54 protein-coding genes and 1 pseudogene (1 of these 55 cut by a window edge) are annotated in these 56,212 nt (G+C 60.2%); 26 read left to right on the plus strand and 29 right to left on the minus strand.

The window, feature by feature from the left end:
* Window positions 1-176 (plus strand): annotated as a pseudogene (locus E0F99_RS30430) (IS110 family transposase); the annotation flags it as partial.
* A gap of 37 nt (window positions 177-213) precedes the next feature.
* Here the strand turns inward: E0F99_RS30430 and gcvP are convergent.
* The 8 genes from gcvP to arcD (E0F99_RS12650) all read right to left on the minus strand — a co-directional run bounded on the left by gcvP (window position 214) and on the right by arcD (E0F99_RS12650) (window position 10,589).
* Window positions 214-3,051 (minus strand): aminomethyl-transferring glycine dehydrogenase, encoded by a 2,838-nt coding sequence (gcvP, locus tag E0F99_RS12615; protein ID WP_083357015.1) that lies wholly within the window; start codon window positions 3,049-3,051, stop codon window positions 214-216.
* Window positions 3,052-3,061: 10 nt separating this feature from the next.
* Entirely contained in the window at window positions 3,062-3,445 is a 384-nt protein-coding gene (gcvH, locus tag E0F99_RS12620) for a glycine cleavage system protein GcvH (RefSeq protein WP_083357016.1), read from the minus strand.
* Window positions 3,446-3,795: 350 nt separating this feature from the next.
* Entirely contained in the window at window positions 3,796-5,304 is a 1,509-nt protein-coding gene (locus E0F99_RS12625) for a sigma-54-dependent transcriptional regulator (protein WP_083357017.1), read from the minus strand.
* 108 nt (window positions 5,305-5,412) lie between these two features.
* A complete protein-coding gene (locus tag E0F99_RS12630) occupies window positions 5,413-5,775 on the minus strand; it encodes a DUF5064 family protein (RefSeq protein ID WP_083357018.1) in 363 nt (120 codons plus the stop codon).
* Between the two features lie 18 nt (window positions 5,776-5,793).
* Window positions 5,794-6,723, minus strand: a complete 930-nt coding sequence (gene arcC / locus E0F99_RS12635; protein ID WP_083357019.1) for a carbamate kinase — start codon at window positions 6,721-6,723, stop codon at window positions 5,794-5,796.
* 61 nt (window positions 6,724-6,784) lie between these two features.
* Window positions 6,785-7,795 (minus strand): ornithine carbamoyltransferase, encoded by a 1,011-nt coding sequence (locus tag E0F99_RS12640; RefSeq protein WP_083357020.1) that lies wholly within the window; start codon window positions 7,793-7,795, stop codon window positions 6,785-6,787.
* 69 nt (window positions 7,796-7,864) lie between these two features.
* A complete protein-coding gene (gene arcA, locus E0F99_RS12645) occupies window positions 7,865-9,121 on the minus strand; it encodes an arginine deiminase (protein WP_083357021.1) in 1,257 nt (418 codons plus the stop codon).
* Window positions 9,122-9,161: 40 nt separating this feature from the next.
* Window positions 9,162-10,589 (minus strand): arginine-ornithine antiporter, encoded by a 1,428-nt coding sequence (arcD, locus tag E0F99_RS12650; protein ID WP_083357022.1) that lies wholly within the window; start codon window positions 10,587-10,589, stop codon window positions 9,162-9,164.
* 442 nt (window positions 10,590-11,031) lie between these two features.
* On the opposite strand from arcD (E0F99_RS12650), the gene arcD (E0F99_RS12655) reads away from it, so the two are divergent.
* The gene (gene arcD / locus E0F99_RS12655) at window positions 11,032-12,459 is read left to right on the plus strand and encodes an arginine-ornithine antiporter (RefSeq protein ID WP_083357023.1); all 1,428 of its coding nucleotides are present in this window, start codon (window positions 11,032-11,034) and stop codon (window positions 12,457-12,459) included.
* A 50-nt stretch (window positions 12,460-12,509) separates the two neighbouring features.
* On the opposite strand, the gene E0F99_RS12660 is transcribed toward arcD (E0F99_RS12655), so the two are convergent.
* The 7 genes from E0F99_RS12660 to E0F99_RS12690 all read right to left on the minus strand — a co-directional run bounded on the left by E0F99_RS12660 (window position 12,510) and on the right by E0F99_RS12690 (window position 18,135).
* On the minus strand, window positions 12,510-13,859 hold the full coding sequence (locus E0F99_RS12660) for a CoA transferase (protein WP_130908784.1): 1,350 nt from the start codon (window positions 13,857-13,859) through the stop codon (window positions 12,510-12,512).
* 40 nt (window positions 13,860-13,899) lie between these two features.
* Window positions 13,900-15,243, minus strand: a complete 1,344-nt coding sequence (locus tag E0F99_RS12665; RefSeq protein WP_083357025.1) for a sensor histidine kinase — start codon at window positions 15,241-15,243, stop codon at window positions 13,900-13,902.
* Window positions 15,244-15,310: 67 nt separating this feature from the next.
* Window positions 15,311-15,775 (minus strand): LTXXQ domain protein, encoded by a 465-nt coding sequence (locus tag E0F99_RS12670; protein WP_083357026.1) that lies wholly within the window; start codon window positions 15,773-15,775, stop codon window positions 15,311-15,313.
* 249 nt (window positions 15,776-16,024) lie between these two features.
* Window positions 16,025-16,702 (minus strand): response regulator transcription factor, encoded by a 678-nt coding sequence (locus E0F99_RS12675; RefSeq protein ID WP_083357027.1) that lies wholly within the window; start codon window positions 16,700-16,702, stop codon window positions 16,025-16,027.
* A 7-nt stretch (window positions 16,703-16,709) separates the two neighbouring features.
* The gene (locus E0F99_RS12680) at window positions 16,710-17,117 is read right to left on the minus strand and encodes an SH3 domain-containing protein (RefSeq protein ID WP_083357028.1); all 408 of its coding nucleotides are present in this window, start codon (window positions 17,115-17,117) and stop codon (window positions 16,710-16,712) included.
* Window positions 17,118-17,237: 120 nt separating this feature from the next.
* Entirely contained in the window at window positions 17,238-17,537 is a 300-nt protein-coding gene (locus E0F99_RS12685) for a YciI family protein (protein WP_083357029.1), read from the minus strand.
* Between the two features lies 1 nt (window position 17,538).
* On the minus strand, window positions 17,539-18,135 hold the full coding sequence (locus E0F99_RS12690) for a septation protein A (protein WP_083357030.1): 597 nt from the start codon (window positions 18,133-18,135) through the stop codon (window positions 17,539-17,541).
* 87 nt (window positions 18,136-18,222) lie between these two features.
* On the opposite strand from E0F99_RS12690, the gene E0F99_RS12695 reads away from it, so the two are divergent.
* From E0F99_RS12695 to rluB, 7 genes are all read left to right on the plus strand, one after another.
* Window positions 18,223-19,086, plus strand: coding sequence for a PHP domain-containing protein (locus E0F99_RS12695; RefSeq protein WP_083357031.1), 864 nt, complete (start codon window positions 18,223-18,225; stop codon window positions 19,084-19,086).
* A 13-nt stretch (window positions 19,087-19,099) separates the two neighbouring features.
* The gene (locus tag E0F99_RS12700; RefSeq protein ID WP_130908787.1) at window positions 19,100-19,729 is read left to right on the plus strand and encodes an L-threonylcarbamoyladenylate synthase; all 630 of its coding nucleotides are present in this window, start codon (window positions 19,100-19,102) and stop codon (window positions 19,727-19,729) included.
* Window positions 19,730-19,849: 120 nt separating this feature from the next.
* Window positions 19,850-20,548 (plus strand): segregation and condensation protein A, encoded by a 699-nt coding sequence (locus E0F99_RS12705; RefSeq protein WP_173667140.1) that lies wholly within the window; start codon window positions 19,850-19,852, stop codon window positions 20,546-20,548.
* 12 nt (window positions 20,549-20,560) lie between these two features.
* On the plus strand, window positions 20,561-21,511 hold the full coding sequence (gene scpB / locus E0F99_RS12710; protein ID WP_083357034.1) for an SMC-Scp complex subunit ScpB: 951 nt from the start codon (window positions 20,561-20,563) through the stop codon (window positions 21,509-21,511).
* Window positions 21,512-21,669: 158 nt separating this feature from the next.
* Window positions 21,670-22,068 (plus strand): hypothetical protein, encoded by a 399-nt coding sequence (locus E0F99_RS12715; protein ID WP_083357035.1) that lies wholly within the window; start codon window positions 21,670-21,672, stop codon window positions 22,066-22,068.
* A gap of 82 nt (window positions 22,069-22,150) precedes the next feature.
* Window positions 22,151-22,342 (plus strand): DUF1289 domain-containing protein, encoded by a 192-nt coding sequence (locus E0F99_RS12720; RefSeq protein WP_083357036.1) that lies wholly within the window; start codon window positions 22,151-22,153, stop codon window positions 22,340-22,342.
* A 144-nt stretch (window positions 22,343-22,486) separates the two neighbouring features.
* Window positions 22,487-23,731, plus strand: a complete 1,245-nt coding sequence (rluB, locus tag E0F99_RS12725; protein WP_130908785.1) for a 23S rRNA pseudouridine(2605) synthase RluB — start codon at window positions 22,487-22,489, stop codon at window positions 23,729-23,731.
* Between the two features lie 186 nt (window positions 23,732-23,917).
* Here rluB and E0F99_RS12730 read toward each other — a convergent pair whose 3' ends face one another.
* Together E0F99_RS12730 and E0F99_RS30000 are read right to left on the minus strand one after the other, a co-directional pair.
* On the minus strand, window positions 23,918-24,877 hold the full coding sequence (locus E0F99_RS12730) for a CgnE/CgnB domain-containing protein (protein WP_083357038.1): 960 nt from the start codon (window positions 24,875-24,877) through the stop codon (window positions 23,918-23,920).
* 74 nt (window positions 24,878-24,951) lie between these two features.
* On the minus strand, window positions 24,952-25,089 hold the full coding sequence (locus E0F99_RS30000) for a hypothetical protein (protein WP_003175756.1): 138 nt from the start codon (window positions 25,087-25,089) through the stop codon (window positions 24,952-24,954).
* Window positions 25,090-25,736: 647 nt separating this feature from the next.
* Here E0F99_RS30000 and E0F99_RS12735 point away from each other — a divergent pair.
* The 3 genes from E0F99_RS12735 to arfB all read left to right on the plus strand — a co-directional run bounded on the left by E0F99_RS12735 (window position 25,737) and on the right by arfB (window position 28,374).
* On the plus strand, window positions 25,737-27,158 hold the full coding sequence (locus tag E0F99_RS12735; protein ID WP_083357039.1) for an amino acid permease: 1,422 nt from the start codon (window positions 25,737-25,739) through the stop codon (window positions 27,156-27,158).
* A gap of 106 nt (window positions 27,159-27,264) precedes the next feature.
* Complete coding sequence (locus tag E0F99_RS12740) at window positions 27,265-27,948, plus strand: pentapeptide repeat-containing protein (protein ID WP_083357040.1); 684 nt, start codon at window positions 27,265-27,267, stop codon at window positions 27,946-27,948.
* 12 nt (window positions 27,949-27,960) lie between these two features.
* Entirely contained in the window at window positions 27,961-28,374 is a 414-nt protein-coding gene (gene arfB, locus E0F99_RS12745; RefSeq protein WP_024077108.1) for an alternative ribosome rescue aminoacyl-tRNA hydrolase ArfB, read from the plus strand.
* Here arfB and E0F99_RS12750 read toward each other — a convergent pair.
* The 3 genes from E0F99_RS12750 to E0F99_RS12755 form a co-directional block, all read right to left on the minus strand.
* On the minus strand, window positions 28,371-29,567 hold the full coding sequence (locus E0F99_RS12750) for an MFS transporter (RefSeq protein WP_083357041.1): 1,197 nt from the start codon (window positions 29,565-29,567) through the stop codon (window positions 28,371-28,373). The two genes, arfB and E0F99_RS12750, sit on opposite strands and share 4 nt — an antisense overlap.
* A gap of 102 nt (window positions 29,568-29,669) precedes the next feature.
* Window positions 29,670-29,843 (minus strand): hypothetical protein, encoded by a 174-nt coding sequence (locus tag E0F99_RS30005; protein ID WP_165447614.1) that lies wholly within the window; start codon window positions 29,841-29,843, stop codon window positions 29,670-29,672.
* Between the two features lie 376 nt (window positions 29,844-30,219).
* Window positions 30,220-30,531, minus strand: a complete 312-nt coding sequence (locus E0F99_RS12755) for an Mpo1-like protein (RefSeq protein WP_083360368.1) — start codon at window positions 30,529-30,531, stop codon at window positions 30,220-30,222.
* Window positions 30,532-30,691: 160 nt separating this feature from the next.
* On the opposite strand from E0F99_RS12755, the gene E0F99_RS12760 reads away from it, so the two are divergent.
* Window positions 30,692-31,750, plus strand: a complete 1,059-nt coding sequence (locus E0F99_RS12760; protein WP_083357043.1) for an AraC family transcriptional regulator — start codon at window positions 30,692-30,694, stop codon at window positions 31,748-31,750.
* Here E0F99_RS12760 and E0F99_RS12765 read toward each other — a convergent pair.
* The 7 genes from E0F99_RS12765 to E0F99_RS12795 all read right to left on the minus strand — a co-directional run bounded on the left by E0F99_RS12765 (window position 31,707) and on the right by E0F99_RS12795 (window position 39,316).
* Entirely contained in the window at window positions 31,707-33,161 is a 1,455-nt protein-coding gene (locus E0F99_RS12765) for a TrkH family potassium uptake protein (RefSeq protein WP_083357044.1), read from the minus strand. The two genes, E0F99_RS12760 and E0F99_RS12765, sit on opposite strands and share 44 nt — an antisense overlap.
* Before the next feature lie 263 nt (window positions 33,162-33,424).
* Complete coding sequence (locus E0F99_RS12770; protein WP_083357045.1) at window positions 33,425-34,768, minus strand: imelysin family protein; 1,344 nt, start codon at window positions 34,766-34,768, stop codon at window positions 33,425-33,427.
* Between the two features lie 127 nt (window positions 34,769-34,895).
* A complete protein-coding gene (locus E0F99_RS12775) occupies window positions 34,896-36,947 on the minus strand; it encodes a putative bifunctional diguanylate cyclase/phosphodiesterase (RefSeq protein WP_083357046.1) in 2,052 nt (683 codons plus the stop codon).
* Window positions 36,948-37,146: 199 nt separating this feature from the next.
* Entirely contained in the window at window positions 37,147-37,386 is a 240-nt protein-coding gene (locus E0F99_RS12780; protein ID WP_130908786.1) for a hypothetical protein, read from the minus strand.
* Between the two features lie 148 nt (window positions 37,387-37,534).
* Window positions 37,535-38,131, minus strand: a complete 597-nt coding sequence (locus tag E0F99_RS12785; protein ID WP_083357047.1) for a superoxide dismutase — start codon at window positions 38,129-38,131, stop codon at window positions 37,535-37,537.
* Between the two features lie 178 nt (window positions 38,132-38,309).
* Entirely contained in the window at window positions 38,310-38,909 is a 600-nt protein-coding gene (locus tag E0F99_RS12790) for a LysE/ArgO family amino acid transporter (RefSeq protein WP_083357048.1), read from the minus strand.
* A 5-nt stretch (window positions 38,910-38,914) separates the two neighbouring features.
* Window positions 38,915-39,316: an ACT domain-containing protein gene (locus E0F99_RS12795; RefSeq protein ID WP_083357049.1), complete on the minus strand. Its 402-nt coding sequence runs from the start codon at window positions 39,314-39,316 to the stop codon at window positions 38,915-38,917.
* 101 nt (window positions 39,317-39,417) lie between these two features.
* Here E0F99_RS12795 and E0F99_RS12800 point away from each other — a divergent pair, with 101 nt between their 5' ends.
* From E0F99_RS12800 to E0F99_RS12845, 10 genes are all read left to right on the plus strand, one after another.
* Entirely contained in the window at window positions 39,418-40,311 is an 894-nt protein-coding gene (locus E0F99_RS12800) for a LysR family transcriptional regulator ArgP (RefSeq protein ID WP_083357050.1), read from the plus strand.
* A gap of 52 nt (window positions 40,312-40,363) precedes the next feature.
* Window positions 40,364-41,362: an NAD-dependent epimerase/dehydratase family protein gene (locus E0F99_RS12805; RefSeq protein WP_083357051.1), complete on the plus strand. Its 999-nt coding sequence runs from the start codon at window positions 40,364-40,366 to the stop codon at window positions 41,360-41,362.
* Window positions 41,363-41,489: 127 nt separating this feature from the next.
* Window positions 41,490-42,314: an ATPase gene (locus E0F99_RS12810; protein ID WP_083357052.1), complete on the plus strand. Its 825-nt coding sequence runs from the start codon at window positions 41,490-41,492 to the stop codon at window positions 42,312-42,314.
* A 204-nt stretch (window positions 42,315-42,518) separates the two neighbouring features.
* Window positions 42,519-43,778 (plus strand): D-mannose isomerase, encoded by a 1,260-nt coding sequence (locus E0F99_RS12815; protein ID WP_083357053.1) that lies wholly within the window; start codon window positions 42,519-42,521, stop codon window positions 43,776-43,778.
* Window positions 43,779-43,882: 104 nt separating this feature from the next.
* Entirely contained in the window at window positions 43,883-45,169 is a 1,287-nt protein-coding gene (locus E0F99_RS12820; RefSeq protein WP_083357054.1) for an ABC transporter substrate-binding protein, read from the plus strand.
* Between the two features lie 92 nt (window positions 45,170-45,261).
* Window positions 45,262-46,170, plus strand: a complete 909-nt coding sequence (locus E0F99_RS12825) for a carbohydrate ABC transporter permease (RefSeq protein WP_083357055.1) — start codon at window positions 45,262-45,264, stop codon at window positions 46,168-46,170.
* Window positions 46,163-47,008 carry a carbohydrate ABC transporter permease gene (locus tag E0F99_RS12830; RefSeq protein ID WP_083357056.1) on the plus strand — a complete coding sequence of 282 codons (846 nt, stop codon included), beginning with the start codon at window positions 46,163-46,165 and terminating at the stop codon, window positions 47,006-47,008. The genes E0F99_RS12825 and E0F99_RS12830 overlap by 8 nt, the downstream gene beginning before the upstream one ends.
* A 2-nt stretch (window positions 47,009-47,010) precedes the next feature.
* Entirely contained in the window at window positions 47,011-48,171 is a 1,161-nt protein-coding gene (locus E0F99_RS12835; protein ID WP_083357057.1) for an ABC transporter ATP-binding protein, read from the plus strand.
* Between the two features lie 86 nt (window positions 48,172-48,257).
* Entirely contained in the window at window positions 48,258-49,604 is a 1,347-nt protein-coding gene (locus E0F99_RS12840; RefSeq protein ID WP_083357058.1) for a carbohydrate porin, read from the plus strand.
* A gap of 103 nt (window positions 49,605-49,707) precedes the next feature.
* Window positions 49,708-50,553, plus strand: a complete 846-nt coding sequence (locus E0F99_RS12845; RefSeq protein ID WP_083357059.1) for a D-hexose-6-phosphate mutarotase — start codon at window positions 49,708-49,710, stop codon at window positions 50,551-50,553.
* 144 nt (window positions 50,554-50,697) lie between these two features.
* Here the strand turns inward: E0F99_RS12845 and E0F99_RS12850 are convergent, their stop codons facing one another.
* Window positions 50,698-51,558, minus strand: a complete 861-nt coding sequence (locus tag E0F99_RS12850) for a MurR/RpiR family transcriptional regulator (protein WP_169875662.1) — start codon at window positions 51,556-51,558, stop codon at window positions 50,698-50,700.
* A gap of 219 nt (window positions 51,559-51,777) precedes the next feature.
* On the opposite strand from E0F99_RS12850, the gene zwf reads away from it, so the two are divergent.
* Genes zwf through E0F99_RS12865 form a run of 3 tightly spaced genes read left to right on the plus strand, consistent with a single transcriptional unit; the run spans window position 51,778 to window position 54,627 of the window.
* Complete coding sequence (gene zwf / locus E0F99_RS12855) at window positions 51,778-53,244, plus strand: glucose-6-phosphate dehydrogenase (protein WP_083357060.1); 1,467 nt, start codon at window positions 51,778-51,780, stop codon at window positions 53,242-53,244.
* Complete coding sequence (gene pgl / locus E0F99_RS12860) at window positions 53,231-53,944, plus strand: 6-phosphogluconolactonase (protein WP_083357061.1); 714 nt, start codon at window positions 53,231-53,233, stop codon at window positions 53,942-53,944. Before zwf ends, pgl begins: the two co-directional genes overlap by 14 nt.
* Before the next feature lie 17 nt (window positions 53,945-53,961).
* Window positions 53,962-54,627, plus strand: a complete 666-nt coding sequence (locus E0F99_RS12865) for a bifunctional 4-hydroxy-2-oxoglutarate aldolase/2-dehydro-3-deoxy-phosphogluconate aldolase (RefSeq protein ID WP_083357062.1) — start codon at window positions 53,962-53,964, stop codon at window positions 54,625-54,627.
* 701 nt (window positions 54,628-55,328) lie between these two features.
* Here the strand turns inward: E0F99_RS12865 and E0F99_RS12875 are convergent.
* Window positions 55,329-56,212, minus strand: the 3' portion of a protein-coding gene (locus E0F99_RS12875; protein ID WP_083357064.1) for a LysR family transcriptional regulator. The gene runs 16 nt beyond the window's last position; the window shows 884 of its 900 coding nt (coding positions 17-900); its start codon lies beyond the right edge, outside the window; it ends in the stop codon at window positions 55,329-55,331.

Raw genomic sequence — 56,212 nt, forward strand, 5'->3', positions numbered from 1 at the left:
GCATCAGGTCAAAAGCTTGGAAGCCGCTGTATGAAGGTTACCTGGCCAGGGGCCTGAAAACGACTCAGGCCCTGGTCATCATCGCCCGCAAGCTGGCACGTATTGCGTTTTCACTCATGAAAAATCAAAGCGAATACCAGTCAAAAGCGGTTTTGGAGGCTTCCCCTCAACCATAGAATCTCCCACATTTTTGACCGTGTTCCTCCAGTCAGATCAGGCGTAGCTCTCGATCGACGGGCACGCACACACCAAATTGCGATCGCCAAACACGTTGTCGACCCGGCCAACCGGCGGCCAGTACTTGCCTTCGATCAACGACGCAACCGGGTACACCGCTTGTTCACGGCTGTACGGGTGGCTCCATTCACCGACGATTTCAGCCGCCGTGTGCGGTGCGTTTTTCAGTGGGTTGTCGTCCTTGTCCAGCGTGCCGTTTTCCACCGCGCGGATCTCTTCGCGGATGGCAATCATCGCGTCACAGAAGCGGTCCAGTTCTTCCTTGGATTCGCTTTCGGTCGGCTCGATCATCAGCGTGCCCGCCACCGGGAACGACATGGTCGGCGCGTGGAAGCCAAAATCGATCAGGCGCTTGGCCACGTCATCAACGCTGATGCCGCTGCTGTCTTTCAAAGGGCGCAGGTCGAGGATGCATTCGTGCGCCACCAGGCCATTGCTGCCGGTGTAGAGCACTGGGTAATGCTCTTCGAGGCGACGGGAAATGTAGTTGGCATTCAGGATCGCCAGCTGGGACGCGCGCTTGAGGCCCGCGCCGCCCATCATGCTGATGTACATCCAGGTGATCGGCAGGATGCTCGCGCTGCCGAAGGGCGCCGCGCACACTGCGCCTTCCTTGCGCGCCATGGCCGCGTGGCCAGGCAGGAACGGCGTGAGGTGGGATTTAACCCCAATCGGGCCAACGCCCGGGCCGCCACCGCCGTGAGGGATGCAGAAGGTCTTGTGCAGGTTCAGGTGGGACACGTCGCCGCCGAACTTGCCCGGTGCGCACAGGCCAACCATGGCGTTCATGTTGGCGCCGTCGATGTACACCTGGCCGCCGTTGTCGTGAATGATGCCGCAGATTTCGCGGATGCCTTCTTCGAACACGCCGTGGGTGGACGGGTAGGTGATCATCAGCGCAGCGAGGTGCTCGCGGTGCTCGATGGCCTTGGCGCGCAGGTCTTCGATGTCGACGTTACCGCGTGCATCGCAGGCGGTGACCACCACGCGCATACCGGCCATGTTGGCAGTAGCCGGGTTGGTGCCGTGGGCCGACGATGGGATCAGGCAGATGTCGCGACGCTCCTCGCCACGGCTCTGGTGATAGGCGCGGATGGCGAGCAGGCCTGCGTATTCACCCTGGGAACCGGCGTTAGGTTGCAGCGAGATGGCGTCATAGCCGGTGGCCGCGCAGAGCATGGCTTCCAGCTCGGAAGTCAGCTGCAGGTAGCCGGCGCTTTGTGCGGCCGGGGCGAACGGGTGCAGGGCACCGAACTCGGCCCAGGTCACCGGGATCATTTCGCTGGCGGCGTTGAGCTTCATGGTGCACGAGCCCAGCGGGATCATGGTGCGGTCCAGCGCCAGGTCCTTGTCGGCCAGCTTGCGCAAGTAGCGCATCAGCTCGGTTTCGGAGTGGTAACGGTTGAACACCGGGTGGCTGAGGATCGGCGACTGGCGCAGCAGCGCGGCGGGCAGGGTGCTTTCGGTGTTGGTGAAAGCGGGCAGTGCCTTGCCGTCGGCGAAGATCGACCACAGGGCTTCGATGTCGGCTTGGCTGGTGGTTTCGTCGACCGACAGGCCCAGACGCTGCGCATCGACCACACGCAGGTTGATGCGCTGTGCGTGCGCCTTGTCGTGCAGGGCAGCGGTGTTGGCGCTCGTGTTGAGGGTCAGGGTGTCGAAGAAGTGTGCCTGCTCGACCTTCAAACCCAGGGCAGTCAGGCCCTTGGCCAGGATCGCGGTCAGCTGGTGAATGCGCTGGGCGATCTGGGTCAGGCCTTTGGGGCCGTGATACACGGCGTACATGCTGGCGATGTTGGCCAGCAGCACTTGGGCGGTGCAGATGTTACTGGTGGCCTTCTCGCGACGGATATGTTGCTCGCGGGTCTGCATGGCCAGGCGCAGGGCCGGCTTGCCGAAACGGTCGACCGACACACCGACCAGACGGCCCGGCATGTCGCGCTTGAACGCATCCTTGGTGGAGAAGTACGCCGCGTGCGGGCCACCAAAGCCCAGCGGCACGCCAAAGCGTTGCGCGCTGCCGATGGCCACGTCGGCGCCGAACTCACCCGGTGGGGTCAGCAGGGTCAGGGCCAGCAGGTCGGCGGCGACCGCGACCAAGGCATTGGCGGCGTGGAAGCGCTCGGTCAGCTCGCGGTAATCAAACACGTCACCGTTGCTGGCCGGGTATTGCAGCAGGGCGCCGAAGAACGCGCTGACGTCGGTCAGCTCACGCTCGTCGCCCACGACCACGTCGATACCCAGCGGCTCGGCACGGGTGCGCAGCACGTCGAGGGTTTGCGGGTGGCTGTGGATCGAGGCGAAGAACGCGTTGCTGCCCTTGTTCTTGCTCAGGCGCTTACAGAAGGTCATGGCTTCGGCAGCGGCGGTGGCTTCGTCGAGCAGCGAGGCGTTGGCAATCGGCAGGCCGGTGAGGTCGCTGATCAGGGTTTGGAAGTTCAGCAGCGCTTCCAGGCGGCCTTGGGAAATCTCTGGCTGATACGGCGTGTAAGCGGTGTACCAGGCCGGGTTTTCCAGCAGGTTGCGCAGGATCGGCGACGGCGTGTGGCAGTTGTAGTAACCCTGGCCGATGTAGGTCTTGAACAGTTGGTTCTGGCCGGCGATGGCCTTGATCTTGGCCAGGGCCTCGGCTTCGCTCAAGCCATCTTCCAGGCCGAGCACGCTGGTGCCCTTGATGCTTTCCGGGATCACGCTGGCGCTCAGGGCTTCCAGGGAGTCAAAGCCCAGGCTGGCCAGCATTTGCTGCTCGTCTTCCTGGCGCGGGCCGATGTGGCGGGCGATGAATTCGTTAGCGGTGCTGAGATGGATAGTCATGGCGCGCTCCTCAGGCTTCAGCGTTGGCTTTGATCAGGCGGTCGTACGCGTCCTGACCCAACAGCTTAGCCACTGCGTCGGCATCGGCGGGTTTAAAGCGGAAGAACCAACCTTCGCCCATCGGGTCTTCGTTGACCAGTTCCGGGCTGCCATCGAGTTTGTTATTGACTTCGAGGACTTCGCCGTCGAGCGGCATGTACACGCCGCTCGCGGCCTTGACTGATTCCACGGTGGAGGCTTCGGCGCCCTTGTCGTAGACCTGCAACTCCGGCAGTTGCACGAAAACCACATCACCCAGCGCGTTCTGCGCGAAAGCGGTGATACCCACGGTGACGCTGCCATCGGCTTCGGCGCGCAGCCATTCGTGATCTTCAGTGAAACGCAACTCGCTCATGGAAACTCCTCAGGGCCAGATTCGTCTGGTGGACAAGATTGGAATAATGAGGAGTTACTTAGCAATATCGCGGCCAATGTCATTAAGTTGTTTTAAATCAACAAGTTAATAAAATTGGTCAGGGCGTTAGGTGGTTTGGCTGTAGCGATTTCGCTACAGTCGGGCTTGTGAAAAAAAGCCTATGTGGATCAAAGCCTTGCATGGCGCGCAAAAAACAGGGTTGTAGCGATATCGTTACGCTGTAGCGCTTTCAGTACAGCCGATGTCGTTCTCAGACCCAATTTTGTGTGGAAGGCGATCACTGTGGGAGCAGGCGAGCCAGCGCCCACATTTGGACCGCGTTTATTCAGTCAGGGCTTGCTGGGAATGCCGTATTTGCGCAGGCGATGGGCGATGGCTGTGTGCGAGGTCTGCAAGCGGCTGGCCAGTTGGCGGGTCGAGGGGTAACTGGCGTAGAGCTTCTCCAGCAGGCTGCGCTCGAAGTCTTCCACCGCCTGTTCCAGGCTGTCGACTTCGCCGTCGCTCTGGCGCGCCACCGAGGTGCCGGCGATGTCCAGGTCGCCGATGTCCACCAAACTGCTTTCGCAAATAGCGGCGGCGCGGAAGATCACGTTCTGCAGTTGCCGAACGTTGCCCGGCCAGCGGTTGCCCAGCAGCGCCGGGTAGGTGCCGGGTGCCAGGCGGCACACCGGGCGCTGGATCTGCGCGCAGGCCTGCTGCATGAAATAGCGGGCCAGCAGCAGGATGTCCTGGCCGCGATCACGCAGCGGCGGTACTTCGACGTTGAGTACGTTGAGGCGGTAGAACAGGTCTTCACGAAACGTGCCTTCGCTGACCATCTTCTCCAGGTCGCGGTGGGTGGCGCTGAGAATGCGCACGTTAACCTTCACTTCGCGGTCGCCGCCCACGCGGCGGAAGCTGCCGTCATTCAGAAAGCGCAGCAGCTTGGCCTGCAAGTACGGCGACATTTCGCCAATCTCATCCAGGAACACCGTGCCTTGGTTGGCCAACTCCATCAGCCCCGGCTTGCCGCCGCGCTGAGCCCCGGTAAACGCGCCCGGGGCGTAACCGAACAGTTCACTTTCGGCGAGGTTCTCCGGCAACGCGGCGCAGTTCAAGGCCAAAAACGGCGCACTGTGGCGCGCGCTAATGGCGTGGCAGGCGCGCGCCACCAGCTCTTTGCCGGTGCCGGTTTCGCCCTGGATCAATAACGGTGCATCCAGTGCGGCGACGCGCTGCGCACGGGCCTTGAGGGTGCGAATCACCGGGGACTCGCCTAACAGCGCATCAAAGCCTTCGGCATGGTCGTGGTGCAGCGCCGACAGCTGTTCGCCGATGCGGTTGGGTTGGTACAGCGTGAGCAGGGCGCCGGCGTCGGTGATCGGCGTGGCGTCCAGTAAAAAGGTTTGGCCGTTGACGCTGATCTCGCGCAGGGGCAGGCGAAAGCCTTGCTCCAGCAAGGTGTCGAGCAGCGCCGGGTCATTGAACAGCGCGCTGATGCTTTCCCCGGCCGGTTCGCGGCCGTACAGGGCGATCAGCGCCGGATTGGCCAGCAGGATCTTGCCAGCGCTGTCCAGGGCCAGCACCGGGTCGGTCATCGCCGCGAGCAGGGCGTCGAGCTGCAAGTGGCGGCGCTGGCCGGGAAGGATGTCCACCACGGTGACCGCCTGTACGCCGTGCACGCTGAACAGCGCGTCGCGCAGTTCTTCGAGCACCTCGGCGCTCAGCGTCGGCGCGTCGATGTAGACGTTGGGCGGCACCATCTCCACCGCATCCAGGTTGAGATTGCGCCCACCGAGCAAGGCCAGGACTTCCTGGGTAATGCCGACGCGGTCGATAAAGCTGACGTGGATACGCATGGGGCGGCTGACAATTCTGGGGAGCTTGAGGCGGCAAGTATGCCTGACAGGTGATAGAGATCAAAAATGTGGGAGGGGCGGCGGCGCCCCTCCCACCTTTGAACCCCGTTATTCCAAGTGTTCGGGTTTGACCGGATCTCCCGGTTTCACATCCAACTGATGCCGCACATCCTCAAACATCAAGTCATAGTGCTTGTGCATCTGCCCGTTAAGCGTCGCAACCTTGGGCATCCCATACTTTTGCGCGAGGTTCATCGCATGCCGGGCGAAATCAAATGCCTGGTCCTTGGGCAGAAAGAATTCCTCCTTGAGGTCCTTGCCTTGCACCGATCCGTGCAGTTTGAAGAGCATTCCCTTGCCTTCCTTTGGATCCTGGCTGACCTCGTAGTCGATGCACAGGTTGTAGCTGTAGTCATCCTTGTTGAGCGCGTGACGTTCGACGTGTAAGTGACCGGGTTCAAAGGTGGCCATAGGCGTTTCTCCTCTACTTCACAGGTAGGTGATGCCAGGTGTTGCCGTGCTGATGCGCGTGCCGGCGCTGCCCTGGACGATGGCTTCGATGTCCGAGAGTGAACCGATAACGGCCGTTTTGCCAGTCTGGCGGGCGAACTCGCAGGCGGCTTGCACCTTGGGGCCCATGGAACCGGCGGCGAAGCCGAGGTTTTCCATTTCGTCCGGGTGGGCTTGGCCGATGGCCTTCTGGGTCGGCTTGCCGAAGTCGATAAAGGCGGCGTTAACGTCGGTGGCGATCACCAGCAAATCGGCGTCCAGTTGCGTGGCCAGCAAGGATGAACACAGGTCTTTGTCGATCACCGCCTCGATGCCGCGCAGTTTGCCGTCGTCGCCATACATCGTTGGAATCCCGCCACCACCGGCGCAGATCACGATGGCGCTTTTTTCCAGCAGCCACTTGATCGGGCGGATTTCAAAAATGCGTTTGGGGCGAGGGCTGGCAACCACGCGGCGATACTTATCGCCATCCGGGGCGATTGCCCAGCCTTTTTCGGCGGCGAGTTTTTCCGCTTCGGCTTTGGAGTAGACCGGGCCGATGGGTTTGGTTGGGTTCTTGAAGGCTGGGTCGTTAGCGTCCACTTCAACCTGGGTCAGCAAGGTCGCTAACGGCACTTCGACGTCCAGCAGGTTGCCCAGTTCCTGTTCGATGATGTAACCGATCATGCCTTCGGTCTCGGCGCCCAGCACGTCCAGCGGGTAGGGTGAAACGCTGGTGTAGGCCGCCGCCTGCAGCGACAGCAGGCCGACTTGCGGGCCGTTGCCGTGGGCAATCACCAGCTCGTTGCCGGGGTGGATCTTGGCAATCTGTTCGGTGGCGATTCGGATGTTGGTGCGTTGGTTGTCCGCGGTCATGGGTTCACCACGGCGGAGCAGGGCGTTACCGCCCAGTGCAACGACGATACGCATAAAGAATGTCCTTCTAGAATGATCGTTCCCACGCTCTGCGTGGGAACGATCAGTGTGTGAGTTAGATATCCGCGAGCGCCGACACCAAAATCGCCTTGATGGTGTGCATGCGGTTTTCCGCCTGCTCAAAGGCAATGTTGGCCGGCGACTCGAACACGTCTTCGGTCACTTCCACACCATTGGCCAGGTTCGGATAACGCGCGGCGATGTCCTTGCCGACCTTGGTTTCGCTGTTATGGAACGCCGGCAGGCAGTGCATGAACTTCACGCGTGGGTTGCCCGAGGCTTTCATCATTTTGGCGTTGACCTGGTACGGCAGCAGTTGCTCGATTCGTTCGTCCCACGCTTCCACCGGCTCGCCCATCGATACCCAGATGTCGGTGTGGATGAAGTCCACGCCTTTCACCGCTTCTTTCGGGTCTTCGGTGATGGTGATGCGCGCGCCGCTCTCGATGGCAAACGCCTGGCACTGCTTGATGAAATCTTCATGCGGCCACAGGGCTTTTGGCGCGCCGATGCGCACGTCCATGCCCAGCTTGGCGCCGATCATCAGCAGTGAGTTGCCCATGTTGTAACGCGCGTCGCCCAGGTAGGCGTAGCTGATGTCGTGCAGCGGCTTGTCGCTGTGCTCGCGCATGGTCAGGGTGTCGGCGATCATTTGGGTTGGGTGGAATTCGGCGGTGAGGCCGTTGAACACCGGCACGCCAGCGAACTTGGCCAGTTCTTCGACAATTTCCTGCTCAAAGCCTCGGTACTCGATGGCGTCGAACATGCGGCCCAAGACGCGGGCAGTGTCCTTCATGCTTTCTTTGTGGCCGATCTGCGACGACACCGGGTCGATGTAGGTGACGTGGGCGCCTTGGTCATGGGCCGCCACTTCGAACGCGCAACGGGTGCGGGTCGAGGTTTTTTCGAAGATCAGCGCGATGTTTTTGCCCTGCAGGTGCGCACGCTCGGTGCCGGTGTATTTGGCGCGCTTGAGGTCGCGGGACAGGTCCAGCAGGTAGTTCAGCTCGCGCGTGGTGTGGTGCATCAGCGAGAGCAGGCTGCGGTTGCGCATGTTAAAAGCCATGGTGGATCTCCTTCTGTTTAGGTTATCCCCTTGGCCGGCGCCTTGTGAGCGGCGGCCAAGGCCTGAAAGTTAGTAGTCGATTGGGTCGCGGATGATCGGGCAGGTCATGCAGTGGCCGCCGCCACGGCCACGGCCGAGTTCCCCGGCGCTGATGGTGATGACTTCCACGCCGGCCTTGCGCAGCAAGGTGTTGGTGTAAGTGTTGCGGTCGTAACCGATCACCACACCAGGCTCCAGGGCGACCACGTTGTTGCCGTCGTCCCACTGCTCGCGTTCGGCGGCGAAGCTGTTGCCGCCGGTCTCGACCACGCGCAGGGCCTTGAGGTTGAGTGCTGCGGCCACGGTGTCGAGGAAGTTGGTTTTCTCCCGTTGGATATCGATGCCGTGTGGCTTGCTTTCATCAGGGCGCAGGGTGAACGGGATGATCTGGTTGACCACTTCGGGGAAGATGGTGACCAGGTCGCGGTCGCAGAAGCTGAACACGGTATCCAAGTGCATCGCCGCGCGGGATTTGGGCAGGCCGGCGACGATCACGCGTTCCACGGCTTTGTTTTTGAACAGGTTGCGCGCCAGTTGGCCAATCGCTTGGTGGGAAGAGCGTTCACCCATGCCGATCAGTACCACACCGTTGCCAATCGGCATGACGTCGCCGCCTTCCAGCGTGGCGGCACCGTGTTCCTGGTCGGGGTCGCCGTACCAGATCTGGAAGTCCGCGTTGGTGAACTCAGGGTGGAACTTATAGATGGCCGAGGCCAGCAGGGTTTCCTGACGTCGCGCTGGCCAGTACATCGGGTTGAGTGTCACGCCGCCGTAGATCCAGCAGGTGGTGTCACGGGTGAACTGGGTGTTGGGCAGCGGCGGCAGAATGAAACTTGAGTGGCCGAGGAAGTCGCGGAACATCTCGATGGTTTTGCCACCGAAGCTGCTCGGCAGGTCATCGGCCGAGACGCCACCAATCAGGAACTCGCTGATTTTGCGCGGCTCCAGGCTGCGCAGCCAGGAGCTGACTTCATCGACCAGGCCCAGGCCCACCGTATTCGCGGTGATCTTGCGTTCCAGGATCCAGTCCAGTGCTTCGGGGATGGCGACGATATCGGTCAGCAGGTTGTGCATTTCCAGCACATCAATGTCCCGCTCGCGCATCTTGGTGACGAAGTCGAAATGGTCGCGCTTGGCTTGGGCCACCCACAGCACGTCATCGAACAGCAGTTCATCGCAGTTGTTGGGGGTCAGCCGCTGGTGGGCCAAACCTGGGGAGCACACCATGACTTTGCGCAGTTTGCCGGCTTCGGAATGTACGCCGTACTTCACTTTTTCCGTGGTCATTACAGATCCTCCAGTGAACAAAGCTTTCTTTAGATAAGAGCTACAGAGCCAAGAAGCCGTCGTAGAGGCCATAAGCAGCCACCAGGGCGCCAATGACGACGGCGGCGAAAATCAGCTTCTCGATGTTGGTGAAAATCGGTTTGCCCAGTTCATGCTTGGCCTTGGCGAACAGGATCACGCCGGGGGCATAGAGCAGGGCGGAGAGCAGCAGGTATTTGGTGCCGCCGGCGTAGAGCAACCAGACCGCATAGATCAACGCGATGGCGCCGACGACCAGGTCTTTCTTGCGTTCGCGCAGGGCGTTTTCGTAGGTTTCACCGCGCACCGCCAGCAGCAGGGCGTAGGCCGCCGACCACAGGTACGGCACCAGGATCATCGAAGTGGCGAGGTAGATCAGCGACAGGTAAGTACTGGCGGAGAACAGCGTAATCACCAGGAAGATCTGCACCATCGCGTTGGTCAGCCACAGGGCGTTGGCCGGCACATGGTTGGCGTTCTCGCGGCGCAAAAACTCCGGCATGGTGTGGTCTTTGGCAGCGGCGAACATGATCTCCGCACACAGCAACACCCACGACAGCAGTGCGCCGAGCAGCGAGATGATCAAGCCGACGCTGATCAACACCGCGCCCCAGTGGCCGACCACATGCTCAAGCACGGCCGCCATCGACGGGTTCTGCAGCTTGGCCAGTTCCGGCTGGGTCATGATCCCCAGGGACAATACGTTCACCAGCATCAGGAACAGCAGCACGGTGATAAAGCCGATCACGGTGGCCTTGCCGACGTCGGAGCGTTTTTCCGCACGGGAGGAGAAGATGCTTGCGCCTTCGATGCCGATGAACACCCACACGGTGACCAGCATCATGTTGCGCACCTGGTTCATCACACTGCCCAGGTCCGGGTTTTTCACGCCCCAGATGTCAGCGGTGAAGATATCCAGCTTGAACGCGAACAGCGCGATCAACACGAACAGCACCAGCGGCACGATCTTGGCGACGGTGGTCACCAGGTTGATGAACGCGGCTTCCTTGATCCCGCGCAGCACCAGAAAATGCACGGCCCACAGCAACACCGAGGCGCCAATCACGGCTGCTGGCGTGTTGCCTTCGCCAAAGATCGGAAAGAAGTAACCGAGGGTGCTGAACAGCAACACGAAGTAACCGACGTTGCCCAACCAGGCGCTGATCCAGTAGCCCCAGGCGGACGAGAAACCCATGTAGTCGCCGAAGCCGGCCTTGGCGTAGGCGTACACGCCGCCGTCGAGGTCAGGTTTGCGGTTGGCCAGGGTCTGGAACACGAAGGCGAGGGTCAGCATGCCGATGGCGGTAATCACCCAACCGATCAACACCGCACCCACGTCGGCGCTGGCGGCCATGTTTTGCGGCAGTGAGAAGATTCCGCCGCCAATCATTGAGCCCACGACCAGTGCAACCAGTGCGCCTAATCGAAGTTTTCCGGGAGATTCAGACATTGCATGACTCCAATGCAGGAGAAGAGAGACCACAGAGTAATTCCGTGCGCTGTTCGAACAGCTGACTTAGATCAGGTCCTTGGCACATTCCATTGTGAATGAATGACTTAGGGGGGGTGTTTGGGCAATACTATTCCCCGCAAAGGCTCGTTCCAGAGCGCTTCTGCGTTGTAGTTGTTATTTGGTCCAAGGCGGGGACTGTTGAAACTAGCCCTTTTTGCTGAATGTGCAAACTATTTCGGGACGGGTTGCCAAATAGCGAGAAACTGGCAAAGTGCCTGCCTTGTTTAACATCTAAATAAATTTAAACGTCATAAATCGTCATGCCATTACGTTATGCGCTTGACGGTTTTATCGCTGTCTTTAATAAACGCTGCACTCACTGAATTAATTAGTTGAGTGCACGGTTGTTAGCTCAATTTTTATTTATTCAGGAGTTTCCATGTCTCAATCGGCCCAAAAGCTCAAACTCAGCGCGTTGATCGCGCTGGTGGTGGGGTCGATGATTGGCGGCGGGATTTTCTCTTTGCCGCAGAACATGGCCGCGCGAGCCGAAGTGGGCGCCGTGTTGATCGGCTGGGCGATCACCGCCGTGGGCATGCTGACCCTGGCGTTCGTGTTCCAGACCCTGGCCAACCGCAAGCCCGAACTGGATTCCGGGGTGTATGCCTACGCCAAGGCCGGTTTCGGCGATTACATGGGCTTCTCGTCCGCCTGGGGTTATTGGATCAGCGCGTGGTTGGGCAACGTCGGTTACTTCGTGTTGCTGTTCAGCACCCTCGGCTATTTTTTCCCGGTATTCGGCCAGGGCAATACGCCGATCGCCATCGGCAGCGCGTCGCTGTTGTTGTGGGTTGTGCATTTCCTGGTGATGCGTGGGATCAAGGAAGCGGTGTTGATCAACCAGATCACTACCGTGGCGAAGATCGTGCCGCTGCTGATGTTTATCGTGATCGCCGCCGTGGCGTTCAAGGCCGATATCTTCACCCGCGATATCTGGGGCTTGGGTAACCCGCAAGTTGGCAGCGTGGTCGACCAGGTGCGCAACATGATGCTGGTCACCGTGTTTGTGTTCATCGGCATCGAGGGCGCCAGCGTGTATTCGGCGCGGGCCGAGAAACGCTCGGATGTCGGTCGGGCCACGGTCACCGGGTTTCTCGGGGTGCTGGCGCTGCTGGTGCTGGTGAATGTGTTGTCACTTGGGATCATGAGCCAGCCGGAACTGGCGCAATTGCAAAACCCGTCCCTGGCGGGTGTGCTGGAGCATATCGTCGGGCCGTGGGGCGCGATGGCGATCAGCATTGGCCTGGCGGTGTCCTTGCTCGGCGCCTTGCTGTCATGGGCGCTGCTCTGTGCGGAGATCCTCTACGCCACTGCCCAGGACAACACCATGCCGGCTTTTCTGAAAAAGGAAAACGCCAACCAGGTGCCGGTCAACGCGCTGTGGCTGACCAATGGGATGATCCAGATATTTCTGGTGATCACGTTGTTTTCCCACAGCACCTACACCACGCTGATCTACCTGGCCTCGTCGATGATTCTGGTGCCGTACCTGTGGTCGGCAGCGTATGCGGTGCTACTCAGCGGGCGCGGCGAAACCTACGCAGGTGCCAATCGCCAGCGCATGAAAGATCTACTGGTTGGCCTGATCGCACTGATGTATGCGCTGTGGCTGCTCTACGCCGGCGGTTTGAAGTACCTGCTACTCTCCGCGCTGCTGTATGCGCCCGGTGTAATCCTGTTTGCCCTGGCCAAACGCGAGCAGGGCCAGCCCTTGTTTACCCACGTGGAAAGAGGCATTTTCAGCTGCGTGATCGCGGGCGCGGGGCTGGCGGCGTATGGGCTGTATAGCGGGGTATTGTCGTTGTGAGACTGGCGTATCAGCCGCCTTATGACTGGGCGGCGATAGCGATCTTCAGGTCACCACTGAGCCCGATGCGAGCCCAATTCCCCCGCCGGCAAATCCCACTGCAGCGGCGTACCGCTGATGCTCACCGGCGCCAGCAGGCGATGGGCCTGGCCCCAGGCCGTCTGCTCCACCACCAAGCCCTGATCGCCCGGCTCCTCGGCCCGCAACGCTGGCTGCTCCGGCACTTGCCCCGCCTCCACTAACAACTTCGCCGTACGCGCCAACGATAACCGCGCTGACCCGCCGCGCCCGGTTTTCAAGCGTTCGCTCAATGCCTGAAGCGCGCTGGCCGCCATCAGATACCCGGTGGCGTGATCCAGCGCCTGAAGTGGCAGCGGCACCGGTTTATCCGACTGCTTCCAGGCCATGCCCGCGTCAGCTATCCCGCTGCTCATCTGCACCAGGCTGTCAAAGCCGCGGCGGTTACGCCACGGGCCGCTCCAGCCGTAAGCGTTGAGGCTCACGTCGATCAGGCCTGGGGCGAGGGTTTGCAGCTCGCGGGCGGTGTAGCCCAGTTGTTCAAGGGCGTCGGCGCGGTAGCCGTGGAACAGAATGTCGGCGTCCTTGAGCAGGCTTTCAAACACCTGTCGGCCCTCGGGGCTTTTCAGGTCGAGGCGTGCGCAGCGTTTGCCCAAGGTCATCTCCGGCACTACGCCGGGTTCGTTCCAGGTTGGCGAGTCGATGCGCAGCACATTGGCGCCGAGCCCGGCGAGAAAACGGCTGGCCACGGGACCGGCCAATACGCGCGTCAGGTCCAGCACCTTGATGCCGGCCAGTGGGCGCGCCACCGAGCCGAGCCAGGTTTTTTCGGTGGTGGTGTCGAAGGTCTCGCGCTGCACCAACGCCTCAGCGTTCACCGCCAGCCCTTGGGGATGGGTTTGCCAGGCTCGCCACGAGCGCATCTGCGCCGCGCAGCCATCGGCATCGACAATCGCCTGCTCCAGTGCGGCGGCATTCCAGGCTGCGACTTTGCTGGCCATGTCGGCGCGGTCATCGACCTTGCCCAGTACCCGTTCGGCGGCGGCACGGTGGTGTGGCGCATTGGTGTGCAAGCGAATCCAGCCATCGGCGCAGGCGTAGTCGCCGGCTACCGGGTCCCACAGCGGCGGCGTTTGCCAGCCTACCGGGCGCAGCGAGGAGGAGAACCAGAGCGAGGCCAGGCGCCGGTCCACGCTGACGCTAGGCAAGCGCCCGGTCTGTTGCTGGATCAGTTGAGCGACGGCCGGGCCGGCGGCGCCGAGGCTGACACTGGCCAGTTCGGTCACGGCAAAGGTCGAGGGCAGGGCGCCAGCTTCGGTAATGGTCAGCGCGGTGTGCGGTAGATCGAGTGCGGCTTGGATGGGAGTCAGCAGGTCAGTCATCAAAGGCCCTCCGTAAGAGAAGGGCCACTATAGAAGATCCTCACACCGGTGTGACAACTCCCGGCGCCAGCGGCAGGTCGATGCTGGCGATAAAACCGCCCTCTGCGTGGTTCGCCAGGATCAGGCTGCCGCCATGACGTTCGGCTGCGCGCCGCGCGATGGCCAGGCCCAGGCCGTGGCCCTGGGCGGTCTGACCGGGCGCGCGGTAGAAAGGCTCGCTCAACTGGCTGAGGTGTTCTGCCTCAACACCGGGGCCATGGTCACGCACACTGATGATGATGTGTTCGCCGTGGAGGTGGGCGTGCAACTCGATAGGCTGGTCCTTGGGGTTGAAGCGCTGGGCGTTGCGTAGGAGGTTATCCACCGCCCGCTCGATCATGGTCGGCCAGCCCTTGAGTTGCAGCTCGTTGTCGGCGGTCAGTTGCACCCTCTGATCGGGCGCGCCGAGCTGGGCGTCTTTGTGCAGGGTTTTGAGCAGCAGGTTGAGGTCGACTTCTTCGGCACTGGCGTTGTCGGCATCGACGCGGGCCAACACCAGGATTTCGCTGATCAAGGCTTCCAGGCGATCACATTCGCGGGTCAGGCGTGGCCAGAGTTTCTCGCGTTCTTCCGGGCTGGCGCGTTCGGCCAAGGCCAGGGCGATGCGCAAGCGGGCCAGGGGCGAGCGCAGTTCGTGGGAAACGTCGCGCAGCAACTGGCGCTGGCTGCCGATCAGGCTTTGCAGGCGCGCGCCCATGCGGTTGAAGTCGGTGGCCAGCACGCCGAATTCATCGCGCCGGTTGGCCAATTGCGCGAGGCTGTTCTGCTGGTAAGTGGTCTGCCCGAGGTCATGCACCGCGCCGCGCAGGCGGCTGAGCGGGCGGGTGATGGACAGCGTCACCAGCAGGCTGAACAGGGTCAGCACCACCAAGGCAATTGCCAACGCGCTCAGCGGCCAGAGCAGGCTGCTGCGGTGCCAGGCGTCCAGTTCAGGGTGCGGGATACGGTAGATCAGCAGGTAGGTATCGCCGGTTTTTTCACTGGTGTACTCGGCGGTCAGGCGGCGCCAGGGCAGATGGCCGTCCTTGCTGTCATTTTGTCGGGCTTCGAACGCGGCAGCACGCCGTGGGAAGGTGCCGCGCACCACCGGCTCGCCAGTTTCATTCAACACTTGCACGTCGATGTGGTACTGGCGTTTGCGTTGTTGCAGCAAATCCTGGGCGGCGTCCTCGCCCTGGGCTTCGTAGAGTTGCGTCCACTCTTGCGCCAGGTTGTTGAGGCCGGGGTGACGGCTGAGAATCCAGGCGTCCTGGTTGAGCATATGCCCAAGCAGGATCGACAACCCGGCAACCAAAGCGATGGCCAGCCAGAAACTGGCCAGGATGCGCCAGAACAATGAACGCACAGGAAACCCTCAAGCAAGAAAAGCCCAGCGGCGCGAGCCACTGGGCTGGGGGGGTAAAGCTAGAGCATTATTGCGCTTTTTGCGGCTGCTGGGCTTTCCAGGCTTGGAATTCCTTCCACTCGGCGCGGCGCTCGGCTTGTTTTTTGACGATCTCGTCGAATTTCTTCTGTTGATCGGGTTTCAGCACGGCACGGATGTCGGCCTGGGTTTTCTGTTTGCCGGCGGCGATCTCATCCTGCATGGCTTTCTGGTCAGCGGCTGGGAGTTTGTCCAGGTACTTTTTGACCAGGTCTTTGCGAGCGTGCCATTGATCGCCCATCAGTTTGCCGATCTGCTGGCGCTGTTCCTTACTCAGGTCAAGCTGGCTGAAGGGGCCGCCTTTGCCCCGCGGACCGTGTTCACCGCCGTGGCCCGGGCCACCCATCATGTGGCCTTCAGGGCCGCCCATCGGGCCTGGGCCTTCTGGCATGGCGGCCATGGCAACGGTTGGCAGGGCAGCGGCGAACATCAGAGCGATAAGGGTCTTGCGCATGGTGATTCTCCTGTCTCTATTCCGGTGAGTCCGGATGTGAGTAGATTACGGAGATCAAGGTCAGCGGCGGTCAGGTGTGGGTAAAGCTTGGGTAAAGAGGGTTTTGGTGGGGGCTGACAAAACCATCGAGCCGCAGGCGATTAATTGTGGGAGCTGACTTGCCTGCGATGCGGACACCTCGGTTTTTTCAGTGGCACCCAGTTGATGCCATCGCAGGCAAGCCAGCTCCACAGGGGAGCGGTGTTACGTTCAGAGGCTGTAGTAGTAACCGCGACTACGCAACGCCACGATCCGTGGCCGGCCATCCGGGTGCGGGCCGATTTTCTTGCGCAGGTTGCTGACGTGCATGTCCAGGCTGCGATCGTAAAGGGTCAGCTTGCGGCCCAGGGCGATCTGCGCCAGTTCCTGCTTGTCCAGCGGCTCGCCGGGCTGGCGCAGCAAGGCTTCGAGCAGGCGGCTTTCGGAGACGGTGAGGGCGAATTCCTGTTCATCGATGGTGACCACACCGCGCACTGGGCTAAAGCACAGGTCGCCCAGTTCCAGCTGGGTCGACACGGCGGTCGGGTGGCTGCGGCGCAGTACGGCGCGCAGGCGAGCAGTCAGTTCGCGTGGATCACAGGGCTTGGCCAGGTAGTCGTCGGCACCCAGTTCCAAACCGAGAATGCGATCCAGTGGCTCGCCACGCGCCGAGAGCATCAGCACCGGCAACTCCGGGTGATCGTTGCGCAATTGCTTGAGCAACTCCAGGCCACTGCCGTCGGGCAGCATCACGTCGAGTACCACCGCCGCAGGGGCGCTGTCGGCCAAGGCTTTGCGCGCGCTCAAGCCGTCGTGGCAGGCACGCACCAGAAAACCTTCCTGGCTCAGCCAACTGGTCAGCAGCTCACAGAGCTCCTGGTCATCATCTATCAGTAACAGCTCGCTCATGACTCACTCAATTTAGCCATTGTCGACGGCGACGGTGCCCACCGCTGGCGAAGATCCCGCACAGCAAAGCGATCAGTGCGACGGCGCCACCGGTGACAAACCATTGCTGTTGCTCGGTCAGCCAGCGAGTCAAGGCGCCGCCCTGTGTTTCTTTGAGTTGCTGGGCCAGGCGTTGGTTCTCCTGGCGCAAGCGACTCAGTTGGGTGCTTTCGCTGGCAGCGTCTGCGGATTGCAGTTGCTTGCTCAGTTCTTCACGCAGCCGTTCGCTTTCTTTCAAACGTTGCTGCAACTCGGTGATCTGGCTGCCGACACTCAAAGACAGAGGCGTGGAACTGCCGGTGTTCGAGGTTTCTTCAGCGTGGGCCGTAGCCCCGATCATTAACACTGCCAACAGACACAACTGACGTAAGCGCATCGGAACTCCTGATTCCACACGAATATTCAGAACGTTGTCGGCAGGTTACCGGGAATAATGAGCAATTAGGAGCGCGCCGGACGCAATTGGTTCGGCGCGACTTCACTCCATACCGCTCGCTTAAGGCAGGACTTGCTTGAACGGCTTGATCAGCACATCAGCGTAGACGCCCGCCGCCACATACGGGTCGGCTTTGGCCCAGGCCTGGGCATCGGCCAGTGAGGCGAACTCGGCGACGATCAGGCTGCCGGTGAAACCGGCATCGCCCGGGTCATTGCTGTCCACGGCCGGGTGCGGGCCGGCGAGTACCATGCGGCCTTCGGCTTGCAGCACTTTCAGGCGCTCGAGGTGTGCCGGGCGAACGCTCAGGCGTTTTTCCAGCGAGTTGGCAACGTCGGTAGCAATGATGGCGTAGAGCATGTCAGTCCTCGGTTTTCGGCGTGGTAGGGGCGGTGTCATGCAGGTGGCGCGACAGGTAAATACCTTGGCCGATCAGGAACAATACGGTCATGCCTAGGCTACCGAAGACCTTGAAGTCCACCCAGTAGGCCTGGAAGGTAAAGGCGACGAACAGGTTGGCGGCGCCGCAGAACAGGAAAAATACGATCCAGGCCACGTTCAAGCGCGTCCAGATCGGCTCCGGCAGGGTCAGCGCGTGGCCCATGATCCGCTTGATCAGCAGGCGATCACCGATGAAGTGGCTGCCGATGAAGACCAGGGCGAACAGCCAGTTCACCACGGGGGCTTTCCATTTAAGGAAGGTTTCGCTGTGGAAGGTCAGGGTCAGGCCGCCGAATACCAGGCAGGCAACCAGAGTCAGCCACTGGCTTTTTTCCAATTTGCGCTGGGAGATGAAGATGGAGCCGTAGACCACGATAGAGCTGATGATCAGCACGGCGGTAGCGCTGTAGATGCCCCCGAATGTCAGCTCGTGACCGGCAATATCGGTGACCCTGGGGTCGAGTTTGGTAACGATGAAAAACAGCAACAGCGGGATGAAGTCGATGAATTGTTTCACAGTAAGAGCCAGAAGCTGGATGTGGCGGCATAATAACAAACATCCTTGGTAGCGAAAGCGCCAGCTGACTTGAGGTTACACACTTCCGTGAATGTTGATTTGCACTGCCACAGTACGGCCTCCGACGGCGCCCTGGCGCCTGCGGTACTGGTTGCGCGTGCGTTTGAAAAAGGCGTGCGAGTCCTGTCGTTGACCGACCACGACACCCTCGAAGGCCTCGATGAAGCCCGCGAAGCGGCCCATGCTCTGGGTATGCAGCTGGTCAACGGTGTGGAATTGTCCTGCACCTGGGGCGGCGCCACCATTCATGTGCTCGGTTACGGCTTTGATCAAAACGCGGCGCCGTTGGTCGCGGCCATCGCCCAATTGCACGATGGCCGCTGGCTGCGGTCCGAAGAAATAAGCCGCAAACTCAGCCTTAAAGGCATGCCCAATGCCCTCGATGGCGCTCGCGCCATCCAGCAGGAATTGGGTGACAGCGGCAACGCCCCCGCCCGGCCGCACTTTGCCGATTGGATGGTGCGTGAAGGTTTTGTTAAGGACCGCGCCGAAGCCTTTCGCAAATGGCTGGGCGCCGGCAAGTTGGGTGACGTCAAGCAACATTGGCCGACCCTGGAAGACACCGTCGGCACCCTGCGCGCCGCTGGGGCCTGGGTCAGCCTGGCGCACCCCTGGCATTACGATTTCACCCGCAGCAAGCGCCGCAAACTGATTGCCGACTATATTGGAGCGGGCGGCCACGCAATTGAAGTGGTCAACGGGCACCAACCCGCCGAACAGGTGGGCAGCCTGGCGATTCTTGCGCGCGAATTTGGTCTGCTGGTCAGCGCCGGCAGTGATTTTCATGGCCCAGGCGGCTGGTCCGAGATTGGCGAGTATCGCCAGGTCCCGGAAGACCTGCCGCTTTTGTGGGGGCGATTCAAACATGACCCCATTATTGCCACCGTCTGAACAGGTAGAACACGTGAGTCAATTCTTCCAGATTCATCCGGAAAACCCTCAAGCGCGCCTGATTAAACAGGCCGTGGAGATCATTCGCGCCGGTGGCGTGGTGATCTACCCAACTGATTCGTCCTACGCCATTGGTTGCCAGATCGGTGACAAGAGTGCGGTTGAACGGGTCAGACGCCTGCGTGAGTTGGACAAGAACCACAACTTCGCGCTGATCTGCAGCGACTTGTCCCAGCTTGGGCTATTCGCGAAGGTCGATACTGGCACCTTCCGCCTGCTCAAGGCCCACACGCCGGGGCCCTACACCTTTATTCTCAACGCCACACGCGAAGTGCCACGCCTGTTGCTGCACCCGAAAAAACGCACCATTGGCCTGCGCGTGCCGGAGCACCCGATTGCCCTGGCGTTGCTGGCGGAGCTGGGTGAGCCGTTGATGAGTGTGTCGTTGATCCTGCCCGGTGAAACCGAGCCGCTGTATGACCCCTATGAAATGCGCCGGCTGCTCGAAAAGCACGTCGACCTGATCATCGACGGCGGCTACGGCGGCAACAAGGCCTCCACGGTGATCAACTTGGCCGACGGCGAGCCGCAAGTGGTGCGCGTGGGCTGCGGCGACCCGACGCCGTTTAGGGTCGAGGCCTGAATGTCGGTCGTGGAAACCGTCGACAGCCAGGCCGGCGCCCAGCAGGAACTGCCCTTTGCCATGGTCTATGGCCAGGCAGTCCTGGAAATGCCGCTGGATTTGTACATCCCGCCGGACGCTCTGGAGGTGTTCCTTGAAGCCTTCGAAGGCCCGCTGGACTTGCTGCTGTACCTGATCCGCAAGCAGAACATCAACATCCTCGATATCCCGGTGGCGGAAATTACCCGCCAATACATGGGTTATGTCGAGTTGATGCAGACGGTGCGCCTGGAGCTGGCGGCCGAGTACCTGGTGATGGCTGCCATGCTTGCCGAGATCAAGTCGCGCATGCTGTTGCCGCGCTCGGAGACCATTGAGGCCGAAGAAGACGACCCCCGCGCCGAACTGATCCGCCGCCTGCAAGAGTACGAGCGCTTCAAGGCGGCTGCCGAAGGCATCGACGGCTTGAGCCGCGTTGGCCGTGATGTGGTGGTGCCCAAGCTCGACGCCCCGGAAGCCCGGGCGCGCAAGTTGTTGCCGGACGTGAGCCTGGAAGAACTGCTGATGTCCATGGCCGAAGTCCTGCGCCGTGGCGATATGTTTGAAAGCCATCAGGTCAGCCGCGAGGCCCTGTCGACCCGCGAGCGCATGAGTGATGTGCTTGAGCGCCTCAAGGGCGGCGGTTTTGTACCCTTTGTCGAGCTGTTCACCAAAGAAGAAGGGCGTCTGGGGGTGGTGGTGACCTTTATGGCGGTGCTTGAACTGGTCAAGGAATCCTTGGTCGAGCTGGTCCAGAATGAGCCTTTTGCGGCTATCCACGTGCGGGCGCGAGCCGAATAAAGAGCTGAATCGATGAATTTGACTGAACCCCGCGAACTGGCGCCGCTGCTGGAAGCCTTTCTCCTGGCCTCGGGTAAGCCGCAATCCCTGGAGCGCCTGTTCGAACTCTTTGAAGAGGCCGAGCGCCCTGAGCCACCTGTGTTCAAGAAGGCCCTGGAGATCCTGCGCAAGTCCTGCGACGGCCGTGCGTTTGAGCTGCGCGAAGTGGCGTCGGGTTATCGCTTGCAGATTCGTGAGAAGTTTTCCCCATGGGTCGGCCGCTTGTGGGAAGAGCGCCCGCAGCGTTACTCCCGTGCGATGCTTGAGACCATGGCGTTGATCGCCTATCGCCAGCCGATCACGCGGGGCGAAATCGAGGATGTGCGCGGCGTAGCGGTCAACAGTCATATCGTCAAGACGCTGCTGGAACGCGAGTGGATCCGCATCGTCGGCTACCGTGACGTGCCCGGCAAACCGGCGATGTTTGCCACCACCAAAGTGTTCCTCGACCATTTCAACCTGAAAAACCTCGATGACCTGCCGCCGTTGGCCGAACTGCGCGAGATGGAAGCCGAGCCAGTTCTGGACTTTGACGACGCGCCGGTCCCGGCCAGCCTTCAGGAATTGGCCGACGCCACGGCCGAGCCGGAAGAGCCGAAGGACGAAACCAGCTTCCACACCTTGTTGCTGGAATTGGACGACATGGAACAGGGGATCAAGACCGACTTCGACGACTTGCTGCGTGATGGTGCGGCTGAGCCGGAAACTCAGGTGGATGTTGAAAGCAGGCCTGAGGTCGGTATTGAAGCCGAAGCCGAAGCCGAAATTGAGCCCGATGAAGACATCCTCGGTGTGGCCGAAGCTCGCGAAAAACTCCTGGCCGCCGTCGCCGCCTTGAGCCAACCCCAATTGAGTGACGAAGAGGCCGAAGCACAAGCCTTGGCCGAAGCCATCGAAAACGAGCGCCGTTCGTTTGAGCCCTGATCTATCGGTGAGGCAGGGCCGCAAGCGGCGCTGTACCTGTTAGTTCTGACAGTTGTTGTGCGGCGTCGCGCGGCGTTTACTCGCCGAACGCCATTACGCCTGTGCCGTTTCATTCGTGGTGGTTGTAATCCCCTCTCTTTTGATATGGATGACCCATCATGAAAAACACTCGCAAGCACTTCACGGCCTCGCTGGGCGCAATGGTTTTAATCGGTTCGGCTGTTTTCTCCTCGGCTTATGCGGCGACAGTGACTCGTAACCCGCTCAGTGGTGATGTCCGCGTCACTATCATCGCGGGCACTGACGCCACTGGTGCTATTGGCCTGAGTACCGGGCCTACGGGCGTAGAACGTCCCGTCTACTATCGCCTTGATTCTTCTGACGCACTGTGGATCGGCGCATCCAATACACTACCTCAGGGCTGCAAGCCCATTGAATTCAAGGATGACGACGGCACTGCGATTCCGATCTTGGTTAAGTTGAAGTGCAATGCAGAAGACTGGCAAGGCAAGCTGTCCAAGACGGGTAAGGTATTCACCGTCAAGCGCCTTCCTTGATACAAGCCTCACGGCCGACCTTGGGCGCCTGCATTTTTGATCGGCCCCAGGTTGCGCGCGGGGCCGAACTCAGAGGATTGCCATGAGCTCCACCAAAGACCCCTGCATCAGCATCTGTAAATTCACCGACGACATCTGCGTCGGCTGTGGCCGCAGCAAGCGCGAAATCCGCGCCTGGAAAAAACTCGACAAAGTCGACAAACGCACGGTACTGGCCGAAGCCGAGCTACGCCTGCTGGCCCTGGGCGCCACCGGTCGGCGGAAAAGCAAATGACTTGAGCCTTATCGACTAGTCTCTGATGCGTAACGCGCGCCATGCGCGTATGATTCGCGACCCTTTGGCGACGTATTCGCCCAAAGCCCCGCTTTCAACACTCTTCAGGCCACGCCTGAATCGACCCACCGGGAGGTGCTTAAGATGAACGACCAAGACCAGAACGACAGCCAGGAAATCGGCCCAGCAGGCGAAAAACTGCAAAAGGTGCTGGCGCGTATCGGCGTGGGCTCGCGCCGCGACGTCGAAGCCTGGATCACCCAGAAGCGCATCAAGGTCAACGGCGTTGAAGCCACCCTTGGCCAGCGCGTTGACCTGCACGATGCAATCACCATTGATGGCAAGGTCATCAAGCGTGAAGAGGCCGCCGAATCGGTGCGCCGCGTGATCATGTACAACAAGCCTGACGGTGAGATCTGCACCCGTGACGACCCGGAAGGCCGTCCGACTGTGTTCGACAAGATGCCCAAGCCCAAAGAAGGCCGCTGGATCAACATCGGCCGTCTGGACATCAACACCACTGGCTTGCTGATGTTCACCACCGACGGTGAGCTGGCCAACCGCCTGATGCACCCGTCCTACGAAATGGACCGCGAATACGCTGTGCGTGTACGTGGCGAAGTCGATGACGAGATGATCGAGCGCTTGAAAGCCGGCGTAGTCCTTGAAGACGGCCCGGCCAAGTTCACCGACATCAAGCAGGCGCCAGGCGGCGAAGGTTTCAACCACTGGTACCACTGCGTGGTGATGGAAGGCCGTAACCGGGAAGTACGTCGCCTGTGGGAATCCCAGGGCCTGGTGGTCAGCCGCCTGAAACGCGTGCGTTTCGGTCCGGTGTTCTTGAACTCCGACTTGCCGATGGGCCGCTGGCGCGAAATGAGCCAGTACGAAGTCGACATCCTCAGCGCTGAAGTCGGCCTGACGCCGGTCGCTATGCCGCAGATGAACGCCAAGAGCAAAGACAAGCTTGAGCGTATGCAGCGTAAATCGTCGCGGCCTGTGGCGCGTACCGAACGTGTTGCCCGCACCCTGCGCCCAGCGCTGAATGCACCGGCCAGCGGTGGTCGTATCTCCCGTGAGCCGCACATCGAAGGTGAGCGTCGCCCAACCGCCCCGTCCCGCCAGGAAGGCGAGCGTGCACCGCGCACGCCGCGCCCTGCGCGTGGCGGTGAAGCGCCAAGCGGCGGTCGTGGCAACCGTGGCGAAAGCCGTGGTGCTCCGGCCTCCGATCGCCCAGCCGACAGCGCCAACACCAAGCTTCCAGCCAAGCCCGCACCGAAAAAGCGCCCAGGCCTGAAACTGGTCGCCGACGAACCATCGGGCAAGCGCCGTGGCGCCCCTGCGGGTTCCGGTCAGCGGCCTGGTTTTGGTCGCAAGAAGCCGCAGTGATGTAACGGCGGCACAAAAACGCCAACCTTAGGGTTGGCGTTTTTTTTGGTCTCAAATGTGCTGACCCAATCAACTGTGGGGCTTGCCTGCGAGGCAGACACCTCGGTCTGTCAGCCAGGCTGCGGTGATGCCATCGCAGGCAAGCCAGCTCCCGCAGTGGTCTTCGGTGTTTTTAGTCGTTGGGCTCTAAAATGCAAACGTCCCATCAAACACGGGCTTGTCATCCAGTGCCAACACCCCGCTGGCAAAGATCAAATCCAAGTGATGGCTGCCTTTCTGTCCGCCGCCCAAGCCCAGGTGCAAACCGCAATGGCGCTCCTCAAACCCGGCATTGCGTGCGTACAAATCCTTGACCCCTTCATTGGTGCCAATCCCCAGTTCCTCCACGCGGCGGTTGGACGGGTTGGCGTTCAGGTATTTGTTGAAGTCATCCGCCAGCCCTGGCACGTCGCTGGCCACGCTGCAAATCGTCGAGTTCTCGATCCACAGTTCCAACGGTGATTGCAGCACGCCGTATTTGCGCGCAAACGGGATGGTGCTCAGAAAGGTGCCAACGAACCGCACTTGGCCGTTGATGGCCTCGCTGTGGGTGGCGATCTCGCCCGGCGCCAGGTCGTGGTTGCCGATGCCGTTGATATTGGTCCACTTCTTGATGCTGCTCATCGGCGCTTGCAGGCGCGAGCCGTGCTTGTCGGTAAAGCTCAGCACGTTGGCCTGGGACATGCGCCGGATCAGCGTGGCGTTGAGGTCGGCGATGCGCTGCGGCTCGACGCTGAACGTGTCGTAAAAGTAGTCGCCGTAATCCTTGAACAGCAGTGACTTCTTCCAGTGCTCAGCCATCACGCCTTGCAGGGCGCGGATAAAGTCCGGGCCTTCGGCGCGTGGGTTGGGCAGGGTCGAGGAGTCGTAGAGAAACAGGTACAGGTCGCAGGCTTCGATGGCCTGGGCCAGGGTGTCGCTGGCGGCCAGGTCGAGGCGCTGCACCTGGAAATTAAAGCGGGCAGCGCTGCCGTGGGTGATCGCTTGGGCGATAGCGTCGTAGCGCTCGGTATGGCCCAGCAACACGGTAGGACGGCTCAGGCCGCTGAGGGCCGGGTGGTGCGCGAGGTAGTAGAGAAAGTGTTCGACGGCGCGGGCCTTGTCCATGACGGGTGTCCTTCTGTGCCTTGGGTAAGGGGGGCAAGTGCCGTGCACAGCACCTGCCGAGTGCCTGCCGGGTGTTAGAAAGGCCACATCGCGGTGCCAAATGGCACAACGGCATCGGCTTGCATCATTTCAACGGCGGCCTCATGGGTCGGCGCTTCAAACCAATCGTCAAGTTGCAGTTCGGTTTCCAGGTCGTTTTCCAGTGCTTGCATGGTGTATCTCCTAGAGGACGTTGTTTGATAACGGCTTGCCAGCGGGCTTCGCTGGGCAAGTGGAAGAACCTAGGCGAGAGTGTTTAGGAATGCAAAAAATTTATTGACACGGTTTCATTTGGATTTTTTCTTCTGTTTTTTCGTGGCTTATATTTTTCCAGAAAAAACAGCGAGCTGGCTGAACCGATTGATCAAAGTTTTTCTGCCGACAATTTTCTGGTGGGTGACTGATTGAGCTGTCTGTAACGCTGGTTTTACGCTGTGTAACGCATCATTTACGCTATGGCCCAGGCATTTCAGGTGCGTGTATCGCTGTAAGGAATCTCTGACAGATTGTCGCGGGCGGTCTGCAGAGGCGGCCCGAAGCTGTCGAGCGGTGTACAATGCGCCGCGTTTTACTGTGACCCCCCTTGCGTAACCACGCAAATGGCCAAGACCCAGGGTTTACCCACCCTGATTACTCCGCCCGACTACGAGCCGGACGGGTTCGATTTCGTCACAGATAAAAACAAACAGGTGACGCATGACCGTTAGAAAGACGCTGTACTCCTGGTGCCTGCGCTGGGGTTTGAGCGGCGCTGCTTGAGTCGACATTCAAGACAGCTACGTGCATTCAACATCATCAAACCTTGCGTGAGACCTTTTTCATGAGTGGACCCCATTCCTCTTCCGGCGAGCTGAAACGCGGCCTGAAAAATCGGCATATCCAGTTGATCGCCCTCGGTGGCGCCATCGGCACCGGCCTGTTTCTGGGCTCGGCCGGGGTGCTCAAATCTGCCGGCCCGTCGATGATTCTGGGCTATGCCATCTGCGGCTTTATCGCCTTCATGATCATGCGCCAACTCGGCGAAATGATCGTCGAAGAGCCGGTTGCCGGTTCCTTCAGTCATTTTGCCCACAAGTACTGGGGCGGTTTCGCCGGTTTTCTGTCGGGCTGGAACTGCTGGATCCTGTACATCCTGGTGGGCATGTCTGAGCTCACGGCTGTCGGCAAGTACGTACATTACTGGTGGCCGGAGATCCCGACCTGGGTCTCTGCGGCGGTATTCTTCGTACTGATCAACCTGATTAACCTGGCCAACGTCAAAGTTTTCGGCGAGGCCGAATTCTGGTTTGCCATTATCAAGGTGGTGGCCATCGTCGGCATGATCGCCCTGGGCAGCTATTTGCTGGCCAGCGGCAGCGGCGGTCCGCAAGCGTCGGTGAGCAACCTGTGGGACCACGGCGGCTTTTTCCCCCACGGCGTCGGCGGCTTGGTGATGGCCATGGCGATCATCATGTTCTCGTTCGGTGGCCTGGAAATGCTCGGCTTTACGGCGGCCGAAGCCGATCAGCCACGCACCGTGATCCCCAAGGCGATCAACCAGGTGATCTACCGCATCTTGATTTTCTACATCGGCGCACTGGTGGTGCTGTTGTCGCTGACGCCGTGGGACAGCCTGCTGGCAACCCTCAACGCGTCGGGCGATGCCTACAGCGGTAGCCCGTTCGTGCAGGTGTTCTCGATGCTAGGCAGCAACACCGCCGCGCACATCCTCAACTTCGTGGTACTGACTGCGGCGCTGTCGGTGTACAACAGCGGCACCTACTGCAACAGCCGCATGCTACTGGGCATGGCAGAGCAGGGTGACGCGCCCAAGGCCTTGGCGAAAATTGACAAGCGCGGCGTGCCAGTGCGCTCGATCCTTGCTTCAGCGGCGATCACCCTGGTGGCCGTGCTGATGAACTACCTGATCCCGCAACACGCGCTGGAACTGTTGATGTCGCTGGTCGTTGCCACGCTGGTGATCAACTGGGCGATGATCAGCTTCTCGCACTTCAAGTTCCGCCAGCACATGAACCGCACCGGCCAAGTGCCGTTGTTCAAGGCGCTGTGGTACCCGTACGGCAACATCCTCTGCGTGGCCTTCGTGGTGTTTATCCTGGGGACCATGTTGATGATCCCGGGCATTGACCGTTCGGTGTACGCAATCCCTGTGTGGGTGGCGTTCATGGGGCTGTGCTACTGGATCAAGAACAAGCGCAGCGCCGAAGCGGCGCTGACCGCGACGAGTGCGGCGTTGAAGTAAGCCGCATCGCATCCACAGAAAACCCGGCGCCTTGCCGGGTTTTTTGTGGGCGTCGACAGGGTAAACTCGCGACCTTGTTTTTATCGACCCTTGCCCCGGAGGCCTCATGCAGCACACCGACATCGACGGCGGCAGCTTGCAGCGCGATGCGCTGGAAGACTTGCTCGACCAGCACAGCGGGCCGTTGCGCCTGGTTGGCGTCGACTTGAGTGGCGCCGACCTGTCGCGCATGGTGCTGGACCACTGGGTGTTCGAGCGCTGCATCCTGGTCCAAACCTCGTTTCTGGGTTCGCGCCTTGAAGGCACTCAATGGACCAGTTGCCGCGCAGCCCACGCCATATTCGAGGCGGCGAACCTGTTGGAGGCGCAGTTCAACCGTTGCGACCTGAACAACACCCGTTGGCAGCGCAGCAAACTGTCCCAGGCCAGTTTTGCCCACTGCAAGTTGACCGGTGCCAACTTTACCCACTGTGCGTCGCTGGGGTTGAGCTTCAGCGAAACCCGGCTCAACAGTGCATTTTTGTCCGGGCTGTCGTTTGCCCGAACCGTGCTGAATAACTTGGATTTCTCCGACAGCGACTTGTCGGATGCTGACTTTCGCAAGGCCGAATTGATCGACTGCAGCCTTGCCCACGCCCGCATCAACGGCGCCAACTTTGCCGGTGCCGACTTGCGCGGTGCGGATTTGAGCGGTTTTCGCCTCAATGATGCCAAACTGTTCAAAGGCGCCGTGATTTCCAAAGCCCAGGCGTCGATGTTGTTATCCGAGTTGGGCTTGTCCGTTGCCTAAGGTTTTTCAGTGATGCTGGTCATTTCCAACAACGTGCAGCTGCCCGACGCCGAGATTGAGCTGACCGCCATTCGCGCCCAAGGCGCTGGTGGGCAAAACGTCAACAAGGTGTCGAGTGCGGTGCACCTGCGGTTTGATATTCCGGCGTCGTCGTTGCCGGACTTTTACAAGGAACGGCTGCTGGCACTGCGTGACAGCCGGATCACCAGCGAAGGTGTGCTGGTGCTCAAGGCCCAGCAATACCGGACGCAGGAGCAGAACCGCGCGGATGCGCTGGAGCGCTTGGTGGAGTTGATCCTCAGTGCCACCAAGGTCGAGAAGAAGCGCCGCCCGACCAAGCCCACCTTGGGCTCGAAAAAGCGCCGCCTCGAATCCAAGACCAAGCGCGGCAGCATCAAGGCCGGGCGCGGCAAGGTCGACTTCTAGGCGTCACGCGCCTCGCGTGCCTTGGGCGCTTGCCGGTACAGGTAGACGCTTAGCAGCAAGCCACCGGCGGCTGCCAGGGCGGCGAACAGGAAGATCGAGGCAAAGCCGAAGCCTGCCGCCACCGCACCCGCCAGTGGGCCGGTAATGCCCAGCGACAAATCGATAAACAGCGAATAAGCCCCCACCGCCGAACCACGGCTGGAGGCCGGCACCAGGTTGACCGCCTCCACCCCCAGCGCCGGAAACACCAGGGAAAAGCCAAACCCGCTTAACGCCGCGCCAGCCAGGGCCAGGTGAGCATCCGGTGCCAGCCACAGCAACAGCAGGCCGAGGATTTCCACCGACAAGCAGGCAATCGCCACGCGAAAGCCACCGATACGGTTGATCAAGCTGCCGAACAGCAGGCGTGCGCCGATAAAGCTGGCGCCGAATAGGCTCAGCGCCCACACCGCGTTGTCCCAATGCTGGGTGGTGTAATACAGGGTGATAAAAGTCGCGATGGTGCCAAAGCCAATCGAGCCCAGCGCCAAGGCGCAGCCGTGCGGCAACACGCGGCCCAGCACGTTCATGAACGGCAGGCGCACACCGGCCACAATCGGCGCCGCGACTTTGTTCCAGGCCAAGAGCACGCCCAGTACCGCCAGCAGAATGATGCTGACGCCCATGCTCCACAATCCAAAATGGCTGACCAGCACCACCCCAAGCGGTGCGCCGACGGCGAGTGCGCCGTAGCTGGCGATGCCATTCCAGGAGATGACCTTGGCTGTGTTGGCCGCGCCGACCCGGCCAATGCCCCAGCCGATGGCACCCGAGCCGACCAGGCTCTCGGCGCTGCCGAGTACCAGCCGCCCGATGAGCAGGCTGACCAGGCTGAAGGCCGGCAGGCTGGAAAACCACGCTGCCAGCAGCATGAACACGCCACTCAGGCCACAGCCCAACAAACCGATCAATACCGCGCGTTTGCTACCCAGGTTATCAATGATTTTGCCGGCATACGGGCGGCTCAGCAGTGTGGCCAGGTATTGCACGCTGATCACCAAGCCAGCAATCACCGCGCCATAGCCCAGTTCACTGTGTACATAACCTGGTAACACGGCCAAGGGAATGCCGATATTCAGGTAACCGATGAAGGTGAACAACACGATGGAAACGACTTGCAGCGTGACCGCCATGGGGCGCTGGGTATCTGGCATGGGAGTGGTCCACTGTCGCAGCAGGTAAAGATAGGCTGCTAATGATACCGGTGCTGGGGCCAGGCGGGGCGCCAACACAGCAAAAACTTCAGATCAAGCGCATCAGGAGATGGCGGGCGCCAGCATTTGTGTAGTCACCAGGGCGGCCAGGGCGTTTTCCTGGGTGCCGAAGCGCTTGAGCAGTAAAGCTTGTTTTTCGGGGCTGAGGCGGTTCCAGACGTCGATCATCTGCAAGGCAGCGTCGAGAACGGCGGCGTCGGGGAGGGTATCAGTCATGGCGGGCATCTCGGGTGATTCAGGCAGTGTGGAAAGCGCTCAATGGTACGCTTTCCACACGGTCTGGTACGGCGTCAGTCCTGGCGTTTGCTGTCGACTGGTTTTGCTTCTTTGGCGTCAGGCTTTTTGTTACTGGCCTGCTGGGGTGTTGGCTGCTCAGTTGGGTGCAGGCTTGGGAAGGGGAGATTAGGTATCTCGTGCATTGTCGTCGCTCCTCGCAAGGTCTGTTTTATCAATCTCAGGTAATTGCGCGCTCTCAAAAAGCCTTGGCAGGATACAGCACTAAAAATGACAAAAAGAATTTTATGTAGACGGATGTACGAATTTTCATTTTTTAAGCAAGTGACAAGAGGTCACAGGCCTGACGGCTTTCTTTTTAGAAAGGCACTTTGCCCAGAACCATGTCGCGGTACATCACAAAGTCGCCCAGCAAGCTGTAGAACGGGTGTTGAAAGGTCGCCGGGCGGTTCTTTTCGAAGAAGAAGTGGCCGATCCAGGCAAAGCTGTAGCCGGCGACCGGCACGGCCAGCAGCAAGCCCAGTGAACCTCTGCCGATGGCATACGCCAGAATGCCGATCACAAGCGTCGTGCCGATAAAGTGCAGACGCCGGCAGGTGCTGTTGCCATGCTCGCTCAGGTAGTAAGGGTAGAACTCGGCGAAGCTATTGAATTGTTTGATGTTTTCCACGTTGGCCGGCCCTTGGGTGGTTGTGCCGCCCAACAGATGTTCGGCGGGGAGCTTATTTGAGTCTAGAGTGATCAGTGGTAACAGCCAGTGACAATAGATGCCACTTTAGTATCCTTGGCTTCCTGGCTGCCGTTTAAGCCTGCTTTTTTAAGAAGACGCCATGAGCGAACGAACAACTTCTGCAAGCTGGGCGATGGGGATAGTCAAGGCGTTGGAAATGGACGGCCTGGACTGCCGTGTCTTGTTCAAACAGTTGGGTCTGGATTACGCCGCCCTCAGGGATCCTGACGCACGTTTTCCGCAGGACTCCATGACCCGGCTGTGGCAGCGGGCCGTGGAGCTGTCGGGTAACCCGGCGATTGGCTTGAACATGGGCAAGGTGGTGCGCCCGGCGTCGTTTCATGTGGCCGGTTATGCGCTGATGTCCAGCAACACCTTAGCCGAAGGCTTTATGCGCCTGGTGCGCTACCAGCGCATCATCGCCGAAAGTGCCGACCTGAGTTTCCGACTCTTACCCGAAGGCTATGCATTGATTCTGACAGTGCATGGTGATCACTTGCCGCCCACCCGGCAAAGCGCCGAAGCCTCGCTGGCCAGTGCCTTGGCTCTGTGCGGCTGGTTGACTGGGCGCACCCTGCAACCGCGCAAGGTGGTGTTGCAAGGTGAGCAACCGGCGGACCTGGCGCCTTACAAACAGGTCTTTCATGCCCCCCTGGAGTTCAATGCGCCCTATGACGCACTGATTTTCGAGCAAGCGGACATGGATGCGCCGCTGCCCACCGCGAACGAGGCCATGGCGCTGTTGCATGATCGGTTTGCCGGTGAATACCTCGCGCGGTTTTCCGAGAGCCGCGTGACCCATAAGGCGCGCCAGGTGCTGTGCCGTCTGCTGCCTCAGGGCGAACCCAAGCGCGAAGTGGTCGCCCAGACGTTGCACCTGTCCCAGCGCACCTTGCAGCGGCGTTTGCAGGAGGAGGGCACCAGTTTCCAAACGTTGCTCGACGACACCCGTCGCGAACTTGCCGAGCAATACTTGGCGCAGCCGGGCATGACCCTGCTGGAAATCGCCTACCTGTTGGGCTTTGCCGACCCGAGCAATTTCTTCCGCGCGTTTCGTCGTTGGTTCGACGCCACGCCTGGCGAATACCGGGCGCGGTTGCTGGACGCGTCGACTGTCAGTGCCGCCAAAACGCCGGAATGCACAGAACAAAGACTGTAATGATCTCCAGTCGCCCCAGCAGCATGCCAAATGACAAGATCCACTTGGCCGCATCCGGCAGGCTGGCGAAGTTGCCGGCCGGGCCGATGGTTTCGCCCAGGCCCGGGCCAACGCCCGACACAGTGCTGGCGGCGCCGGTCAGTGCGGTCATCCAGTCCAGCCCCAACAGCGAAAGGGCCAGGGCAATGGCGCAGATGGTGATGGCGAAGAAAAACGAAAAGGTCAGGATCGAGCGCACGATCTCTTCGTCGAGCCGGTGGCCGTTGTACTTTTGCTTGATCACGGCGCGCGGGTGAATCAGCTGGTTCAAGTTGGCCTTGAGCAGGATGTAGGCAACCTGGAAGCGAAATATCTTGATCCCGCCCGCCGTGGAGCCCGAGCAGCCGCCGACAAAGCCCAGATAGAAGAACAACATCAGTGAGAAGTTGCCCCAGATGCTGTAATCCCCCAGTGCAAAACCGGTGGTGGTCACCACGGACGTGACGTTCAGTGCCACGTGACGCAGCGCGTCCAACCAATGCAAATTGGTCGTCCACCAGTACCAGGTGCCGAGCACCAGCCAGGTCACCAGCAGCAAACCAAGCAGGCCTTGCACTTGCTGATCCTTGATCAGCGCCCGGCGGTTGCCGCGCAAGGTGGCGACGTACAGGGTGAACGGCAAGCTGCCGAGGATCATCACCACCACGGCGACCCAGTGCACCGCCGGTTGTTTCCAGTGGGCCAGGGATTCATCGGAAGTGGAAAAGCCCCCGGTGGAAATCGCCGACATCGCGTGGTTGATCGCGTCGAACAAGCCCATTCCGGCCCACCAGAACGCCAGGCTGCCGAGAATGGTGATGCCCACGTACGCGGCCACGATCAGGCGCGCCACCATGTGCGAGCGCGGCATGACCTTTTCCGAGCGGTCCGAGGATTCGGTCTGGAACAGGCGCATGCCACCAATGCGCAGCAGCGGCAGGATCGCCACCGCCATGCCGATAAAGCCGATGCCGCCGAGCCAGTGCAGCAGCGAGCGCCACATCAGGATGCCAGGGGACATGCTGTCCAGCCCGCTCAATACGGTAGAGCCGGTGGCGGTGATGCCGGACATGCTTTCGAAGAAGGAGTCGGTATAGCTGATGTGCTGGGTCAGCAAAAAGGGCAGCGCGGCGAAGATGCACACCACCAGCCAACTGCTGACCGTCAGCAGGTACATGTCCCGGGGGCGCAGATGCACGTGTTCGGGGCGGCCGGGGATGACCAGGGCCAGGCCTGCGAGAAAGGTGATCAGGCTGGCCCACAGAAACGAGGGCAGGTCGCCGGTGCGTTCGAAGAACACCAGGGTGGCCATCGGGATGACCATGGCGATCGCGAGGGTGATCAGGAAGATGCCGATGATGAAACCGATGATGCGTAGGGTCGGCAACGCCATGAAGTTTGCTCGGGTGCTGGAGGACAGGCGCCATTCTACCTGCGGTGCAGGGCATGTAAACCTGAAGCCTGAGGTCAATGAGGATCAACGGTGGCAACTGGCTTGCCTGGGATGGCGGTGTGCCATTCGCCAACTTAGCTGCCTGACCCACCGCTATCGCAGGCAAGCCAACGCCCACAGAGGTCTTTGGGCGGCGAGAGGGCGCATAAAAAAGGCGACCCGAAGGTCGCCTCATTCAACTCACCACTGCTCAGAATGCGAGATCAGAGCTCGTGATCAGCGTTATCCGGGTTCAAGTCGCTGATACCCAGCTTGCTTGCGGCCGTCTCGATCGATCCCGTCTGCTTGACCAACGCAGCGATGGCGTCACGCACGATCTGGTTGCCCGCATCATTACCCGCGGCGATCAATTGGTCGTAGTGCTCACCCTTGTTGGCGTGATCAACCATGACCTGGATCTTCGCTTCGGTGGCCGCAAGGTCAGCTTTCAACGCTGCATCAGCCGCCGGATCAGCTTTGGCCACCAGGGACGACAGGCTGGCGCCGGTCATTTTGTTGCCGTCTACACGGGTGTACTCGCCCAGGTAGACGTTACGAATCCCTTTGGCGTCGTAGAAGTGCGAGTTGTGGGTGTTGTCGCTGAAGCAATCCTGCTCGTCTTCCGGCGAGTTGGCTTCCAGGGAAACCTTCATGCGCTCACCGGCCAACTCGCCCAGGGACAGGCTGCCCATGCCGAACAACATTTTGCGCAGGCCGTCGGTAGCCGGTTCTGCTTCCAGGGTTGCGCGGTAGTTGTCTTCGACGTTGGGTTTCCAGTTGCCGACCATTTCTTCCAGGTCGCTGACCAGCAGTTGGGTCACCGCGCGCAGGTAAGTGCGACGGCGCTCGTTGTGGCCGCCAGTGGCGCCATCACCGGTCATGTAGTCGGAGGCAGGACGGTTGCCCGCGCCAGGGCCGGTGCCGTTGAGGTCTTGGCCCCACAGCAGGAACTCGATGGCGTGGTAGCCGGTGGCGACGTTGGCTTCGGAACCGCCCAGCTCATTGAGGCTGGCGAGTTTGTCCGGGGTGATTTCCTTGACGTCGACCTTGTCTTCGCCGACCTGGATCTGGGTGTTGGCGATGATGTTGGCGGTGGCGCCTGGGTTACCCAGGGCGTGCTCGTAGGATTTGTCGGTGTAGTCGATCAGGCCTTCGTCCAGGGGCCAGGCGTTCACTTGGCCTTCCCAGTCGTCGATGATGGTGTTGCCGAAACGGAACACTTCGCTCTGCAGGTACGGCACGCGCGCGGCCACCCAAGCGGTACGTGCCGCTTTCAGGGTTTGGTCGTCCGGGTTGGCGAGGAAAGTATCGATCGCGGTTTGCAGGGTCTTCGCCGTAGATTCGGCATCGCTGTACACCGCGAACACCATGTCAGCGTAGTGCGCGACCACGGCCTTGGCGGCTGCTTCGTCGACCTGGCCTACTGGGGTGGCAGCCGCTGGAGCGGCAGTGCTGGCAGTCGGGGTCGGCGCTTGAGGCGCGGCGGCCTTGTCTTTACCTTCGCCGCAACCGGCGAGAGAAATGGCAATGGCCAGCAGACTGGCGGTGGCCAGGGGCATACGAATCATGGCGAACATCCTGCTTCGGTTGTTGATAGGGCGCTCGGGGGAGCGCAAAAGCTGCGACATAATGCGAAGGATTTGCATTCTGTGTAAAGGGTTATACGCGGGAAATATTTAGTATCGTTTTGTTATTTCAGAGAATCGCTGCGTTATTGCGCTCGGACTGTTTCAGGTAAGCGGCCAACTCTCGGGCCGGCAATGGTTTGCTGTAGTGGTAACCCTGACCTTCGTGGCAGCCCTCGGAAATGATGTAGGCCTCTTGCTCGGCGGTTTCCACGCCTTCGGCGATCACCTGCATGCCCAGGCTTTTGCCCAGTTGGATGATGGCGCGCACAATGGTTGCATCGTCGTCGTCATCGAGCAGGTCCTGGACGAAGCTCTTGTCGATCTTGATCTTGTCCAGCGGCAGGCTTTTGAGGTAGCTCAAGGATGAATAGCCGGTGCCGAAGTCATCAATCGCGATCAGTGCCCCGGAACGCCGCAGGCTCAGTAGGTGCTGGGCGGCGGTGCTGATGTCTTCCATCAGGCCGGTTTCGGTCACTTCCAGTTCAAGGCTGCGCGGCGGCAGGCGGTAGATCTGCATCAGGTTGTTGACCACCCGTGGCAGCTCGGTGTGGTGCAACTGCACGGTGGACAGGTTGACCGCCATGCGCAGCGTGGTGAAGCCCAGGTCATGCCATTCGCGCAATTGCCGGCAGGCCTGGTCCAGCACCCATTCGCCAATCGGAATAATCGTGCCGTTCTGTTCTGCCAGTGGGATGAACAAGTCGGGCGGCACCAGGCCGTGCTCCGGGTGTTGCCAGCGGATCAGCGCTTCGACGCCGACCACCCGGTGGTCGCGGTAGCTGATCTGCGGCTGGTACACCAAGTGGAACTGGTCACGGCTGAGGGCATCGCGCAAGTCTTTTTCCAGTTCGCGGCGCCGGCGCATTTCACTGTCGACGCTGGCGATATAGAACTGATAGCGGTTGCGCGAACGGCTCTTGGCCAAGGTCATGGTTTGTTCGGCTTTTTGCAGCAGCTTCTCGGTGCTGTCGCCGTCTTCGGGGAACAGGGTGATGCCAATGGTTGCGCGCAGGCGAATCTGCTCGTGCTCAAAGGCGAATTCGGCTTCCAGGTCGTCCAGGATGCTTTGCGCCAGTTCGGCGGCTTCGTAAGGTTGGTCAATGTCGGCCTGCACCAGCGCAAACTGGTCGCCGCCCAACCTCGCCAAGGCGCCGAGGCGACCGCTGTGGGCTCGCAGACGGTCGGCCAGGGCCAGCAGCAATTTGTCGCCGGCCTGGTAGGTGAACTGTTCGTTGACGCTTTTGAAGTCATCGAGCCCCACGCACAACACCGCAACGCGACGTTGGCGGCGGCCGGCGTCGGTGAGGATCTTGTCCAGTTGCTCCTGCAACTTCTGGCGGTTGGGCAGGCCGGTGAGAAAGTCGTACTGGGCCATGCGCAGCAGGCTGGACTCGGCCTCGTGGCGCAAGTGGGTGTTGCGCTCGATGGATTCAAGCAGTTGGTTGGCGGTGTTGATCCACAGCCCCAGCTCGTTGTGTTCGTGGCCTTTGAGCTGGGGAATTTTGTGTTCGCTGGGGCGGTCTGGGTTGATTGAGGTCAGGTGCTCGATAATCCGCGACAACGGCTTGGTCAGCAGCCAGTGATAAACCAGGTACAACACCAGGCCCATGGCCAGGGCACGCAACACACCGGAAATAAAGATGATCACCGAGCTGACCAGAAAGCCTTTGCCATAAGTGGCCGTGTCGAGGGTGATGCGCAGGTCGCCGTAATACTCGCTGTAGGGGCCTTTGCCGACCAATGAAGTAGTGAAGGTGCGTTCCCGGCCAAGAATCAGGTCGGTCAGCCAGCGGGTGGGCGATTGCTGCAGCGCGCGGGTTTTTTCCGCGAGCATGGTTTCGTTGGGGTGGCCGATGGAGGCCATGCGCACGGCTTCGTCTTGAAACAAGCCTTCGATCACCTGCATACCCATCTCGCGGTCCAGGCTGTACACGGCCTGGGTCGAGGGGTCGCGAAACATGTCGAGGATGCGCTGGGCATCACCGGCCACGGCCTGGCGTGTCTTGTAGGCATCGAACACGATTTGCGCCGCGCTCAGCGCCACGCCCACGATCAATGCCGACAGCAGCACAACCCGTAGCAACTTCACCGACAAGCTGTTTTTGAGTTCCAGCTTCAAAGGGGCATTCCTTGTTCCGTGCGGGTGGCCTCAATATGCCATGAGTATTGGCAATCTGGTGATGGCAGTCAAAGGAACATTAGGGCATCGGCGGGTTTGACGGGGAACTTGAGGGGGCGCTGTGGCGAGGCGGACAGGTATCCGCCTGCCTCAGACAGGTCCATGGGCGCAGGAGGTGCGCAGGGAGCTGACACTGTTTTTAAGAGAAGTTGATGTTCACTTTGTTGCTTGTCGATTCGCTGTTCGAAAAATTCACACGTTCCTTGCTCTGCATAGCTTCATGCGCGATCTTGTGTTGATCACCGCCACCCTCTTTATTGCCCGATTGCGATTTGACCATTTGAGTGGCCATTTTGGCGATCTCGGTGCCCATTTTTAATACTTCGCCAACGAGACCTACAGCTGGGCCCGCGAGACCGGCTATTGCTCCAATGCTCATGTAATATCTCCGACAGGTAAGAGAGGCAAATTCCTCACACTGACTGCGTGGCATGATCGGCGCATTGAGTTCCAACGACTTGACCACAATTCATTGCCCACAAAAAAGCCCGGCATTATGGCCGGGCTCTTCTTACTGCAAGCAGTACTTACGCAGTGAAGGTCTTACCTTCGAACTGCTCAGCCACGAACTTCCAGTTGACCAGGTTCCAGAACGCTTCCACGTACTTCGGACGCACGTTGCGGTAGTCGATGTAGTAAGCGTGTTCCCAGACGTCGCAGGTCAGCAGCGGGGTGTCGCCGCTGGTCAGCGGGTTGCCGGCGCCGATGGTGCTGGCCAGGGCCAGGGAACCGTCAGCCTTTTTCACCAGCCAGCCCCAACCGGAACCGAAGGTGCCGACGGACGTCTTGGTGAATTCTTCTTTGAACTTGTCGAAAGAACCGAACGCTGCGTTGATGGCATCGCCAAGTGCGCCGCTTGGTTGGCCGCCGGCGTTTGGCGCCAGGCAGTTCCAGTAGAAAGTGTGGTTCCAGACCTGAGCGGCGTTGTTGAAGATGCCGCCCGAAGAAGACTTGACGATTTCTTCCAGGGTCTTGCCTTCGAACTCGGTGCCTGGCACCAGGTTGTTCAGGTTCACGACATAGGTGTTGTGGTGCTTGTCGTGGTGGTATTCCAAGGTTTCCTTGGAGATGTGCGGCTGCAGGGCATCGTGTGCGTAGGGCAGCGGCGGCAATTCGAAAGCCATGATGATTCTCCTAATCAGGTCAGTTGCGGTGAGCGCAAGGCCGATCACGGGCGGCCAAACAAGCGCCGGGGAGTTTGTACTCTTTGCGGCGCAGGGTCCGGATCATAGCACCGGGGGTGTGGCAAAACCACGCAACAACTGTGTGGGATAGAGGTTCCAGAGCGTTTTGGAATATTCATCAGGCGCTGATCAATTGATAGGCCACACTGAACATCATCGCCGCGACCAAACAGTCCAACAGCCGCCAGGTCGCGGGGCGTGCCAGCCAGGGCGCCAACCACGCGGCGCCCAAGGCCAGGGTGGCGAACCACAGGAACGAGGCGCTGGCAGCACCGGCCACGTAGGCGCCGGGTTCAGTTTGTTGAGCGCCTAAAGAGCCAATCAGCAAGACAGTGTCCAAATACACATGCGGATTGAGCAACGTCACCGCCAGGGCACTGAGTAACACCGCGCGTAGGGAGCGCACCTTGAGGTTTTCGCCTTGAGCCAGGCTTTGCTTGGAGAACGCCCGGCGCAGCGCCAAGGTGCCATACCACAATAGGAACGCCGCGCCGCCCCAACGGGCAATCGCCAGCAGCAGCGGGTTTTGTGCCAGCACCGTGGCCAGGCCGAATACGCCGGCAGCCACCAAAATCGCATCACACACGATGCACAGCGCCGCCACCGGCAGATGGTGTTCGCGGCGCAGGCTTTGCGCCAGTACAAACGCATTCTGGGTGCCGATCGCCATGATCAGCCCGAGGGCCACCAGCAGCCCATTCACGTAGCTTTGCCACATAACTGTTACTCCGCGTTGGCTGCCAATTGGCGCAATACATCCAGGGCCCGTTCAGCATCGCTGCGGCCGACAAACAGGTGGTCGTGGTAGTAACCGGCGATCACGTTGCAACTGATGCCGGCCTTGCCCAGTGCACCGGCGAAGGCGGCGGTCAAACCCACGGCTTCCAGGGCAGAGTGCACATTCAGGGTGATCCACGCGGCGATGTAGTCAAAAGCCAGCCCGGCTTGCTCGGCTTGTTGGCGCTCCAGGATCAGCGTCAGCCCCTCCCGTTCGCGAAAGCTGCCGATAACGTCGCAGCCTTCGGGGATACGGTTGTCGGGCAGGGTACAGAACACATAATCGCCATCATTGAGCTGTGGGCTCATGCTGCGCAGCAGGGTTGCCAGGGCGGTTTCGCCAGCCATGTGAAGTTTCCTTAAATAGACAGAGACGCAATGCTGGTCATTCTCATGGGCTACGCTGTATAAGAAAAACAAATATTGCTGATCGCTCATTAGAGAAACTGATGTTCGACTATAAATTGCTTTCCGCCCTGGCGGCGGTGGTGGAACAGGCCGGCTTCGAGCGCGGCGCTCAAGTGCTGGGCCTGTCGCAGTCGGCGATCTCCCAGCGCATCAAGGTGCTCGAGGCGCGAGTCGGCCAGCCGGTACTGGTGCGCGCCACACCGCCGACACCCACCGAAATCGGTCGGCGCCTGCTCAACCATGTGCAACAGGTGCGCTTGCTCGAGCGCGACCTGCAAAGCCAGGTGCCGGCGCTGGACGAGGAGGGCATGCCCGAGCGCCTGCGTATTGCACTGAATGCTGACAGCCTCGCCACCTGGTGGGCCGAGGCTGTCAGCGACTTTTGCGCCGAGCAGCATTTGCTGCTGGACTTGGTGGTGGAAGACCAGACCGTCGGCCTCAAACGCATGCGCGCCGGTGAAGTGGCGGCCTGTATCTGTGCCAGCGAGCGGCCCGTGGCGGGCGCACGTAGCCTGCTACTCGGCGCGATGCGCTACCGAGCGCTGGCTAGCCCAGCTTTTATTGCACGGCATTTCCCCGAGGGCGTGCGCGCCGATCAACTGGCGCGAACACCGGCGCTGGTGTTCGGCCCGGATGATTTCCTGCAACACCGTTACCTGGCTTCCTTGGGCGTGGATGGCGGTTTCGAGCACCATTTATGCCCTTCGTCCGAAGGCTTTATCCGTTTGACCGAAGCCGGCCTGGGCTGGGGCCTGGTGCCTGAATTACAGGTGCGTGACCAACTGCAAACCGGCGTATTGGTCGAGTTGTTGCCAGATAAGCCCATCGATGTACCGTTGTACTGGCATCATTGGCGCAGTGGCGGGCAGCTGTTAGGCCTGTTGACCGACCATCTGGCCCAGGCCTGTGGCCAATGGTTGGTGCCGTTGGAGTGATGGCGGGCGTCAAGGCAACAGCGATGAAAAACGAAAGAACATGGGGTAATACATGAAGATTCTGGTCACCGGCGCAAGCGGCTTCATCGGCGGGCGCTTTGCGCGTTTCGCCTTGGAGCAAGGCCTGGACGTGCGGGTCAACGGGCGGCGCGCCGAAGGTGTGGAGCACCTGGTACGGCGCGGCGCCGAGTTTATCCAGGGTGATTTGAACGACGCCGATCTGGTGCGTCACCTGTGCCGCGATGTTGAAGCCGTGGTGCATTGCGCCGGCGCCGTCGGGTTGTGGGGCAAGTATCAGGACTTCCATCAAGGCAATGTGCTGGTCACCGAGAACGTCGTCGAAGCCTGTCTCAAGCAGCGCGTCGGGCGCCTGGTGCATCTGTCGTCGCCGTCGATTTACTTCGATGGGCGCGATCACTTGGGGCTGACAGAAGAGCAAGTGCCCAAGCGCTTCAAGCATCCTTACGCGGCCACCAAGTACCTGGCGGAGCAAAAGGTGTTCGGTGCCCAGGAGTTCGGCCTTGAAGTGCTGGCCTTGCGCCCGCGCTTTGTCACCGGTGCCGGTGATATGAGCCTCTTCCCGCGCCTGTTGAAAATGCAGCGCAAGAACCGCCTCGCCATCGTCGGCGACGGCCTGAACAAAGTCGATTTCACCAGTGTGCACAACCTCAACGAAGCCTTGCTCAGCAGTTTGCTGGCGACCGGCTCGGCACTGGGCAAAGCCTACAACATCAGCAATGGCACGCCGGTGCCGGTATGGGATGTGGTGAACTACGTGATGCGCCAGATGGACATGCCTCAAGTCACGCGTTATCGGTCTTACGGTTTGTCCTACAGCGTAGCGGCGTTGAACGAGGCATTCTGCGCGATGTGGCCGGGGCGCCCGGAGCCGGCGATGTCACGGTTGGGCATGCAGGTGATGAACAAAGATTTCACCCTCGACATCAGTCGGGCGAGGCATTATCTCGACTACGAGCCCAAGGTCAGCCTGTGGGCCGCCCTCGATGAGTTTTGCGCTTGGTGGAAAGCCCAGGATCCGGGGCGCCAGTAAGCTCACACCCGGCAACACTTCGGGAACCGAATGGGCGGTTCCGGGTCGATCAGTGCGGCGCAAGCGCGGTTTATACTCGTGCTGCTCGGCTTTTCAGGCAGCCATCTCACCGATTCAGGGTTGATTCATGCGTAACGATGCTAAAGACGACTTCGACAACGTTCCCAGCCTGCGGGCCGACATCGGGGACGACGATGATTTCGAACCGAGTCCCGCCACGTCGGTGCGCTCGCGCAATCCGAAGGTGGTCAAGGTCAAGAGCGCCAGCACTGGCCCGCTGTGGGCCTTGGTCGGCGCGCTGCTGATCGCCTTTGCGGGCCTTGCCTGGTGGAGCTTTCAGCAGATCTCGCTGATGGGCCAGCAATTGGTCGCCACCCAGGAAAGCTTTGCGCGCATCAGCGAAGAGGCGGCAGGGCGCCTGCAGGATATTTCCGGCAAGGTGGTGGCCAGCCAAGCCAGAGTGAACAATGGCAGCGAAGCGCTCAAGTTGCAGATCAAACAGTTGGAAGCGCAGTTGCAGGAGCAAGGCAAGCAGCAAGTCGGTGTTGCTGGCCAGGCCTCCGAGCTTGACCAGCGCCTGGCGCAAATGACCGCCAGCACCAGCGACCTGTCGAGCGCGAACGCCAAGTTGCAGGGCCAGGTGCAGGCGCTGACCGACGCGGTGGCCAGCCTCAAAGCGGCGCAAGGTGAAGTTAAGGACCTGTCTGCCGACGTGGCCGCCCTGAAGAAACAGGGCAACCCGAGCGCGGCCATTGCCCGACTGGAACAGGACCTGGTGGTGCTCAAGAGCGCGCAGGACAATCAGCCGACTAACAGCGATGCGCCGACCAACAAAGAGTTCGACGTGTTCCGCATCCAGACCACACGCAACATCACCACCTTGCAGAGCCAGGTGCAGAACCTGCAGCACCAGCTCAACGCGCCAGCGAAGATCAGGCCTCTGGGCCAGTGATAGCGCTAGAGATCAGTCGGGTGTGAACGGGGGGCAAATGTGGGAGCGGGCTTGCTCCCACATTAGAGGGCGCCCACCCGTAAAATGTAGATCGCTTGCCTGATTGTCACCGATTGGTGACATTTCCTTTCCCCTTCGTTACTTGCCCTGATCCCACCCTTGTTTAGACTCCGGTCATCCCATAAAAAATAATAAGGGCTATCTATGACCACGCACCCACTGCCTGCCAGCAGTTGGCTGAACGCTCCTGCCCATCACACCTGGCTTGCCAACGAAGGCCAGCGCCTGCTCGCATTCGCCAAGGCCTCGCGCCTGCCGGATGGCTTTGGCAACCTCGACGACAACGGCCAACTGCCGGCCGATGCCCACGCCGAAACCATGAACACTGCCCGCATGACCCACAGCTTTGCGATGGCCCACGCCATGGGGTTGCCCGGTTATGCCGAGCGGGTGGCGCACGGGGTTGCGGCGCTCAGCGGGCCATTACGTGATAGCGAGCACGGTGGTTGGTTCGCCGCGCCCCACGCCGTTGATGGCAACCGTGGCAAGGCCGCTTACCTGCATGCTTTCGTCGCCCTGGCTGCCAGCTCTGCCGTGGTGGCGGGCGCGCCCGGCGCGCAGAACCTGTTAAATGACGCCGTGCACATCATCGACCAGTTCTTCTGGAGCGAGGAGGAGGGCGTCATGCTCGAATCCTTTGCCCAGGACTGGAGCGGTGTAGAGGCTTATCGCGGCGCCAACAGCAACATGCACGCCACCGAAGCATTCCTGGCCCTGGCCGATGTGACCGGTGACACGCGCTGGCTCGACCGCGCATTGCGCATCGTCGAGCGTGTTATCCACACCCACGCCGCCGGCAACCAGTTCATGGTCATCGAGCATTTCGACGCCCACTGGAAACCGCTGCTCGGTTACAACGAAGACAACCCCGCCGACGGCTTCCGCCCGTATGGCATCACCCCCGGCCACGGTTTTGAGTGGGCGCGGCTGCTGCTGCACCTCGAAGCCGCGCGCCTGCAGGCCGGGCTGGTCACGCCGGACTGGTTGGTGAGCGATGCTAAAGGCCTGTTCGCCAGCGCCTGTGAATACGCCTGGGCCGTGGACGGTGCTCCTGGCATCGTCTACACCCTGGACTGGAACCACCGCCCGGTAGTGCGCGAGCGCCTGCACTGGACCCATGCCGAAGCCAGCGCCGCTGCCCAAGCGTTGCTCAAACGTACCGGGGAGCTGCATTACGAAACCTGGTATCGGCGGTTCTGGGAGTTTTGCGAAAGCCACTTTATCGACCGCATCCACGGCAGCTGGCACCACGAACTCAGCCCACACAACCAACCCAGCAGCAGGATCTGGGGCGGTAAACCGGACCTCTATCACGCCTGGCAAGCGGTGGTGCTGCCTGCGCTACCCTTGTCACCCAGCATGACCAGCGCGCTAGGACAGGGCTGCTATGTCACCAACTGGTGACATTTGTACGTCCCTTTGTTACCTGCGCCTGGAAAATCCCTGTTTAAACTCCGTGCAGCGCAAGCTCTAGACTTGCATGCATAACAACAAGAAAAGGTACTCAGATGAACGCGATTAATCGCCTCGCCGTTGCTATTTCCATTGCCTCGTTGTTTCCCCTCAGTGCATTTGCCGCCGACTCGAAAGGGACGGTTGAAGTTGTGCATTGGTGGACCTCAGGCGGTGAAAAAGCGGCTGTAGATGTCCTGAAGGCCCAAGTTGAGAAAGACGGCTTCACCTGGAAAGACGGCGCCGTCGCCGGTGGCGGTGGTGCCACCGCCATGACCGTGCTGAAAAGCCGCGCAGTCGCCGGTAACCCACCTGGTGTTGCCCAGATCAAAGGCCCCGACATCCAGGAATGGGCCTCCACTGGCTTGCTCGACACTGACGTTCTCAAACAAGTGGCCAAGGACGAGAAGTGGGATTCTCTGCTCGACAAGAAAGTCTCCGACACCGTGAAGTACGAAGGTAACTACGTTGCCGTACCGGTCAACATCCACCGCGTGAACTGGCTGTGGATCAACCCGGAAGTCTTCAAGAAAGCCGGTATCACCAAGAACCCGACCACCCTCGAAGAATTCTACGCCGCCGGCGACAAGCTCAAGGCTGCGGGCTTTATTGCGCTTGCCCACGGTGGCCAGCCTTGGCAGGACAGCACCGTATTTGAAGCCGTCGTTCTGTCAGTGATGGGTGCCGATGGCTACAAGAAAGCTCTGGTCGACCTGGATAACGACGCGCTAACCGGCCCGCAAATGGTCAAAGCCCTGACCGAGCTGAAGAAAGTCGCGACCTATATGGACGTCGACGGCAAAGGCCAGGACTGGAACCTCGAAGCCGGCAAGGTCATCAATGGAAAGGCCGGTATGCAGATCATGGGTGACTGGGCCAAGTCCGAGTGGACAGCGGCCAAGAAAATCGCTGGCAAGGACTACGAGTGCGTAGCCTTCCCGGGCACTGACAAAGCCTTCACCTACAACATCGACTCCCTGGCGGTGTTCAAGCAAAAAGACAAAGGCACTGCGGCAGGCCAGCAGGACATCGCCAAAGTCGTGCTGGGTGAAAACTTCCAGAAAGTCTTCAGCATCAACAAGGGCTCGATCCCTGTTCGTACCGACATGCTCAATGAAATGGACAAGCTCGGTTTCGACTCCTGCGCCCAGACTGCCGCCAAGGACTTCTTGGCCGACGCCAAGACCGGTGGCCTGCAGCCAAGTATGGCCCACAACATGGCCACCACCCTGGCGGTGCAAGGCGCGTTCTTTGATGTGGTGACCAACTACATCAACGACCCGAAAGCCGACCCGGCCGACACGGCCAAGAAACTTGGCGCGGCGATCAAGTCGGCCAAGTAACGGTTAGCACGGCTGGTCCTTGTGAGGGGAAACCCCCTGACCCCTCACAAGGCGTGCTCTTGTAGTCCTTTTTCCCTGTACTGGATTTTCCCATGAGTTCTGTTGCTGTGTTCAGCAAGGCCTCGCCATTCGATGCACTGCAGCGCTGGCTCCCTAAACTGGTGCTGGCGCCCAGCATGTTCATCGTGCTGGTCGGCTTTTATGGCTACATCCTGTGGACGTTCGTGCTGTCGTTCACCACCTCCACGTTCCTGCCAAGCTACAAATGGGCGGGTCTTGCGCAATACGCGCGGTTGTTCGACAACGACCGCTGGTGGGTAGCGAGCAAGAACCTGGCTGTTTTTGGCGGGATGTTTATCGGTATCACTTTGGTGATTGGCGTGACCCTGGCGATCTTCCTCGACCAGAAAATCCGCCGCGAAGGCTTTATCCGCACCATTTACCTGTACCCGATGGCGCTCTCGATGATCGTCACCGGTACTGCCTGGAAATGGTTGCTCAACCCGGGCATGGGCCTGGACAAACTCCTGCGTGACTGGGGCTGGGAAGGCTTCCGTCTGGACTGGCTGATCGACCCGGACCGCGTTGTGTATTGCCTGGTGATTGCTGCCGTTTGGCAAGCCTCCGGCTTCATCATGGCGATGTTCCTCGCCGGCCTGCGTGGCGTTGATCAGTCGATCATCCGTGCCGCCCAGATCGACGGCGCGAGCCTGCCGCGCATCTACTGGAGCGTGGTGCTGCCAAGCCTGCGTCCGGTGTTTTTCAGTGCGGTGATGATCCTGGCGCACATCGCCATCAAGAGCTTCGACCTGGTCGCGGCAATGACCGCCGGTGGGCCGGGCTACTCGTCCGACTTGCCCGCGATGTTCATGTACACGTTCACCTTCAGTCGTGGCCAGATGGGCATGGGCTCGGCCAGTGCAATCCTGATGCTCGGCGCGATCCTGGCGATCATCGTGCCTTACCTGTACTCCGAGCTGAGGACCAAGCGTAATGACTAGTCTCGCTGTCAAACCTGCCATTAGCCTGAGCCGCATCGCGATCTACGCGGTGCTGATCCTCGCGGTGCTGCTGTACCTGGTGCCGCTGGTAGTGATGCTGCTGACCAGCTTCAAAACCCCGGAAGACATCAGCACCGGCAACCTGCTGAGCTGGCCGACCGTGGTCACCGGCATCGGCTGGGTCAAGGCCTGGGCCACTGTTGACGGTTACTTCTGGAACTCGATCAAGATCACCGTTCCGGCCGTACTGATTTCCACCGCCATTGGTGCATTGAACGGCTACGTATTGTCGTTCTGGCGCTTTAAAGGCTCGCAGTTGTTCTTCGGCCTGCTGTTGTTCGGCTGCTTCCTGCCGTTCCAGACCGTGCTGCTGCCGGCCTCGTTTACCCTTGGCAAGATGGGCCTGGCCAGCACCACCACGGGCCTGGTGTTTGTGCACGTTGTCTACGGGTTGGCGTTTACTACGCTGTTCTTCCGTAACTACTACGTAAGCATTCCTGATGCGCTGATCAAGGCGGCACGCCTGGACGGTGCAGGCTTCTTCACCATCTTCCGTCTGATCATTCTGCCGATGTCGACCCCGATCATCATGGTCTGCCTGATTTGGCAGTTCACCCAGATATGGAACGACTTCCTGTTCGGTGTGGTGTTCTCCAGCGGCGACTCTCAGCCCATCACCGTGGCGCTGAACAACCTGGTCAACACCAGCACCGGGGCCAAGGAATATAACGTGGATATGGCGGCGGCGATGATCGCCGGGCTGCCGACCCTGCTGGTCTATGTGATCGCAGGCAAGTATTTCGTGCGCGGCCTCACGGCCGGCGCGGTCAAGGGGTAATCATGGCTACGCTTGAACTTCGCAATGTAAACAAGACCTATGGCGCCGGCCTGCCCGACACCTTGAAGAACATCGAACTGTCGATCAAGGAAGGCGAATTCCTGATCCTGGTCGGCCCTTCGGGTTGCGGTAAATCGACGCTGATGAACTGCATCGCCGGCCTTGAGACCATCACTGGCGGCGCGATCATGATCGGTGATCAGGACGTGAGCGGCATGAGCCCCAAGGATCGTGACATCGCCATGGTCTTCCAGTCCTACGCGCTGTACCCGACCATGAGCGTGCGCGAGAACATCGAGTTTGGTTTGAAGATTCGCAAGATGAGCCAAGCCGATATCGACACCGAAGTGGCGCGCGTGGCCAAACTGCTGCAGATCGAACACCTGCTTAATCGCAAGCCGGGACAGCTGTCCGGTGGTCAGCAACAGCGTGTCGCCATGGGCCGTGCACTCGCGCGTCGGCCGAAGATCTACCTGTTCGACGAGCCACTGTCCAACCTCGACGCCAAGCTGCGCGTTGAGATGCGCACCGAAATGAAACTGATGCACCAGCGTCTCAAGACCACCACGGTCTACGTCACCCACGATCAGATCGAAGCGATGACCCTGGGCGACAAAGTGGCGGTGATGAAGGACGGCATCATCCAACAATTCGGCACGCCGAAAGAAATCTATAACGACCCAGCCAACCTGTTTGTGGCAAGCTTTATCGGTTCACCACCGATGAACTTCATTCCTTTGCGCCTGCAACGCAAAGAGGGTCGTCTGGTGGCGCTGCTCGACAGCGGCCAAGCTCGCTGCGAGTTACCGCTGAGCATGAATGACGCAGGCCTTGAAGACCGTGACGTGATTCTGGGGCTGCGTCCGGAGCAAATCCTGCTGGCGACGGACGAGGGCAATGGTTCTTCGAGCATTCGTGCCGAAGTCCAGGTCACCGAGCCGACGGGCCCGGACACGCTGGTATTCGTGCAGCTCAACGACACCAAAGTCTGCTGCCGCCTGGCACCCGACGTGGCACCGCAGGTGGGCGAGACCCTGACGCTGCAGTTCGACCCGGCCAAGGTCTTGCTGTTCGACGCCAAAACCGGCGAGCGCCTGGGCACTGCTGCTTCATTGCCGACACCGGCGCATGCTGACAACGTGGCGCAGTTCAAGGGCCGCTAAAATTAGATAAGTTGTTGTTTTAGATAAAAAAAGTAAACCGCGTTAGATAAAAACAGTTTAATAACAATAAAGACGAGGATGTAGGGATGAAAAAGCAACACAACAACGCTCGGCTGATCTGCCAACTGTCAGCAGCTGCAGCCCTTGTATTGTCCGCCAATGCGATGGCGGCCGACGCATTCAGTGCCGACTCCAAATGGATGACCGGTGATTGGGGCGGCGAGCGTACCAAGCTCATCGAGCAAGGTATCGACATCAAGGCTGACTACGTAGGGGAAATGGGCGCCAACCTGCACGGCGGCTATAACGACGACAAGACTGGCCGTTACTCCGACCAGTTCGGGTTGGGCGTAGCGCTGGATCTGCAAAAGCTGTGGGGCTGGGATAACACCCAGGCCAAGATTCAGTTGACCAACCGTAATGGCCAAAACATCTCCAACGACCGTATTGGCGACCCGCGTGCTGGCACGCTGAGTTCGTCGATGGAAGTCTACGGTCGTGGCCACATGGTGCGTCTGACCCAGTTCTGGATTCAGCACCAGATGTTCGACAACAAGCTGGACGTGAAGCTCGGCTACTTTGGTGAAGGCGAAGACTTCAACACCTTCCCGTGCGACTTCCAGAACCTGTCGTTCTGTGGCTCCCAGGTCGGTAACTATGTAAACACCTGGTACAACTGGCCGGTCGCCCAGGCGGCTATCCGCGTGAAGTACAACATCACGCCAGAGCTGTATGCGCAGATCGGTGCGTACAACCAGAACCCATCGCAGTTGGAGCACGGTAACGGCTTCAAACTCAGCGGCAGCGGCACCAAGGGTACCGTGATCCCGGTGGAATTGGTCTGGTCGCCGAAGGTTAACAACCTGCCTGGCGAATACCGTGTGGGTTACTACAAGAGCGCCGCTGACGCTGCTGACGTACGTGAAGACATCAACGGCAACGATGCTGCCACCACTGGCGCCGCGTACCGTACCCACAGCAGCAAAACAGGCTACTGGTTCGTTGCCCAACAGCAACTCACCACGCATAACGGCGACGCTTCGCGCGGCCTGAACATCGCGGCCAACGCGACCTTCCACGACAAGGACACCAACGTCGTCGACAACTACCAGTCGATTATGCTGGTGTACAAGGGCCCATTCGACGCACGTCCAAAAGATGACGTCGGCATTGGCGCTGCGCGTCTACACGTGAACAGTGACGTGAGGAAAAACGCCGAGTTGCTCAACGAGGAAGGCGGTTTCACTGATTACAGCCAAGCCGGGTACTCGCCACTGCGTAGCACCGAGTACAACTACGAAATCAACTACGGCTTCCACGTCACCAACTGGCTGACCGTGCGTCCCAACCTGCAATACGTAGCCCACCCGGGTGGCGTGGATAAAGTCGATAACGCGCTGGTAGCGGGCCTGAAAATTCAGTCTACGTTCTAACGCTGTTGCGATAAGCTCCTTCTCTCTGTGCGCATTTTGCGGATAGCTATGGCTATCCGCTTTTTTTTGGGCTGCACTGTGACGTTATTCAGGACCGTGGCACATGCATGAGCATCCGCTGCAACGCTTTTTCAAATCCCTGCGCGAACAACCGGTGTTCGCCTGGGAGCGCTTTCAGATGCGCGATGTGTTGGTGATCGACCATCCGCTGTGCCAGGCGGTGTTCAGTCGCCAGGGCGCGCAACTGCTGCATTTTCAACCCCGTGGCCAGAAACCCTGGCTGTGGTGTGCGGCCAAATGGCCGCAAGTCGGCGCGATCCGTGGTGGCGTACCGGTTTGCTGGCCGTGGTATGGCCGCCACCCAAGCGAAAACGCGTGGCCGTCCCATGGCTGGGCGCGGCTGATCGACTGGAAACTGCTCGACAGCAGCAGCGACGACGATGGCGTGCGCCTGCACTGGCAATTGCAGCTGTGCGATTGGCAGGTGGACCTGCACGCGCACCTGGGTGAAACCCTGGAACTGCGCCTGAGCACCGAGCATCAGGACGAGCTGCCATGCCAGTTGAGCCATGCGTTGCACGCTTACTGGCGTATTGGTCATGTCGACGAGGTAGCGCTGTCTGGTCTCGACGGTGCGCAAGGTTATGACCAGCTCAACCGCCAGGCTTGCCAGCAGGAAGGCGAGCTACGGGTGGATGGCGGGTGTCAGCGGGTGTTCCAGCACGAAGGTGAGTTGCACCTCAAGGACCACGCCTGGCAACGCGAGCTGTGCATCGACACCGGCGACAGCGCCGACACCGTGGTGTGGCACCCAGGCAGCCGGCCATTGTTGGGCGTGAGCTTTAACGAGGCGTCGGGGTTTGTGTGCGTGGAGTCGGCGATGGCCGGGGCCAGCCTGGCGCCGGGGGAGAGGGCGCATTTGAGTTTGCAGGCCAGGGCTGGGGTTTAGCGGTGTGGCTTATGGCCCTTGTGGCGAGCGGGCTTGCCCCTGTTCCAGGCACTGTGTTCTGAAAAAAGAACGCGGTGACTTTATTGGTGCTGCTTGATTGGTGCTGCTTCGCAGCCCGCTTGCCACACAGATAGGTGTGTGGCCTTAGTTAAACTCATCCCCCACCGGATACCGGCTGTCATTCAAGCTTTCTTTGATCTTGCGCAAGTGCGGCTGGAAATCCACCCCGCGACGCAAGGTCATGCCGGTGGCCAGCACATCCAGCACCGTTAACTGAATGATCCGCGAGGTCATCGGCATGTAGATGTCGGTGTCTTCCGGCAGCGGAATGTTCAGGCTCACCGTGCTGGCCTTGGCCAATGGCGAGTTCTCGGCGGTCACGCCCAACACCGAGGCACCGTTTTCCCGTGCGATACGCGCCACTTCCACCAGCTCGCGGGTGCGACCTGTGTAGGAAATAATCACGAACAGCTCGCCGGTGTGCGCCACCGACGCGATCATGCGTTGCATCAGTACGTCGGCGTGGGCGGTGACGGACAGGTTGAAACGGAAAAACTTGTGCAGCGCATCCATGGCTACCGGCGCCGATGCGCCCAAGCCGAAGAAGTGGATCTGCCGCGCCTGGATCAATAGGTCCACGGCTTTGCTGATCAGGGCCGGGTCCAAGGCCTGGCAGGCGCTGTCCAGTGACGCAATGGCGCTGCCGAAGATCTTCTGCGTGTAGGCCTCAGGGTTATCATCGGCTTCCACGGCACGGCTGACATACGCGGCACCACTGGCCAAACTTTGCGCCAACTGCAATTTAAGTTCAGGGTAACCACTGACACCGAATGAACGGCAGAAGCGGTTGACCGTCGGTTCGCTGACCGAGGCGGCTTGGGCGAGGGCTGCGATAGAAAAGCGGGTCGCCTGCTGCGGGTTGAGCAGGATGACCTCGGCGACTTTTTTCTCGGCCTTGTTCAATTCTTCGAGGCGGTTCCGGATTTGTTCCAGAAGATTTCGCACGCGGTCCATTCAGTCTTTCCTTCGGGCGACGATGCAACTATAGGGCGGTAACCAATCGAGGAATGGCCCTTTGCGGTGGCCTATCCTACTGAGGGTAGCTGAACACCACCACTCGGAATGCGTATTTTGGGAAAATGTTGTGGTTATTACTACATTTTTCCTTGAGTGATGCCTTGAAAAAAGGTATTTGTAGCTTAACTTGATAAAAGAACAAACATCATGCCTTCGATAACCGTAGAACCCTGCACCTTTGCCCTGTTTGGCGCGTTGGGTGATCTGGCGCTGCGCAAGTTATTTCCTGCCCTCTATCAACTGGATGGCGCAGGCCTCCTGCACGACGACACGCGCATCCTGGCCCTGGCCCGTGAAGCCGGCTCCGAGCAGCAGCACCTGGCACATATCGAAAAAGAACTGCGTAAGTACGTCGGCAAGGAACTCGACGAAGCTATCGCCCAGCGTTTCCTGGCTCGCCTGACGTACCTGCACGTCGACTTCCTGAAGGCTGACGACTACGTCGCCCTGGTAGAGAACGCCGGCACCGAACAACGCCTGATTGCCTACTTTGCCACCCCGGCGGCGGTGTACGGCGCGATCTGCGAGAACCTGTCCAAGGTCGGCCTGGCGGAAAACACCCGCGTCGTCCTGGAAAAACCCATCGGTTCGGACCTGGAATCCTCGCGCAAGGTCAACGACGCCGTGGCGCAGTTTTTCCCGGAAAACCGCACCTACCGCATCGACCACTACCTGGGCAAAGAAACCGTCCAAAACCTGATTGCTCTGCGTTTCGCCAACAGCCTGTTCGAAACCCAGTGGAACCAGAACTACATCTCCCACGTGGAAATCACCGTGGCCGAGCAGGTGGGTATCGAAGGCCGTTGGGGTTACTTCGACAAGGCCGGCCAGCTGCGCGACATGATCCAGAACCACCTGCTGCAGCTGCTTTGCCTGATCGCCATGGACCCGCCAGCCGACTTGTCCGCCGACAGTATCCGTGACGAGAAGGTCAAGGTGCTCAAGGCCCTGGCGCCGATCAGCCCGGACGGCCTGACCACTCAAGTAGTGCGCGGCCAGTACATCGCCGGCTACAGCGCCGGCAAGCCGGTGCCGGGTTACCTGGAAGAAGAGAACTCCAACACCCAGAGCGACACCGAAACCTTCGTCGCTCTGCGAGCCGATATCCGTAACTGGCGGTGGGCCGGGGTGCCGTTCTACTTGCGTACCGGCAAGCGCATGCCGCAAAAGCTGTCGCAGATCGTCATCCACTTCAAGGAACCGTCCCACTACATCTTCGCCCCCGAGCAGCGCTTGCAGATCAGCAACAAACTGATCATCCGTCTGCAGCCGGACGAAGGTATTTCCTTGCGTGTGATGACCAAGGAGCAGGGCCTGGACAAGGGCATGCAACTGCGCAGCGGCCCGCTGCAACTGAATTTTTCCGACACCTATCGCAGTGCGCGCATTCCTGATGCGTACGAGCGGTTGTTGCTGGAAGTGATGCGCGGCAATCAGAACCTGTTTGTTCGCAAAGATGAAATCGAAGCCGCGTGGAAGTGGTGTGACCAGTTGATCGCCGGGTGGAAAAAATCCGGTGATGCGCCCAAGCCGTACGCGGCCGGGTCCTGGGGGCCGATGAGCTCGATTGCACTGATCACGCGGGATGGGAGGTCGTGGTATGGCGATATCTGAATTGAAACTGCCTCAGGGCGTGACGGCCCATGAGTACCGCACGCCTGTGCTGCTGGCGGACGGCCTGGCCAATGATGTGGCTGAGCAACTGCGCGCGGCCATCAGTGCCCGTGGCGAGGCGACCCTGGTGGTGTCCGGTGGGCGCAGCCCTGTGGCGTTTTTCCAGAACCTTGCCAAGCAGGTGCTGGACTGGTCCAAGGTCACCATCACCCTGGCCGACGAGCGCTGGGTGCCGGTGGAGCACGCCGACAGCAATGCCGGCCTGCTGAAGCAGTATTTGCTCCAAGGTCCGGCCGCCAAAGCCAAGTTCCTCAGCCTGTACAACGTTGCTGCGAATCTTGAAGACGCCGCCGAACTGGCCGATCGCCAGTTGGCAGAGTTGCCAGCCATTGATGTGCTGGTACTGGGCATGGGCGATGACGGCCACACCGCGTCGCTGTTTCCCAATAGCCCGAACCTCACCGAAGCCCTGCAAGCCGACGGTACCCGCCGTTGCTGGCCGATGCTGGCGCCGACCGTGCCGCACCAGCGCCTGACCATGAGTCGCGCGTTGCTGGCCACGGCCCACTACACCGTGCTGTCGATTTCCGGCAGCTCGAAATTGACCACCTTGAGCGCCGCGCTGGCCAGTGACGACGTCGCTGCCATGCCGATTCGCGCGTTTTTGCAACCTACTTTAGAGATTTACTGGTGCCCATGAGCCAAGGATCAGCCGCTATGAAAAGCCCTCAATCGACCGTGTCCATGGCGGATAAAGTTGCCTTGATCGACAGCCTCTGCGCCAAGGCGCGGATCCTGCCAGTGATCACCATCGCCCGCGAACAGGACATCCTGCCGCTGGCCGATGCCCTGGCAGCCGGCGGTTTGACCGCATTGGAAGTGACCCTGCGTTCCGAGTTCGGCCTCAAGGCCATTCAGGTACTGCGCGAGCAACGGCCTGAACTGTGCACCGGTGCCGGCACCGTGCTCGACCGTCATATGCTTGAAGCGGCCGAAGTGGCCGGCTCGCAATTTATCGTTACCCCTGGTATTACCCGCGAACTGCTGGAAGCCTCAGTGCACAGCCCGATCCCGCTGCTGCCGGGCATCAGCAATGCCTCCGGTATCATGGAAGGCTATGGCCTGGGTTATCGCCGCTTCAAGCTGTTCCCGGCAGAAGTCAGTGGCGGTGTCGCGGCCATCAAGGCCCTGGGCGGCCCGTTCGGCGAAGTCAAATTCTGCCCAACCGGCGGCGTTGGCCCGGCCAACCTCAAGAGCTACATGGCGTTGAAAAACGTGATGTGCGTGGGCGGTAGCTGGATGCTCGACCCGCAATGGGTCAAGAACGGCGACTGGGCCCGCATTCAGGAAGTCACCGCACAGGCGCTGGCGCTGCTGGATTGAGCTGATTTATCGAATCGTTGTTGCTGTGCTTAACGGCATTTTTGCGGCGCACTTGGTCGGTGTGCCGCTTTTTTTTGCCTGTAGAAAACTTGAATTCAACGCCGATCAACTGGGGGAGCTGGGTAATTGCACTCCACCTGAGCACCCATTTGCATTCCAGTTGCCCACTCATTTGCATTCGACTTGACCAGTCGTTTGCATCGGATTTGACCAGCACGATTCGTGGGCATGACCGGCAGAGAACGACCCATAGCTGCCCTTCGCGGAGGGCAGCTCACGGCCGATTCTGTTGAAAAAGTCGGCTTCGATTTCCACGGCAGAAAAGTACGCGCCTGAGATTGAAATCTGTGTTTTGGGCAGAAGGTTCAGGGCTCGGATTTCACATAGCAGCGTGCAAAAGAGGTGTTTTCACCCATCAATATTCGACCGTTTTGGGCAAACCGACTTTTTCAACAGAATCGGCCAAAAGCAGGCACTCGCGCAGCTACGGTTAAGCAGGAAATCCCTAAAGCCTTATCGTCTCGGATCTCAGAAATTACGCGCTGAATCATTCGAGTTGAGGGCAGCCCCCAGGCTCTCGGCCACAGTGAAGGTTGTCGCATTTATCTCTAAATCCTGCAGATAGCAATTTTGTCCAGTGAGCGCAGATCTCCAGTGGTGTTGATTGTTTGTCACACCGCCCATCCAACCACTCAAATCATTCACTTTGCTCGTAGGGTCTGCTCGATGATTTCGACAAATGCCTTGACCAGTGGGCTGCGCTCGCGTTTGCGCGTCAATACCAGCAAGGGTGCGGTGGCCCCGGGTTCGGCCAACGGTCGATAGGTCACGCCGCGCTTGACCAGGGTCTGGGTGCATTGGGGCACCACGGCGACGCCACGGCCTGCGGCGACCAAGGCGATGATGGAGGTGATCTGCTTGCCCTTCGGCGCGGGCAGGGGTATCAGCGCCTGGCGCCGATAGAGCGCCTCGATAATCTCGTTCAGTCCGGATCCGTAGTCGGTCGGGAAGGCGATCAATGGGTAGGCGCTCAGCTCGGTGAGTGTCACCTGTTCTTGCCGGGCGAGCGGGCTGTCACTGGCAATGGCCGCGACCAGCGGCTCGTTGTCCAGGCAGATGGTTTGAATCTCGGCATCTTCGGTGGGCGGCTGCATACGACTCATGCCGATATCCAGACGTCCCTCGATGAGCTGCGACCATTGGGTGCTGGACGCGCCTTCTTCCACGGTCAGTTGTACTTCCGGATACGCCGAGCAGAAGGTCTGAATGGTCTGGCTGAAGATGTCCGACAGCGCAATCGAACTGGCGTAGCCCACTGCGAGATGACCCGCGGAACCCGCCGCCAGCTTGCTGGTAATGCTCGCCGTCAGATCGACTTGCTCCAGCACCGCGCGGGCGTAGGGCAGAAAGTGCCGGCCCTCGGAGGTGAGGGTGACGTTGCGGGTGCTGCGATCGAACAGGCGAAAACCCAGATCCGCCTCCAGTGCCGAAATCTGCCGCGTCAGTGGCGGCTGGGCAATGTGCAGGCGTGCCGCGGCACGGCCAAAGTGCAGCTCGTCGCTGACGAGCAGGAAGTAGCGCAGGC

It is taken from the genome of Pseudomonas antarctica (genome assembly GCF_900624995.1).
Classification (GTDB): Bacteria; Pseudomonadota; Gammaproteobacteria; order Pseudomonadales; family Pseudomonadaceae; genus Aquipseudomonas; species Aquipseudomonas antarctica.

Excerpts from the sequence above, each read along its gene's own strand:
- gcvP (WP_083357015.1), bottom strand. The coding sequence starts at position 3,051 with ATGACTATCCATCTCAGCACCGCTAACGAATTCATCGCCCGCCACATC.
- gcvH (WP_083357016.1), bottom strand. The coding sequence starts at position 3,445 with ATGAGCGAGTTGCGTTTCACTGAAGATCACGAATGGCTGCGCGCCGAA.
- E0F99_RS12625 (WP_083357017.1), bottom strand. The coding sequence starts at position 5,304 with ATGCGTATCCACGTCAGCTTTATCGACCGCGTCGGCATTACCCAGGAA.
- E0F99_RS12630 (WP_083357018.1), bottom strand. The coding sequence starts at position 5,775 with ATGGCCACCTTTGAACCCGGTCACTTACACGTCGAACGTCACGCGCTC.
- arcC (WP_083357019.1), bottom strand. The coding sequence starts at position 6,723 with ATGCGTATCGTCGTTGCACTGGGCGGTAACGCCCTGCTCCGCCGTGGT.
- E0F99_RS12640 (WP_083357020.1), bottom strand. The coding sequence starts at position 7,795 with ATGGCTTTTAACATGCGCAACCGCAGCCTGCTCTCGCTGATGCACCAC.
- arcA (WP_083357021.1), bottom strand. The coding sequence starts at position 9,121 with ATGACCACGGAAAAAGTGAAGTACGGCGTACATTCCGAAGCCGGCAAA.
- arcD (WP_083357022.1), bottom strand. The coding sequence starts at position 10,589 with ATGTCTGAATCTCCCGGAAAACTTCGATTAGGCGCACTGGTTGCACTG.
- arcD (WP_083357023.1), top strand. The coding sequence starts at position 11,032 with ATGTCTCAATCGGCCCAAAAGCTCAAACTCAGCGCGTTGATCGCGCTG.
- E0F99_RS12660 (WP_130908784.1), bottom strand. The coding sequence starts at position 13,859 with ATGACTGACCTGCTGACTCCCATCCAAGCCGCACTCGATCTACCGCAC.
- E0F99_RS12670 (WP_083357026.1), bottom strand. The coding sequence starts at position 15,775 with ATGCGCAAGACCCTTATCGCTCTGATGTTCGCCGCTGCCCTGCCAACC.
- E0F99_RS12675 (WP_083357027.1), bottom strand. The coding sequence starts at position 16,702 with ATGAGCGAGCTGTTACTGATAGATGATGACCAGGAGCTCTGTGAGCTG.
- E0F99_RS12680 (WP_083357028.1), bottom strand. The coding sequence starts at position 17,117 with ATGCGCTTACGTCAGTTGTGTCTGTTGGCAGTGTTAATGATCGGGGCT.
- E0F99_RS12685 (WP_083357029.1), bottom strand. The coding sequence starts at position 17,537 with ATGCTCTACGCCATCATTGCTACCGACGTTGCCAACTCGCTGGAAAAA.
- scpB (WP_083357034.1), top strand. The coding sequence starts at position 20,561 with ATGAATTTGACTGAACCCCGCGAACTGGCGCCGCTGCTGGAAGCCTTT.
- E0F99_RS12715 (WP_083357035.1), top strand. The coding sequence starts at position 21,670 with ATGAAAAACACTCGCAAGCACTTCACGGCCTCGCTGGGCGCAATGGTT.
- E0F99_RS12720 (WP_083357036.1), top strand. The coding sequence starts at position 22,151 with ATGAGCTCCACCAAAGACCCCTGCATCAGCATCTGTAAATTCACCGAC.
- rluB (WP_130908785.1), top strand. The coding sequence starts at position 22,487 with ATGAACGACCAAGACCAGAACGACAGCCAGGAAATCGGCCCAGCAGGC.
- E0F99_RS12730 (WP_083357038.1), bottom strand. The coding sequence starts at position 24,877 with ATGGACAAGGCCCGCGCCGTCGAACACTTTCTCTACTACCTCGCGCAC.
- E0F99_RS30000 (WP_003175756.1), bottom strand. The coding sequence starts at position 25,089 with ATGCAAGCACTGGAAAACGACCTGGAAACCGAACTGCAACTTGACGAT.
- E0F99_RS12735 (WP_083357039.1), top strand. The coding sequence starts at position 25,737 with ATGAGTGGACCCCATTCCTCTTCCGGCGAGCTGAAACGCGGCCTGAAA.
- E0F99_RS12740 (WP_083357040.1), top strand. The coding sequence starts at position 27,265 with ATGCAGCACACCGACATCGACGGCGGCAGCTTGCAGCGCGATGCGCTG.
- arfB (WP_024077108.1), top strand. The coding sequence starts at position 27,961 with ATGCTGGTCATTTCCAACAACGTGCAGCTGCCCGACGCCGAGATTGAG.
- E0F99_RS12750 (WP_083357041.1), bottom strand. The coding sequence starts at position 29,567 with ATGCCAGATACCCAGCGCCCCATGGCGGTCACGCTGCAAGTCGTTTCC.
- E0F99_RS30005 (WP_165447614.1), bottom strand. The coding sequence starts at position 29,843 with ATGACTGATACCCTCCCCGACGCCGCCGTTCTCGACGCTGCCTTGCAG.
- E0F99_RS12760 (WP_083357043.1), top strand. The coding sequence starts at position 30,692 with ATGAGCGAACGAACAACTTCTGCAAGCTGGGCGATGGGGATAGTCAAG.
- E0F99_RS12765 (WP_083357044.1), bottom strand. The coding sequence starts at position 33,161 with ATGGCGTTGCCGACCCTACGCATCATCGGTTTCATCATCGGCATCTTC.
- E0F99_RS12770 (WP_083357045.1), bottom strand. The coding sequence starts at position 34,768 with ATGATTCGTATGCCCCTGGCCACCGCCAGTCTGCTGGCCATTGCCATT.
- E0F99_RS12780 (WP_130908786.1), bottom strand. The coding sequence starts at position 37,386 with ATGAGCATTGGAGCAATAGCCGGTCTCGCGGGCCCAGCTGTAGGTCTC.
- E0F99_RS12785 (WP_083357047.1), bottom strand. The coding sequence starts at position 38,131 with ATGGCTTTCGAATTGCCGCCGCTGCCCTACGCACACGATGCCCTGCAG.
- E0F99_RS12790 (WP_083357048.1), bottom strand. The coding sequence starts at position 38,909 with ATGTGGCAAAGCTACGTGAATGGGCTGCTGGTGGCCCTCGGGCTGATC.
- E0F99_RS12795 (WP_083357049.1), bottom strand. The coding sequence starts at position 39,316 with ATGGCTGGCGAAACCGCCCTGGCAACCCTGCTGCGCAGCATGAGCCCA.
- E0F99_RS12800 (WP_083357050.1), top strand. The coding sequence starts at position 39,418 with ATGTTCGACTATAAATTGCTTTCCGCCCTGGCGGCGGTGGTGGAACAG.
- E0F99_RS12805 (WP_083357051.1), top strand. The coding sequence starts at position 40,364 with ATGAAGATTCTGGTCACCGGCGCAAGCGGCTTCATCGGCGGGCGCTTT.
- E0F99_RS12810 (WP_083357052.1), top strand. The coding sequence starts at position 41,490 with ATGCGTAACGATGCTAAAGACGACTTCGACAACGTTCCCAGCCTGCGG.
- E0F99_RS12815 (WP_083357053.1), top strand. The coding sequence starts at position 42,519 with ATGACCACGCACCCACTGCCTGCCAGCAGTTGGCTGAACGCTCCTGCC.
- E0F99_RS12820 (WP_083357054.1), top strand. The coding sequence starts at position 43,883 with ATGAACGCGATTAATCGCCTCGCCGTTGCTATTTCCATTGCCTCGTTG.
- E0F99_RS12825 (WP_083357055.1), top strand. The coding sequence starts at position 45,262 with ATGAGTTCTGTTGCTGTGTTCAGCAAGGCCTCGCCATTCGATGCACTG.
- E0F99_RS12830 (WP_083357056.1), top strand. The coding sequence starts at position 46,163 with ATGACTAGTCTCGCTGTCAAACCTGCCATTAGCCTGAGCCGCATCGCG.
- E0F99_RS12835 (WP_083357057.1), top strand. The coding sequence starts at position 47,011 with ATGGCTACGCTTGAACTTCGCAATGTAAACAAGACCTATGGCGCCGGC.
- E0F99_RS12840 (WP_083357058.1), top strand. The coding sequence starts at position 48,258 with ATGAAAAAGCAACACAACAACGCTCGGCTGATCTGCCAACTGTCAGCA.
- E0F99_RS12845 (WP_083357059.1), top strand. The coding sequence starts at position 49,708 with ATGCATGAGCATCCGCTGCAACGCTTTTTCAAATCCCTGCGCGAACAA.
- zwf (WP_083357060.1), top strand. The coding sequence starts at position 51,778 with ATGCCTTCGATAACCGTAGAACCCTGCACCTTTGCCCTGTTTGGCGCG.
- pgl (WP_083357061.1), top strand. The coding sequence starts at position 53,231 with ATGGCGATATCTGAATTGAAACTGCCTCAGGGCGTGACGGCCCATGAG.
- E0F99_RS12865 (WP_083357062.1), top strand. The coding sequence starts at position 53,962 with ATGAAAAGCCCTCAATCGACCGTGTCCATGGCGGATAAAGTTGCCTTG.